This is a genomic window from Candidatus Spyradosoma sp. SGI.093, from assembly GCF_050314555.1.
Taxonomy (GTDB): domain Bacteria; phylum Verrucomicrobiota; class Verrucomicrobiia; order Opitutales; family UBA953; genus Spyradosoma.
Genome location: NZ_JBNPNH010000004.1, coordinates 115,343 through 173,013, shown reverse-complemented (window position 1 = coordinate 173,013; position 57,671 = coordinate 115,343). Strand labels below are relative to the sequence as shown.

Here is a 57,671-nt window from a genome sequence, read left to right as displayed (position 1 = left end):
TCTGGCTCTCGCTTCTCCGCGACGTCTTCGGCGTTGCCGAACCCGAAAAATTCATCTCCTTCGAAAACCGCATCCAGCTCGCGAACACGAGCTTCATCGACGCCGCCATTCCCGCGACCAAAGTCCTCATCGAGCAGAAAGGCGCCGACAAGGATCTCCGCAAGGCGGCGCGCCAGTCCGACGGCTCGCTGTTGACGCCTTTTCAGCAGGCGAAGCGTTACGCCGCCGAGCTGCCTTACTCCGCGCGCCCGCGATGGATCGTCGTCTGCAACTTCGCCGAATTCCACGTCCACGACCTCGAGCGTCCCCACGCCGAGCCCGAAATCGTCCGCCTCGAAAATCTCGAGAAAGAATACTACCGCCTCAACTTCCTCGTGGACGAAGGCGACGAAAACACCCGCCGCGAGTTCGAAATCTCCATCAAGGCGGGAGAGCTCGTCGGACTCCTCTACGACGAATTTCTCGCCCAATACCGCGACCCCTCCGATCCGCGCGCGCTCCGCAGCCTCAACGTTCTCTGCGTCCGCCTCGTCTTCTGCCTCTACGCCGAAGACGCCGGCATCTTCGGCAGGCACGCCGCCTTCCACGACTACCTCCGCGCCTACGACGCCCCGCACGCGCGCCGCGCCCTCATCGAGCTCTTCCGCGTTCTCGACACGCGTCCCGAAGACCGCGATCCCTACCTCGCCCCCGAGCTCGCCGCCTTCCCCTACGTCAACGGCGGGCTCTTCGCCGACGAAAACGTCGAAATCCCCAACTTCACCGACCGCATCCGCTCGCTCCTCCTCCGCGAAGCCAGCGAAAATTTCGACTGGTCCGAAATCTCTCCCACCATCTTCGGCGCCGTCTTCGAATCCACGCTCAACCCCGAAACCCGCCGCTCCGGCGGCATGCACTACACCTCGCTCGAAAACATCCACAAAGTCATCGACCCGCTTTTCCTCGACGAGCTCCGCGCCGAGTTCGAAGCCGCGCGCGCCGAGCCCGTCGAGCGTTCCCGCGAACGCCGCTTCGAAGCCCTCCGCGCGCGCCTCGCCTCCCTCACTTTCCTCGATCCCGCGTGCGGCTCCGGCAACTTCCTCACCGAAACCTACCTCTCCCTCCGCCGCCTCGAAAACGACGTCCTCCGCGAGCGTTCCCGCCAGATCGAATTCGACCTCACCGGCGACCTCATCCGCGTCTCCATCGGACAGTTCTACGGGATCGAAATCAACGACTTCGCCGTCACCGTCGCCAAGACCGCCCTCTGGATCGCCGAGTCCCAGATGCTCAAGGAAACCGAAGACATCGTCCGCCGTCCGCTCGACTTCCTCCCGCTCAAATCCTACGCCAACATCGTCGAAGGCAACGCCCTCCGCATCGACTGGGCGAGCGTCGTCCCCCGCGAAAAACTCTCCTTCATCATGGGAAATCCGCCCTTCGTGGGCGCGTCCATGATGAGCAAGGAACAAAAAGACGAGGCGGTCAAAATTTTTGGAAAAGGGAAATTGGTGAACAGCATCGATTACGTCGGCGCGTGGTATCGCAAAACCGCCGAACTCATCGCGGGAACGCCGATTCGCGCCGCGCTCGTCTCCACCAATTCCGTCACGCAGGGCGAACAGGTCGCCGCGCTCTGGAAACCGCTCTTCGAACGCTTCGGCGTCCGCTTCGACTTCGCCTACCGCACTTTCCGCTGGGACAGCGAAGCCTCCGTCAAGGCGCACGTCCACTGCGTCATCATCGGCTTCTCCTTCCGGGGAAGCGACATTCCTGTCGCTTCGGCGAAAGCCCCTTCTGCGCAAACTATCCCGCGCATCTTCCTCGAGACCGGAAACGCCGTTCCCGCGAAAAACATCAACGCCTACCTTTTCGACGGTCCCGACGTCTTCGTCGAGTCGCGTAGCAAACCGATTGTAAGCGTTCCTGTAATGACCAACGGCAACAAACCGAGCGACGGCGGAAATTTCATTTTCACGGAAAGCGAGCGTAGAGAATTCGTCGAAAAATATCCGATGCTTACGGATTTGTTGCGACGCTACATCGGTGCACGAGATTTCATAAACTCGGATGAAACGCGCTATTGTCTTTGGTTGAAAAACGTTTCGCCCGCACGCTATCGCGACAATCCGGAAATTCGTTGTCGCCTTCAAGCCGTGCGCGAATTTCGTTTAGGAAGTTCTGCCGCACCCACACGCGCGTTTGCGGAAACTCCATATCTTTTTTTCTTCGCTCCACACAAAGAAAAATCTTACCTACTCGTTCCTCGGCATTCGTCTGAGAATCGCAAATACGTGCCGATGGGATTTTTGGACGCGGGAACGATTTCTTCAGATGCAAACCTCATCGTTCCCGAGGCGACGCTCTACCACTTCGGCGTGCTGACGTCGAACGTGCACATGGCGTGGATGCGCGCGGTCTGCGGGCGGCTGAAAAGCGATTACCGCTACTCGGCGAGCGTCGTGTACAACAATTTCCCGTGGCCCGTTCCCGCGCCCGAGCTCCGCGCGAAAATCGAGGCAACCGCGCGCGCGATTCTGGACGCGCGGGAACGCTTCCCGGAATGTTCGCTCGCCGATCTTTACGACGAAACGACGATGCCCGCCGAGCTCCGCCGCGCGCACCGCGACAACGACCGCGCCGTCATGGAGGCCTACGGCTTCGACTGGCGCGCGATGACGGAATCCGCCTGCGTCGCCGTCCTCATGTCCCTCCACCGCGCCCAAGCGGGAACGCAGGGGAAATAAAGGGGAAGTTTGTGCGGGCGGATTCCGAGGAAGCGACAAGAATGTCGCTTCCCCCCTAAAAACTTCCTTTGACTTTGCGGTCTTCCCGAACGCGTTCCCGCATGAAATGCGGAACAAAAATAACCCCATGCGGCTCCGCCGCTTGGGGCGGCGTCCGCAAAAGAACACGCGCTTGAAAAGCGCAACTGCCCCGCGGGAACGGCGCGCCGCGAAAACGTCGGACGCTTCGGGCGGTTGCGCCTTTCAGGCGCGGCGCAGGTGCGGAGCTTTCCCCAAGCGCGCGCTTCGCCGCGCGCATGGGGTTACGCTTGTTCCGCCCCGCCGGGGCGGGTTTGAAATTTCCGTCCGCGGATTCCGAGGGCAAGCGGGGACGCTTGCCCTCCTTTGCGTTCCCGCGGGCCTCCGTTCCTCTGTTTCTTCGTTCCTCTGTGTCAAAAGAAGAGCTTAAAGGGGAAGTTTGTGCGGGCGGATTTCGAGGAAGCGACAGTAATGTCGCTTCTCCCCTGAAAACTTCCTTTAACTTCCTTTGACTTTGCGGTTTTTCTTCGCGGTCAGACGCCCTGTTTGTCGTAGAGCTCGCGGTAGAGCGGGCAGGAGGCGTAGAGCGCGCCGTGCGCGCCGTCGCCGACGACGCGCCCGCCCGAAAAGACGAGGATGCGTTCCGCGATGCGGATCGACGAAAAACGGTGCGCGACGATGAAGGTCGTGCGCCCGCGCGCGAGCTTTTCGAGATTGTCCTGGATCTTCTTTTCGCTCTCGGAGTCGAGCGCGGAAGTCGCCTCGTCGAGAATCAGGATCGGGGCGTCCTTGAGGAAGGCGCGCGCGACGGCGATGCGCTGGCGCTGGCCGCCGGAGACACCGTCGCCGAAATCGCCGAGCTTCGCGTCGAGCCCGCCGGCGACGCCGAGCGTTCCCGCATCGGCGGCGGCTTCGCGCGCGGCGCGCTCGACCTCGGCGTCCGTCGCGCCGGGGCGTCCGATGCGGACGTTTTCGCGGATCGTCCCTCGGAAGAGCACGGCGTGCTGGGGCACGAGCGCGATGTTGCGGCGGAGGTCCTTTTTGCGCAGTTCGCGGACATCGGTTCCGCCGACGAGCACGGCGCCGCGCGTCGCGTCGTAGAAGCGCGCGACGAGGCTCGCGAACGTCGTCTTGCCCGCGCCGGAGGGCCCGACGAGGGCGACCGTCTGCCCGGCGGGAACGCGCACGCTCACGTGCGAGAGCGCCTCGCGGCCGTTCCCGTAGTCGAACGAGACGTCGCGGAATTCGACCGTTCCCGCGTCGGGTGGGAGCGGTTTCGGGTTTTCGGGGTCGGGCATCGTGTCGGGCTCGGTCAGAATCGCTTCGAGGCGTTCGAGCGAAGCCTGCGCCTGGTTGAGGCGGTTCCACGCGAGCCCGGTGCGCCGGATCGAATCGAAGGCGAAGAAGAGCGCGCCCGCGACCGCCATGAAGTCCGTCAGCGCCATGCCGGCCGAGCGTCCGCGCACGAGCACGAACGCGAGCGCGAGCGCGGTGATGACTTCGAGGGCGGGCGACGTCGCCTGCTGGTATTTCACGACCTTGAGCTGTTCGCGGCGGAAGCGCTCGGACACGCCGCGCAGGCGCTCGACCTGTTCGCGCTCCATGCCGTAGGAGCGGATCTCGCGCTGCGAATTGAGGCTTTCTTGGACGACGGCGCTCATTTTGCCGACGTTCTTCTGCGCGGCGCGCGACTTCGCGGCGATGCGCCTGCCGCAGAGCCAGATCGGCGCGACGGCGACGCCCGCGCAGAGCACGCTGACGACGAACATCGTCGCCTCCGCGCGGTCCCAGAGCACGAACACGAGGGCGGAGATCGACGTCGCCGCCGTGAGCGGCTGCTTGATGATGTCGCTCGAAATCTTCGTGATCATCTCCTGCACGTTCTGCGCGTCGGAGACGATGCGGCTGAGGAGGTCGCCGCGCATCTGCCGTTCGAGAAACGCGAAGGGGAGCGTCTGCAGGCGCGCGAACACGTCGATGCGGATCGATTCGAGCAGGCGCAGGCCGAAATAGTTGACCGCCATCGCGTTGACCCACATCGCGACGCCGCGCACGACGAACACGAGCGGCATCGCCGCGCACGCGACGAGGAGGACGACCATGTTCAGCGAGTCCGCGGGAACGCGCGCCGCGAGAAAATCCAGAATCGGCTTCGGCATCGTCGTCGGGTCGAACACCGCCGGGAACACCTTGTAGATCATCACGGGAATGCCGAGCCCGCTCGCCGACGCCGCGACGAGCCCCGTCGCGAACGCGAGCAGAAAGTACCATTTCAGCGGCCAGACGTAGCCCGCGTAGTGGCGCACGCGCGAGAAGAAGCGCGCGGCGCGCGCCGGGAACGCGTCGCGCAGTTCGGCGCGGGAACGCGGATTCTTTTCGGGAACGGTTTTTTCGCGGCGGCTCATTTTTCGCCTTTCCCCGCGCGCGCGGCTTCGGCGACCTGGCGGTCGTAGAGCTCGCGGTAGAGCGCGGATTTTTCGTAAAGTTCGGCGTGCGGGCCGTCCGCGACGACGCGGCCGCTCTCGAAGACGAGAATGCGCTGCGCGCGGCGGATCGTCGAGAAGCGGTGCGCGATGATGAACGTCGTGTGCCCCTTCATCAGCTCGTCGAGCGAGCGCTGGATCTTTTCCTCGCTGAGCATGTCGAGCGAAGCCGTCGCCTCGTCGAGCACGAGAATCGGGGCGTTCTTGAGAAACGCGCGCGCGACGGAGACGCGCTGGCGCTGGCCTCCGGAAAGCCCTTCGCCGCCTTCGCCGACGGCGCGGTCGTAGCCTTCGGGGCGCTCGCGGACGAAGTCTTCGACGGCGGCGAGCGCGCCCGCGCGTTCGACGGCGGCGTCGTCCGCGTCGGGCCTGCCGATGCGGATGTTGTCGCGGACGCTCCCGCGGAAGAGCACGGGCGACTGCGAGACGAGGCCGATCGCGGCGGTGCGGTCGGCGCGGGAGATCCCGCGCACGTCGCGGCCGTCGATCTTCACCGCGCCCGCGGAGACGTCGTAAAAGCGGCAGAGCAGGTTGATGAACGTCGTCTTGCCCGAGCCGGAAGGGCCGACGAGGGCGACGATCTGCCCGGCGGGAACGCGCACGTTCACGTCGCGCAGCACGGGCACGCCCGGCTTGTAGGCGAAGGAGACGCCGGCGAACTCGACGTTCCCGCGCACGTCGCGCAGCGGCTCGGGCTCGGCGGGCTCGGGCATCTCGTCCTTGGCGTGAATCACGGCGTCCACGCCGCCGAGGGCGACGTTCGCGAGCTGGAGCGAGTTGTAGACTTCGCCGAGGCGCTTGATCGGGTCGTAGCAATAGTAGAGCGCGAGCGCGATCGCCGTGAACTGCGTGAGCGAGATCCCGCCGCGCACGCCCATGAAGAGCGAGAACGCGAGCGCGAGCACGCTGAGGATCTCGATGACGGGCGTGAGCGCCTGCTTCCACGCGGAAAGCTTGAACAGGGCGGAGACGAGCGCGCGGATCTGCCCGCGCAGCTGCTCGGTCTGCTGTTCCTCCAGCCCGAACGCGCGCACCTCGCGCTGGGCGGCGAGGTTCTGCGAGACGGTCGTCGCGATGTCGTTCAGGCCGCACAGCATCATCCGCATGCGCTCGATGATTTTTTTGCCGACCTGCTTCGTCGCCGGAATCGCGGCGGCGGCGACGAGCAGATTGAGCAGCAGCAGGCCGACTTCGTCGTTCGTCAGCGCCTGGTAGGCGAGAAAGCCGAGGGCGGCGAGCAGCGTGAGCGGCTGGATGACGAGGTCGTTCGTCACCGAAAGCGCGTTCTGCTGCAGGTTCTGCGTGTAGAAGATCGTCGTCGCCAGCAGGTCGCCGCGCGAGACGCGGTCGTGATAGGCGAGCGGCAGTTCCTGGATGCGCGCGAAAATCTTGAGGCGCAGGTCCTCGAGCACGCGCATGCCGATCTTGCTGATGAGGTAGGTGTTCGCGAACGCGAACGCGCCGCGGAAGAGCATCAGCAGCGGCATCGCGGCGGCGGCGGTCCACATCGTCAGCGCGGGAACGTCCTCGGCGGGAACGTGAGATTCCACGAAGGCGCGGAGAAATTCCGGGAGCGGCTTTTCGCCGAAGACGATCGGGAAGACCTTGTCCATCATCATCGGCAGGCCGAAGCCCGCCGTCGCCGCCGCGAAGCCGCCGCAGATCACAGCGACGAGCAGCGTGCCGCGGTACGGCGAGAGGAAGCGCCGCCACAGCGCGCGGTACGTGCGGAACGCCGACGCCGCGTCCTTTCTACTCTTCGCTTTTTTGCCGGAAGCCATCGCGGGAACGCTCAGCGTTTTTGCCTTTCCGCGCAGAAGCGTTCCACGCATTCGACGAGCGCCTCCTCGCGCGTCAGCCGCTGCAGCGCGGGCGGCGGGAAGCGGCGCGCCTCGCCCGCGGCGGCGAATTCGGCGACCGCGCGCTCGAGCGCGAAATTCAGCTCCGTCTGCCGGAACGGCGAGGGCAGCACCGTGCCGCCCGCCCATTGCGCGATCTTCGGCGCGAAGCCGCACACGTCCGTGCACACCACGGGCAGGCCCGAGACGGCGGCTTCGAGCAGGACGCTCCCGCCCGCCTCTTCGAGCGCGGGGTGGACGAGCAAATCCGCGGCGCACATCAGCTCGGGAACGTCGTCGCGTTCGCCCAGCACGCGCACGGCGTCGCGCGCGCCCAGCTCCGCCGCGAACGCGTTGAACTTCTCCGCGTCCGAGGCGCCGACGAGAAAAAGCTTCGTCCGCGCATAAAGCGTTTCCGGCAGCGCCGCGACCGCCGCGATCGCGCGCGCCGCGCCCTTGCGCTTGAAGTCCGAGCCGACGAGCGCGACCGCGAAATCGCCCGGCGCGAGCCCGAGCTCCCGCCGCTTGCGTTCCCGCGCCGCCGCCGGATTCCTGACGTTGCCGCAGCGCGCGTCCATGCCGAAGGGCACGGAGACGAAGCGTTCCCGCGGCGTGCCCCAGCAGCGCTCGTAGCTCTGCCGCTGGCGGTCGGCGATCGTGAAGATCTTCGTCGCCGAGCCCGGCGAGAACACCGCGCGCTCGAGCGAAAGGAACGTCGCGTAGCGCGGGAGCAGCCGCAGCAGGGAGCCGCAGCGGCGCGCGCGCGTGCGCTCGGCGAGACAGGTGTCGCCCGCGAAGTAAAAATCCAGCCCCGCCATCTTGTTGAAGCCCACGACGCAGTCGAAGCGTTCCCGCCGGCAGGCGGCGGCGAAGCGGCTTTCGAACGCCCTGGCGCGCGCGTGATTCGTCAACCCCGGCGTCGCGAGGCGCGTCCAGCGGATGCCGCGCGCGTCGGCGGGAATGTCCTCGGAGCCGTTCCCGCAGTAGGCGAAGACGACGTGCCCGCGCTCGGCGAGCAGCTCCGCCATGCGCAGGAAGTCCTTCTGCAGGCCGCCGTACGGGAACCAGCGGAAAATGCCCATCGCGATCTTCATTGCGGGGATCCTTTCTTTCCGCCTTCCGCCGGCAGCAGCAGTTCGGCGTTGATTTCCGCGCGGCCGCGCAGGCGTCGGAAGAAGTTGCGCAGACGCACGCGCAGCTCGAAGACGCGCGCGCCGAGGTCGCGCACCGGATTTTCCACGCCGAACGTGCGGCGCAGGCGGATGCGGTCTTCCGCGCGCGTGTAGCGCGTCGCGCGCTTGCCGGAAAGATCGATGCCGACGACTCTGCCGGCGTAGGGCGTTCCCGCCGCGCCGAGCACGAAATTGCGCTCGTGCACGTCGCCGTGCACCAGCCCCGCCGCGTGCAGGCGGGCGAGCAGCGCCGCGACCTCCGCGCCGTATTTTTCGCGGTAGCCGGGAACGCGTCCGAGCGTCTCGCCCTCGACGAATTCCGCGAGCAGGTAGGATTCGACGACCGAGCCGAAGCGGTAGCGGTCCGCGGCGAGAAAGACTTCCGCCGCCGGGAAATTCCGAGCGCCCGCGCGGTCCAGCGCCCGGATCAGCCGGCGCGTGTTCGAGCCGAAGAAGAACGACTGCCAGCGGTGGTCCGCCGAATGGTGTTCCCGCCGCTCGTGCTTGAAGACGAACGTTCCCGCCGCCGTGCGGATCTTGAAGACGCGCCCCGTCGTCGAGGCGAATTCGAGGCGCTCGACGCCCGTCCAGTCGTCGGCGACCAGCCGCTCGAAAAGGCGCAGGAGCGCTTCCGCGCGCTCCGCTTCGCAGAGCACGCGCCACTCGCCGACGCGGGCGGACTTCAGCACGACGCCTCCTTTCCGGGACGCGGGCGCGCGCGGACGCCGCCGCGGAAGATTTCGCGGCGAAACTCCGCGCGGGAACGCGCGATCGCGCTGCTTGCGTGAAGACTCATCTGACGGAATAAGCTCTCTCGGTTTGTAATGGCGGCGATTTTACAGTCTTTCTCCTCCGCGGACAAGCCGTAAGAGTCGCGGCGCGCGCCCGCCGTTCACGCTTCCGGAGACGCGGCGGCGCGGCGGGCGAGGTCGTTCTCGATCCACTCGTCGAGCGAGAGCGGCGTGTAGTCCGAGTATTTGCAGAAGCAGTTGATCATGTTGCACGGGATCGGCACCGGTTCCTCGTGCCCGTAGATCTCGCGCTTCGTCGCGCGCGTGATCGCCTGAAATTTCTCCAGCAGCCGCTGGTCGAACGAATCGTGCACGTGCCCGTAGAGCATGTAGGCGCGCGGCTTGCCCGAGGCGGAAATCCGGTACTGCCCGTTGTAGCACATGATCGGGTAGTGCGAGAGGACGACCTTGCGGCCGTTGTCGTGGAGCTCCTTGTACGGGAGCACCCAGACGAAGCGCGGGTTCTTCGCGGACGGCGCGTCGTGATTGCCTTCGACGAGGTAGAGCCGCCCTTTGAGCCGCTTCAGCACGGCGTCGGTCTCTTCGGCGGTGCCGTAGGAAAAATCGCCGAGCACGACGACCTCGTCGTTCGGGCGCACTTTGGCGTTCCATTTCGCGATCATGTATTCGTTCATCGCCTCGGCGCTCTCGAAGCCGCGGCAGTCCATGCGGTCGTTGAGCGAGCGGTGAAAAAAATGGCAGTCTGCGATGTAGTATCTCAAGGCGTTCTTTCGGTCGGCGGTTAAAATTGCTGCGGCGATAATAAGCGCGCCGCCGCCGCGTTTTCAAGCGCGGGAACGCGAAAACGAACAGGGATTTCGGGGATTTCAAGGGATTGATTCAGCCCCGAGAAGAAAGCTTAAAGCTTAAGGGTTAAAGTTTAAAGGGAAGTTTGCGCAGGCGGATTTCGAGGAAACGTCAGGCAAGCGAAGCGTGGAGCCATGCCGCCCCCTTTAAAACTTTCTTTAACTTTCTTTGACTTTGCGGTTCCGAAAAATCCGCGGAAATCCGTGGAATCCGCGGGAAAGTTCGCGTCCGCGGGAACGCGCGTTCGCGCTTGCGGAGGCGGCGGGAACGCAATAGCTTTTCCCGTTAAATTTTTTATGAGCGAAACTTCCGGAAAAAAGGCGCCCGACGCCATCAACATCGACCGTTCGGCGGGAGATTTTTCCGTCGCGCAGGATTACGCGCTGGACGCCGGGCTGGGCCTGAGCGAGCGCGTCATCGACTACATTTCCGACGCCAAGGGCGAGCCCGACTGGATCCGCGCCTTCCGCAAAAAAGCGCTCGGGATCTTCCGCGAAAAACCGATGCCGACGCACTGGGCGCCGAAGGAGATCGCGGGCGTGGATTTCGACAAGATCCGCTATTACCTCGCCAAGAGCAAGGCGGGCGCGAGCTCGTGGGACGACGTTCCCGACGACGTGAAGAGCACGTTCGAGCGCCTCGGCGTGCCCGAGCAGGAGCGCAAGTTTCTCGCGGGCGTGGACGCGCAGTTCGACTCCGAATCCGCGTATTCGCGGCTCAAGAGCGACCTCGAAAAGCAGGGCGTCGTCTTCGTCGGGCCGCTCGAAGGGCTGACGAAATACGCGGACATTTTCCGCCCGTGGTTCGGCAAGGTGATCCCGACGGCGGACAGCAAGTTTTCCGCGCTCAACGGCGCGTGCTTTTCCGGCGGCTCGTTCGTTTACGTGCCCAAGGGCGTGAAGGTCGCGCAGCCGCTGCAGGCGTATTTCCGCATCAACGCGGAGAATTTCGGGCAGTTCGAGCGCACGCTGATCATCGCCGACGAGGGCGCGGAGCTCGTTTACATGGAAGGCTGCACGGCGCCGCGCTTCGACACGGCGACGCTGCACTCGGGCGTCGTCGAGCTCGTCGCGCTCAAGGGCGCGAAGATCCAGTACGTCACCGTGCAGAACTGGGCGTCGAACATCTACAACCTCGTCACGCAGCGCGGTCTGGCGATGGAGGACGCGGAAATCCGCTGGGTGGACTGCAACATCGGCTCGCGCCTCACGATGAAGTACCCGGGCGTGATTCTCAAGGGCGCGCGCGCGCGCGGCGAAGTGCTCTCCATCGCGCTCGCGCACACGGGCCAGGTGCAGGACACGGGCGCGAAGATGATTCACCTCGCGGACGGCACGACGTCGAACATCATCTCCAAATCCGTCTCCACGGGCGAGGGCCGCGCGAACTACCGCGGGCTCGTCTCGATCCCGAAGCATCTCAAGGGCTGCAAAAACAACAGCGAGTGCCACACGCTGCTCATCAACGAAAATTCCGCCACGGGAACGTATCCGGCGATCACGGTGCGCGGGAACGCCTCGCAGACGCAGCACGAGGCGAGCGTCTCCAAAATCTCCGCCGAGCAGATCTTCTACATGCGCCAGCGCGGGCTGACGGAGGCGGAGGCGATGAGCCTCGCCGTCAACGGCTTCGTGAACGACCTCGTCAAGGAATTCCCGATGGAATACTCCGTCGAGCTCAAGCGCCTCATCGAAATGGAAATGGAAGGCTCCGTCGCGTGAACACCATGAATATCTCAAACAGCATTTCGGACGAAAACACGTTCCGCGCGGCGCTCGCCGAGCGCGGGAAAAGCGACGTCTTCGCGGGCGCGCGCGAGTGCTCGTGGGCGGATTTCAGCGCGCTTCCCATGCCGAACCGCACGATGGAGGAATGGCGTTTCGCGAGGCTTTCCGACGTGTCGTTCGACGGGTTTTCGCTCCCCGGCGACGTCTCCGCCGAGGCCGCCGCCGCGCTCGTCGCGCGCTCGGACAAGATCGCCGAGACCGCGGGAACGCTCGTCTTCGCGGACGACCGGCTCGTCGCGTGCTCGCTGTCCGACGAGGCCGCGCGCGCGGGCGTGACGTTCGCGCCGTTTTCGCGGCTCGCGCCGGAGGCGATCGAGGAAGTCCGGGACTGCGTCTTCGCTTCCGGCGGCGGCGTGTGCTCGGAAAAATTCGCCGCGCTGCACCGCGCCTACGCGTTCGGCGGCGCGTATCTGCTGCGCGTTCCTGCGGGCGCGAAGATCGAAAAGCCGTTCGCGGTCTACAACTGGTCGGTCGCGAAACGCGGCGCGACGTTCCCGTACGCGCTCGTCGTCGCGGAGGAAAACGTGTCGGCGCGCGTCGCGGATTTTTATCTGTCGGCGGACGCGGACGTCGGCGGGCTCGTCGTCTCGCGCACGGAAATCTTCGCGAAGGCGGGCGCGGACGTCGCGCGCAGGAGCGTCCAGGTGCTCGACGCCGCCGCGCGCTTCCACCACATGGAATGGACGCACGCGCGCGAGAACGCGAACGTCCGCGGCGTCGCGATCAATCTCGGCGCGGCGCACGCGCGCGCGACGACGGAGCTCCGGCTCGAAGGGCGCGGCGCGAACGCGGAGAGTTTCTCGCTCGCGGTCGCGAGCGCCGATCAGGAAATCGACCAGCGCACGATTCAGCGGCACCTCGCGCCGGGCGCGACCTCGCGTCTGCTCTTCAAGAACGCGCTGCTCGACCGCGCGCGCACGATTTTCGGCGGGAACATCGTCGTCGACAAAATCGCGCAGGGCACGGACGCCGTGCAGTCCTGCCGCAATCTGATTCTTTCCGAAGACGCGGAGGCGCATTCGCTGCCGGGGCTCGAAATCGACGCGAACGACGTCCGCTGCTCTCACGGCGCGACGACGGGCACGATCGATCCCGAGCAGCTGTTTTATCTGCTCCAGCGCGGCCTGCCGCCGGAGGAGGCGCGCACGCTGCTCGTCCACGGCTTCATGGAGGAGATCGTCGAGCGTCTCGAAGACGCTTCGCTCGCCGACGTCGTGCGCGGGCTGATCCGCGCCAAGCTCGTCGCGTGAGCGCGTCTCCGCGCGCTCAGTCCGCGCGCGTCCGCAGGGAGATTTCCCGCACGAAGGCGGTTTCGCCCCAGCATTCGCGCACGACGCGCGCGGCGGCGGGAACGTCCGTCGCGTCGGAGATTTCCGCGAAGCACGCGCTGCCGCTGCCGCTCATGTGCGCTTCGAGTCCGCAGCGTTCCCGCAGAATCTCGAAGAGGGCGGGCAGGGCGAGATGCTTGCGGAAGACGGCGCGCTCCATGTTGTTGAAGAGCGGGAGCGGCGCGCTTTCCGGCGCGTCGGTCCAGGCGCGCAGGCGCGCTTCCGCCTCCGCCTCGGAGACGTAGTCGCGCGGCGCGTTCCGCTTCATCGCGCCGTAGGCTTCTGCCGTCGAGACGCCGAACGCGGGCTTGAAGAGCAGAAAGCGGCGCCCGCGCAGATTCGCGGCGGCGGCGGGCGGGAGCGCCTCGACGCGTTCGCCGCGCCCGCGCATGACGACGGGAACGCCGCTCAGGAAAAGCGGGACGTCCGAGCCGAGCCGAGCGGCGAGCTCGCGCAGTTCCGCCTCCGCGAGCGCGTTCCCGCAGCGCGCGTTCAGCAGGCGCAGCGCCGCCGCCGCGTCGGAGCTCCCGCCGCCGAGCCCCGCGCCGTGCGGCACGCGTTTTTCGAGCCGCCACGCGACGGGCGCGCACGCGGGAACGCGCGTACGGAAGAGCTCGGTCGCGCGCAGGACGAGGTTGCTCGAGTCCGTCGGCACGCCGGGCGCGTCGCACGCGAGCGAATCCGCCGCCGCGTCCGCCGCTTCGAGCGAGTCGCCGAGCGAAATCGGCGCGACGAGCGAGACGAGCGCGTGAAAGCCGTCCGGGCGCGTTCCCGTGACGGCGAGCATGAGATTGATTTTCGCGGGCGCGAAAAGGGAGATGGGCGAAGGCGTTTCCACGGTCCGCCCATTAAGCGCGTTCCCGCCGCCCGCCCGCAAGCCGAAAAAAGACTGTTGACAGTTTCGCCGAATAAAGGTTTTTTTGCCTTTCAACAATTTTCCAGACAAATCATGAAAGTTTCATCTTCGCTTAAAAATCTGAAGCTGCGCCATCCGAACTGCCAGGTCGTTCGACGCAAGGGCCGCATTTACGTCATCAACAAGACCCACCCGCGCTACAAGGCGCGCCAGGGCTGATTCGTCGCGTTTCGTCAAACCGTTTCATTCAGGAAAATCTTACCGTGAAAAAAGACATCCATCCCACAGTCAACAACGTCTGCTTCCGCGACGTTTCTTCCGGACGCCAGTTTCTGACGAAGTCCACGCTCTCCTCCAAGGAAAAGATCACGGTGGACGGCGAAGAATACTTCGTGATCCCGCGCGACGTCACGGCCGACTCGCACCCCGCCTACACGGGCGAAAAGCGCTTCGTCGACACGGCGGGCCGCGTCGAAAAGTTCCAGAACAAGTTCGCGCGCCGTCGCGCCCGCTGAGGCTTTTCCGCTTCTTTTTCCCGAAAGCGCATTTCCTGCCCGGAAGTGCGCTTTCGGGTTTTTCGGATTCGGGCTCCGCGCGCGTTTGCGCGTTTGTCTTTTCCCGCGGCTTCGCGTAAAGTCCGAAGCTCCTGATTTTTTATGAAAGCGTATCCGGAAATCGTGCGCAGGCGACGCGCGCGCGCGGCGATGTGGTTCAACGCGGCGGCGTTCGTCTGCGCGGTTGCGTGCGCCGCGGACGTGATCTTCGTCGCGGGCTGGCAGTCGGACGCGACGCGGCTCGCGCTCACGGGGCTCGCCGTCGCCGCCGCCGCGCTCGCCTTCTTCGTTTCGGAAGTCTGGCGGGTCTTCCTGCTGGAGGAATCCGTCTCCGAATACGTCCGCCGCTGCGTTCCCGAGACGCTGCTGACGCTGGCGATCCCCTGCGCGGGCGCGGCGTTTCTTTTTTTTGCTCCGGGCTGGCCCTGGAACTGGTCGGCGGGAACCTGGGCGTTTTTTCACTGCGCGACGGCGCTCCCGCCGGCGCTGACGGCGTGCATCCGCGCGCTGCGTTTCCGCAGAAATTTCGTGCCGACTCAGAACCTGACGCCGGGGCGCGTCTTCATGCTCAGCTTCGCCGCGCTGATCGCCGCGGGAACGCTGCTGCTGATGACGCCGCGCGCGACGGTTTCGGGCATCGCCTTCACCGACGCGCTTTTCTTCGCGACGAGCGCGGTCTGCGTCACGGGGCTCGTTCCCGTGGCGAGCCTGCCGGAAACGCTGACGGGCTTCGGGCAGTGCATCATTCTCGCGCTCGCGCAGCTGGGCGGCCTGGGCGTGATGGCGATTACGTATTTCTTCGCCTACTTCTTCGCGGGCGGGCTTTCCATCCGCAACCGCTTCGCGTTTCAGGACCTTTTCAGCGAAGAGAACATGACGCAGATCGGGCTGGTGCTCGGCGTGCTCGTCGGCTTCACGCTGTCCGTCGAGGCCGTCGGCGCGGCGTGGATCTACTTTTCGTTCGCGCAGGGGGCGGTCGCGGATCCGATCTTCTTTTCGGTGTTCCACTCGGTCATGGCGTTCTGCAACGCGGGTTTTTCGACGCTGCCGAACGGGCTGGCGACGCCCGGCGTGCCCGACTGCACGGTCTTTTTGGGCGGCATCATCTCGCTTTCGGTGATCGGCGGCATCGGCTTCCCCGTCTGGAAAAACTTCTTCCTGGTCGCCTGCGATTCGCTGCGGCGCCGCTTTTCCCGCAAGCTGAACGCCGAGCCGCCCGTCAGGCTTTCGACGCACACGAAGATCGTGATCTGCACGAGCGCCGCGCTGCTGGCGGCGGGCGTCGTCCTGCTGCTGCTGACGGCGCACCGCGCGGGCGGCGGCATCGGCTTCATGCGCGCCTTCTTCCTGTCCGCGACGACGCGCACGGCGGGATTCGACATCGGCGATCCCGCGCTGCTCCCGACGGGAACGCTGCTCGTCATGATGGTGCTGATGTTCATCGGCGGCGCGCCTTTCTCCACCGCCGGCGGGATCAAGGTGACGACGTTCGCCGTCGCCGTGCTCGCGCTGCGCCAGTTCCTTTCCGGCAACCGCGACCTGGAGATCTTCCGCCGCCGGCTCGACAGCGACGTCGCCAATCAGGCGCTCGTCGTCGTGCTCCTCTCCGGACTGCTTTTCGCCGCGGTCGCCATCGCGCTCTGCATGCTCCATCCGGAGCTCGACGCCGAATTCCTGATCTTCGAGGCGGTTTCCGCGGTCGCGACCGTCGGGCTTTCCTGCGACGTGACGCCGAAGCTGTGCACGGAAGCGAAGCTGCTGCTGACGTTCGCGATGTTCGTCGGGCGAATCGGCGTGCTCGTCTTCCTCGCGTCGTTCTGGCGCCGCCGCCGCCCGACGGGCGCGCGCTTCCCCGAAGACACCATCGTCCTCACGTGAAAAACGCCCGGACGCCGCGGGAACGCGCGCGGCGGAAATGCGTCCGCGGGAAATCGGACGCCTCGGGAACGAAAGCAGGAATGCCTTCGCCCCCAAAGCCCCATCGGGGCGAAACAAAGGTAACCCCATGCGCGCCGCGAAGCGCGCGCTTGGGGGAAGGCTCCGCATATGCCCCGCGCCTGAAAGGCGCAACTGCCCGACGCGTTCGTCGTCTTACGGCACGGCGTTCCCGCGGGGCAGTTGCGCTTTTCAAGCGCATGTTCTTTTGCGGACGCTGCCCCAAGCGGCGGAGCCGCATGGGGTTATTTTTGTTCCGCATTTCATGCGGACTCGCTCGCGGGAACGCTTGGGGGCGAAGACGTCCGCGTCTTCGTCGCGGGGCGCGGGAACGGTTTTTTAACCGCGAAGTTAAAGGAAGTTAAGGAAAGTCCTGGAAATCCGCGAAAGCGATTTTGACCACGGATAGACACGGACGCGCACGGATTTTTTCCGGAACGCGCGTTCCCGCCGCATGGACGAAGCGGGAAAAGTTTTCTCCCCAAAGAAAATTCACATCTCGATGTTTGACATACGGGGGGGGGGGCATTACTGTTTTTCCCACTTATGAAAAACATCATCGCAATTACCTCTCTCTTCGCCGCGGGAACGCTCTGCGCGAGCGCGGCCGGAACTCTCGTTTATTACGGAGATACGGGTGCCGGGAGCGATATCTTTAGTGCCAGCCAATGGGGCTACTCGACGCTCTTTTACGATTATACGGAGAATGCGACCCGCGACGACGGCAAGACTCTTACTACGAGCACTTGGGCTGATGCGAATTCCTCCGTCGACAGTTATAAGACTGCGATGCAAACGGTCGGAAATACGGATTTTTCTCTCCGTTTTGATCCGACCATCGCTATGTCCGCTGCGACTTCGGTAGCTTTTGGAATCAGTTCTGCAATCTACTTGGATTCTTTTGATGTCGGAAGTGCAGCCCCAACATCGTTTACATTGGACTTCGGAACATCCGGTTCGATTACGGCAAAAAGTAAATTGAATTTTGGGGCTTCGGTGAAAGACGTTGACGGGAGTATCAACATCGTGGCTTCCGGAATTACCGCCGGAGCAGAACGCCTTCTGCTTTCAACAGAAAATCAATATGGAATTTGGAATTTGAGCGATGCCACGAGCGTTACTCTGACCGTTGACGGATATGACACGTCGTTGGGGCTGGTCGAAAGCGGGACGGTGCTTTCTGAAGGACAGGCTGCGTTGGTTTACAAAAATAAGGCGCTTTATCTCGTCTCAGGGATTCCCGAGCCGTCGGCGTTCGGGTTGCTGGCGGGCTTGGGCGCGCTCGCGCTGGCGGGAACGCGTCGCCGCCGGAGAAAATAAAGTTCAGGAGGTTAAAAGTAATTACTCCTCGACCTTTTAAACCTTTTTCGACTCCTCGACTTTTTTCATAGTGTGTGTTGGCGTTCCCGCGCGGTGAGGCGCGGGGACGCTTTTTTTGTCGCGGGAACGCGCGTTCACTCGTCGTCGGCGGGGGCGTCTTTCGCGGAGCGTTTCGGCGCGCGGGAACGCGAGTTTTTGCCCGCAGGCTTTTCGCCGGTGACTTCCGCGCGCAGGTTTCGCACGTCGGAGATTTCGCCGTCGGAAAGCGTCACGCATTCCATGAGAAAGCGCTGCGGATCCGCGCCGATGGAAAAGAGGTAAATGCGCGGCGTGCCGCGGCGGCGCTTCAGCGTCGCGTGCCAGCGGCTCTCCCAGCGCAGGTCGCGCGCCTTGCGGGCGTCGGTCTTCGTCGGGCGATAGGCGGAGTCCGCGAAGAACGTCTTGCCGTGCTCGTCGTATTGGCGCAGCCCGTCGAAGAAATCCGAAAAGACGGCGAGCGCGTCGTATTTTTCTTCGAGCATCACGTCGAGCCACGCGCCGAGCGAGCCCTGTTCGAAACCTTCCGCATGTTTTTTGTGGATACGTTTGCCGTCGTTCGAAAGCTTCGTCTTGTCCGTGCCGTCGAGCCGTATGCCGACGCGCGGTTTCGGGCTTTTGCCTTTGCCGTTGCGCCCGCCGACGATCTCGCCGTCGACGACGAGCGTTCCCGCGCCGTCGAACTCGAAGATGTCCGCGTCGGGATAATTTTCGTAAATCTCCCTGCGCACGCGCGGCAGGAACGGGAGCATGCTTCCGGAGCAGTCGAGATAGACGGCGACCTTTTCCGCGCGCATCGTCGCGCCCAGCACTTTTTTCGGCGCGAACTTCGCGACGAAGTTCTTCCCGGCGCCGAGGCCGAGTCCCGTTCCCGCGCCGACGCCTCCGCCGGAACCGCCGCCGAATCCTCCCGCGCCGCCGTCGCCGAGCCCGGACGAAAAATCGCCGCCGAAGCGCGACGCGGAAAGCTCCGGCAGCTTCATCTCGATCGGCGGGAGCGCGATCGCGGCGTGCGCGGATTTCGACGCGATGCGCGGGGGCTTCACCGCGAGCTTCGGCTTCTTCAGAATGCGGCCCGCCGTGTTCCGCGGGTCGCCGGCGTTCCCGCCTCCCGCGCCGGTGACGAAGGCGGCCGGCGTCTCTTCGGGAACGTCGCGTATCCGTTTCGTGATTACGAAAATCGAAAGCAGGATCAGCGCGACGTGCAGCGCGGCGGAGACGACGAAGCCGACGCCGAACGCGCGGGAACGCGCGCGCGGGCGCCCTTCGGAGGCGTTCCCGTCGGGCTTTTCGCCGAGTCGGCGCGCGGGGCGGCGGACGAGCCTTCCCAGGATGAAATGCGCGTCGCGGGTCGCGGTCGCGTCGGCGACGGCGGGCGGCGGAAGCACGGGCTGTTCCTCGGGGTTCACGGAAGGCATGGGCGAAAGGCGGGGACGGCGGGAGATTTTTCCACAATGAAACAGGGCGCGCGGGAACGCTTCAACGATTTTCTTGCGCGCGCGCGCCTTTCGGCGTTTCATTTTCCGCTCCATGGACGATGGCGAAAATCGGTCGGGCGGCTCCGCCCCCGCCGCCTCGAAGAAATCGGGCGGCGCGTTTTACAAGGACTGGTTTCTTTACGGCATGATCGGCTGCGTCGGGCTCGCGACGTTGTTCCCGGAAGTCGGAAGAACCGGCGGAACGCTGCGCGCCGACGAGCTCGCGAACTGGGGCGTCGCGCTCGTGTTCTTCTTTCACGGGCTCGGGCTTTCGTGGGCGAATCTGCGCAACGGCCTGCTGGCGTGGAAGGTGCACACCGCGGTGCAGGCGATGACGTTCGGCGTGTTCCCGCTGCTCACGTTCCTTTTCTGCCTCGTCTTCGAAGACGCGCTCGGCTGGCTGCCGGCGCAGCTCGCGCTCGGGTTCTATTTTCTCGGCGCGCTGCCTTCGACGATCTCCTCTTCCGTGGCGATGACGGCGATCGCGCGCGGGAACGTTCCCGCGGCGATCTTCAACGCGTCCGTCTCGAGTCTGCTCGGCATCGTGCTGACGCCGCTGCTGATCGGCGTCTTCGCGACGACGAGCGGCGATTCGCTCCCGCTGGGCAAGACGATTCTGGACCTGTTCGTGCTGCTCTTTCTGCCGTTTCTGCTCGGGCAGGCGCTGCGCCCGCTGCTGCGCGCGCCCGCCGAACGCTTCAAAAAACACATCAACGTCTTCGACAAGCTCGTCATCCTGCTCATCGTGTTCTCGTCGTTCGCGGATTCGGTCGCGCGCGGGCTTTGGAACAACTACGGCGTGTCGATACTCGCGCAGACTTTCGCGGGAACGCTGCTGATTCTGCTCGTCGCGCTGTGCGTCTCGTTCGGCATGTCGAAGCTCTGCCGCTTCGACAAGGAGTCGGAGATCACGACGGTCTTCTGCGGTTCGAAGAAGACGCTCGCGTCCGGCGTGCCGATGGCGAAGGTCATCTTCGGCGCGGCGGCGCTTTCGGGCGATCTGGACATCGGGCTGATCGTGCTGCCGATCATGTTCTACCACCAGCTCCAACTGCTCGTCTGCACGATTCTCGCGAACCGCTACGCGAAGCGCCTTTGAAAAAAGGCGACGAGGTCGTGAAGCCCGTCGCCCCCTTTAACCTTTAACCCTTAACCTTTAAGCGTTATCTTCCCCTCCATGAGTCTGGAAAATCCGCAAAGCAGCGTCGTCCTCCTTTCGGGCGGGCTGGATTCCGCGACGCTCCTCGCGAAGCTCGTCGCCGAAAAGCGCCGCGTGCTCGCGCTCGGCGTGAACTACGGGCAGCGCCATTCCCGCGAAATCGACGCGGCGCGCGCGCTCGCCGCGCATTACGGCGTCGAATATCGGCTGGCGGACCTGCGCGCCGTTTCCGCGTTTTTCGGGAAAAACAGCCTGACGGACGCGAGCGTTCCCGTCTACGAAGGCGCCTACGACGAAGCGGGCATGAAGACGACCGTCGTTCCCGCGCGCAACCTGCTGCTGATTTCGCTCGCGACCTCGTGGGCGATCGCGGAAAAGTGCGACACCGTCGCCTACGCCGCGCACGGCGGCGACCACGCGATTTATCCCGACTGCCGCGAGGAGTTCGCGGAAAAGCTCGACGCCGTCGTCCGCGTCTCCGACTGGCATCCCGTGCGGCTGGAACGTCCCTTCGTCGGCATGAACAAGGCGGAGATCGTCGCGCTCGGTGCGCGGCTCGGCGTGCCGTTCGCGCTGACGTGGTCGTGCTACAACGGCGGCGAAAGGCACTGCGGCAGATGCTCTACCTGCGTCGAGCGCGCCGCCGCGTTCCGCGAAGCCGGCGTTCCCGACCCGACGGTCTACGCCGCGTGAGGGCGCGACGCGTTCCGGGTTGCGGGAACGCGGGAAAACGCCGAAAATCCGCGCATGCGTAAAACGGAAGCGATTCGTCTGCGCGGCGTGCGGCAGAACAACCTCAAGGGATTCGATCTGGAGATTCCGATCGGGAAGCTCGTCGTCGTCACGGGGCTTTCCGGCGCGGGCAAATCCTCGCTCGTCTTCGAGACGCTCCACGCCGAAGGGCAGCGGCGCTACGTCGAGACGTTCTCGCCCTACACGCGCCAGTTTCTCGAGCTCATGCCCGAGGCGGACGTGGACGCCGTGGAGAACGTCCGCCCGTCCGTCGCGGTGAAGCAGGGCAACACCGTGAAGACGTCGCGCTCGACCGTAGGCACGATGACGGAGCTCTGCGACCGCATGAAGGTCTGGTTCGCGCACGCGGCGGAGCTTTTCGATCCCGCGACGGGAGCGCCGTTGCGCGCGCATTCGCCGTCGAGCGTCTGGAAGCGCGTCCGCGAGGCGCTCCCGGGCGAGGCGGTCTGCGTCGCCTTCGCGGCGGCGCTTCCCGAAAAGGTCTCGCGGGAACGCGCGCTCTCCGTTTACGTCCGCGAGGGCTTCACGAAGGCGATCGCCGACGGCGCGCTCGTCGAGCTCGACGCGTTCGCGGCGGACTCCGCCGTTCCCGCACCGGAAAAATTTTACGTCGTGGCGGACCGCATGCGCGTCGAGGACGCCGGACGCGCGCGCTTCATCGAGGCGGCGGCGACGGCGTTCCGCTTCGGCGGCGGCGTGCTCGCGGTCTTCCGCGCCGTTCCCGCGGGCGGGGCGGAGCTCTTCGACGTTTTTTCCGAAAAGCTCGTCTCACCCGTGACGCGCCGGCAGTTCCGCGCCGCGACGCCCGCGCTCTTTTCGTTCAACTCGCCTCTCGGCGCCTGCCCGCGCTGCCGCGGTTTCGGGCGCGTCATCACGCTCGACTGGAAGAAGGTCGTTCCCGACGAGAACCGCACGCTCGCCGAAGGCGTGTTCGCGCCGTTCTCCGGCGAAATCTACGGCGAATCGCAGCGCGATCTGATGCGCGCCGCCAAACGGCGGAAGATCCCGACGGACGTGCCGTGGAAGGATCTTTCGCCGTCGCAGAAAAATTACGTTCTCGACGGCGACGCGGACTGGGACGAGAGCGACTGGACGCGCGGCTGGTACGGCGTGAAGCGCTTTTTCGACTGGCTCGAAAGCACGTCCTACAAAATGCACGTGCGCGTCTTCCTCTCGCGTTTCCGCGCCTACGTGAAATGCCCGGACTGCGGCGGCACGCGCTTCCGCGAGGAATCGCTCGCGTGGCGCTGGCGCGGGAACACGCTGCCGGAGCTCTTCGCGAAGACCGCGGACGAGCTGTTCGCGCTGCTGCCCGAGCCGAGCGGGAAGACCGCGCCGGACTTCGCGCTCGCGGAGACGCGCGCGCGGCTGTCCTATCTGCGCGAGGTCGGGCTCGGCTTCCTCACGCTCGACCGCCAGTCGCGCACGCTTTCCGGCGGCGAAGTGCAGCGCGTGAATCTCACGGCGTGCCTCGGCGCGTCGCTTTCCAACACGCTCTTCATTCTGGACGAGCCGAGCGTCGGGCTGCACCCGCGCGATCTTTCGCGCATGGTCGGCATTCTCAAAAAACTCGTCGCCGGCGGGAACACGGTCGTCGTCGTCGAGCACGACGAATCCGTGATGCGCGCCGCGGACTGGCTGGTGGAAATCGGCCCGCGTCCCGGCGCGGAAGGCGGACGCCTCGTTTACGCGGGCTCGCCCGCGGGCATTCTCGACTGCGCGGAATCCGTCACGGGCGCGTGGCTTTCCGGGCGGCGGGAACGCGTGTTCGCGGACGTGCTCCGCGGCGGCGCGGACGCCTCCGTCGGGCGCGGGCCGGCGCTGCGCCTCGCGCACGTGACGGCGCACAATCTGCGCGATTTCGCCTGCGCGGTGCCGCTGCGGCGCCTCGTCGGGCTCTGCGGCGTTTCCGGCTCGGGCAAATCGACGCTGGTCAACAACGTGCTCGCGCAGTTCGCCGCGGACCGTTCCGGCGTTCCCGAAGAGGACGACTTCGAGCTGCCGCCGTGCACGTTCGAAAGCGACGTGCCGCTGCGAGAGATCGTGCTCGTCGATCAGGCGCCGCTCTCGAAGACGCCGCGCTCCAATCCCGCGCTTTACTGCGGCGCGTGGGCGGAAATCCGCAAGCTTCTCGCGGGAACGGACGAGGCGCGCGCGGCGGGGCTCACCGCGGCGAGCTTTTCGTTCAATTCCGGCGACGGCCGCTGCACGCACTGCAACGGCTCCGGCTGGGAGACCGTGGAGATGCAGTTCCTGTCCGACGTCTTCGTGCCGTGCCCCGTCTGCGAAGGACGGCGCTTCCGCGACGAGATCCTGCGCTTCCGCTGGAACGGAAAAAACGTGACGGAGATTCTCTCGCTGACGATCCGCGAGGCGCTGGAATTTTTCGCGGGAACGAAAAAGATCGCCGACGCGTTCGCGCTGCTCGACGAAATCGGGCTCGGCTACCTTACGCTCGGGCAGCCGCTGAACACGCTTTCCGGCGGCGAGGCGCAGCGGCTGAAGCTGTCGCGTTTTCTCGCGGAACTCGAAAATCCGACCGACGCGGAAAGGGCGGCGGGAACGTCGCTGCTGCTGCTCGACGAACCGACGACGGGGCTGCACCGCGAGGACGTCGTCCAGCTCGTCCGCATGCTGAAGCGTCTCGTCGCGGGCGGCAATTCCGTGCTCGTGGTCGAGCATCACGCCGACGTGCTCGGCGCGTGCGACTGGCTGCTCGAGCTCGGACCCGAGGGCGGCGACGCCGGTGGCCGCCTTGTCTTCGCGGGCACGCCCGCCGACTACGCGAAACGCCGGAAGTGACCGCCGCCGCCGCGGGCGTTCCCGCGTCAAGATTTCCGCGCCTTTTTCCGCTTGCTCGGAGACGGGAACGGGAATAGCGTTGCGGGACGTTTTCAGTGAGGGGTGCCGCGCGGGAACGTCCGTCGGCTGAGATCATACCCGCGAACCTGATCCGGGCAATGCCGGCGTAGGGAAAGCTGAGTTCCGACCGCGCCGCGGGAACGCGTTCCCGCGCGGGCGCTCTTTCCGAAAACGAAAAATTCTATACAGAAAGAGCAAAAATCATGGTCATGGAAGAACAGATTTCGGGCGCGATCGTGCGCTCGTTTTTCAAGAAACTCGAGAGCCATCTCGCGGTGGACGTCGCCGTCGTCGGCGCGGGCCCGAGCGGGCTCGTCGCCGCGCGCGACCTCGCCAAGGCGGGCTTCAAAGTCGCCGTCTTCGAGAGCAAGCTCGCGCCGGGCGGAGGCACCTGGGGCGGCGGCATGCTGATGAACGAAGTCGTCGTGCAGGACGACGCGGCGGAGATTCTGAACGATTTCGGCGTCACGACCGTGCCGCTCGGCAACGGCTACCGCACGCTCGATTCCGTCGAGATGGCGTCGGGGCTGATCTTCGGCGCGCGCAAGGCGGGAGCGGTGATCTTCAATACGGTCTGCGTGGAGGACATCGTCGTGCACGACGGCGTGATTTCGGGCGTCGTCATCAACTGGAATCCGGTGCGGCGGCTGGAAATGCACGTCGATCCGATCGTCGTCACCGCGCGCGCGGTCGTGGACGGCACGGGGCACCCGAGCGAGATCGTGCAGAAGGCCGTCAACAAGGCGGGCGTGAAGATCGATTCGCCCACGGGCGGCATTCTCGGCGAAAAGCCGATGTGGATGGAGGACGGCGAGCGTACGACCGTCGAGAACACGAAGCGGCTTTTCCCGGGGCTCTACGCGTCGGGTATGGCGGCGAACAACGTGCAGGGCGGCTTCCGCATGGGACCGATCTTCGGCGGCATGCTCAAGAGCGGACGCAAGCTCGCGAAGCTCATCGCGGAAGACCTAAAGTAAAGTAACGAGTGGCAGGTGACAAGCGGCAAGAGCAGTGAACAGCGAACAATGAATAATGAATAACGCCTTGCGTTCGGCTGCGCCGAAAAGATTTCAAGACAGCCCTCATCACTGCGTTATTCATTATCCATTATTCACTATTCATTATCCATTATCCAATGCTCCTGTCACTTGTCACCGACAACCTGTCGCTTCCTTTCCTTTTCCATGGACAATTTCGGTCTTTACCTCGTCGTCACCAATCCCGCGACGAGCTATGAACGATGCGCGGAAGCCGCCGTGCGCGCCGGGCTGCGCTTCGTGCAGCTGCGCATGAAGCACGCGCCGCGGGAACGCGTCGTCGCGACCGCGAAGAACCTGCGCGCGATCAGCGCGGGAACGCCCACGAACTTCATCGTGAACGACGATCCCGAAATCGCCGTCGAGGTCGGCGCCGACGGCGTCCACCTCGGTCAGGACGACATGCCGCTGCCCGTCGCGCGGGAACGCTTTCCCGAGCTGAAGATCTTCGGGCTCTCGACGCATTCGCCCGCGCAGGTCGCCGCCGCGCGCGCCGTCGCGCCCGACTACATCGGCGTCGGCCCCGTTTACGCCACGCCGACGAAGGACATTCCCGACGCGACGCTCGGACTCGCGACGATGCGGGAAATGATCGCCGCCGCCCCCTGTCCGGCGGTCGCGATCGGCGGCATCGACGCCGCTCGCCTGCCCGACGTGCTCCGCGCGGGCGCGCGCAACTTCTCGGTTGTCCGCGCCGTCTGCTCGTCTCCCGATCCCTACGCCGCGATCTGCGCCCTGCAGGAAATTTGGCGCCGCGAAACGGCGTGACGCGCGCGCGGCGGTCACTTCATCTTCGAAAAAAAAGGACGCGACTCGGAAGCCGCGTCCTGAAAGGAATCGCTTTCCGCGGGCGCTCAGCGCTTCTTCGCGGAAGGCTTTTTCGCCGGGGATTTGGCGGGCTTGGCGGGAACGCGCTTCTTCGGCGCGGGTTTCGCGGGAGCGGCAGCCTTCTTCGCGGGCTTTTTCACGACGGCTTTTTTCGCGGGGAGCTTCTTTGCCGCCTTTTTCGCCGGAGCCTTCGCGGGCTTGGCGGCGGGAACGGTCTTTTTGCGCGAGGCCGTCGCCGCGGCTTCGAGCTTCTTCGCGGGAAGCGCGCCGACGTTGCCGATCAGGCGCCGGACGATTTCGGCGAGGCTCGCGCCGTTCTTTCTGGCGAGGGCCTTCAGCCCGTCGACGACTTCGACGTCGGCGCGGAACGAAATCTGGCGGCTCTTTTCGCGGCGGAATTTGAGCGCGTCCGCGCTTTTCTCCGCGAGCGCGGTCCGCAGCAGCGAGCTGAGCGTGCGGATGCCGTACTGCCTGCGGACGGATTCCGCTTCGGAAATCAGAGCTTCGGGAAGGACGACGGTGACGAGTTTTTTGCGCGAGTTCATGATCGTAATTGTTTTCTGCTTACGCATTAAAGACGGCGGCCGCGTAGTTTTCAACCGAAAACGGCTGCAGATCCTCGGGCTTTTCGCCGAGGCCGACGAAGTAGATCGGAATGCGCAGTTCGCGCCAGATGCCCACGAGCGCGCCGCCGCGCGAGGTGCCGTCGAGCTTCGTGACGACGAGCCCCGTCAGGTTGAACGCTTCGTGAAAGATGCGCGCCTGTTCGATGGAGTTGGAGCCGAGCGTGCCGTCCACGACGAGCCAGCGGTGATGCGGCGCCTCCGGGTCGAGCTTGCCGACGACGCGCGCGATTTTCTTCAGCTCCTCGATGAGATGGCTTTTCGTGTGGAGGCGTCCCGCCGTGTCGAGAATCGCGACGTCGCGTTCCCGCGCCTGCGCGGCGCGCACGGTGTCGAAGGCGACCGCCGCGGCGTCCGCGCCGTGTCTGCCGGGAACGAGATCGATCGCGAGCTTTTCCGCCCACGCGGAAATCTGTTCGTTCGCGGCGGCGCGGAACGTGTCGCACGCGCCGAGAATGACGCTTTTGCCGTCTTCGGCGAAGCGGTGCGCGAGCTTCGCCGCCGTCGTGGTCTTGCCCGCGCCGTTCACGCCGACGAGCGCGATGACTTCGGGCCGGTGCGCGGGAACGTCGGGCAGGGCGCCGGCCGCGCCGTCGAGGATGCGCGTCAGCACGCGGCGTCCGATTTCCGCGGCGTCCTTGCCGTGGAGTTCCTTGTCGGCGGAATAGGCCTTCTTGATTTCGGCGATGATTTCGTCGGCGGTCTGCACGCCGAAATCCGCGCCGTAGAGGGCTTCTTCGAGTTCGTCGATGGAGGCGGCGTCGAGCTTTTTCGAAAAGATTCCGCCGACGGCGCCGAAGAGCCTGGCGGTCTTTCTGAAGCCGTCCTTGAATTTCTGAAGAATGGAACCGAACATGGCGGGAACGCGCGCGGCGGCTCAAAGCGCCGTGCGCAGCGGGCGGGAGAGGTTTTTCTTCACGCGGTCGAGCACGCCGTTCACGAAGCGGTGCGAATCCGCGGAGGAGAACGTCTTCGCGAGGTCGATCGCTTCGTTGATGGAGACGACGGGCGGAATGTCCGTGCGGTAGAGCAGCTCGTACACGGCGAGGCGGAGAATCGCCAGGTCGCAGCGCGCGATGCGGGAAAGCTCCCAGTTCTGCGCGGCGTCGGAGATGACGCCGTCGACGCGGGAAAGATTCTTGAGCGTTCCCGTGACGAGCTCTTCGGCGAAGGCGTAGAATTCGCGCGGGTTGCCGCGGTTTTCGGTGTCCGCGAACGCCGCGTCCGCGGGAGCGTCCTTTTCGGGGGACTGCTGCGGGACGGAGAAGAACGCGTAGAGCTCGTCGGCGAGGTCGCCGTGCGTCGCCGAGGCGTTCCACGCGTAGAGGAACTGCATGGCGGCGATGCGGTTCTGGCGGCGTTTCGCGGGAACGGCGCGGTCGCGGTTCGGCTCGGAAGTCTTTTTGTCGTCGGGCATGGCTGGCTCAGTTCTTGTGATAAGGATTGTCGGAGGAGCCGAAAAAGTCGTCGCCCTCGTCGTCATCGTCGTCGTCGAGCGAGAAATTGCCGAAGATCTCCTCGTTGCGTTCCCGCTCCATGTCGTTGCGGTCGAGCTGTTCGAGGTAGTCGGCGAGGCGGTTGCCGAGCATCGCCATTTCGACGGCGGACTCGGCGAATTCCGAGCCGCGGTCCTGTTCGCCGAAGACGCGTTCGTCCGCCTGGGCCTCGTTCAGCGTGACGACGATGCCGTTGATGACGGGGACCTGCGTGTCCACGGCGATGTGCTGAAGCTCGTTCGCGGTCGCGTGCGCGATGATTTCGTGGTGCGGCGTGTCGCCGGCGATCACGACGCCGAGCGCGATGACGCAGTCGCAGTCGCCCGTGAGCGCGAGCATCGACGCGACGTAGGGAATTTCATTGGCGCCGGGAACGCGCGTGAGCGTGACGGCGGAGGCCGGAATCTTCTTTTCGCGGAGGCGCGCGCGGACGCGTTCGATCAGGCGGTCGACGTATTTCTCGTTGTAGCGCGACGCGACGATGGCGAAGCGCAGGTCGGAGCGGGCTTCCGTTTTGTGAGTCGGTTTGTTTTTGCTCATAAAAAATCGGCGGAATTATCTGAAAGAACGAACCTCGAAAAAAACGCCGAGGTTCAGGCGGACGCGGGCGCGGCGGAATTGCGTTTCCGCCACGCGAGGCGCCACGCCGCGCGGTGGTTCACGATCCAGTCGTAGGCGGCGGCGCTGAATCCGACGTCGCGGCCGGCGCGTTCGGAAAGCAGCCATTTGTGGCGCATGATCTCGTCGCGCTCGGCGACGGTCTCACGAAAAAGGCTCGATTGCTGCGCAATCAGGTCGGCAACCGACCGCGGCAACCCGGAGGAGGTCGCGACGGGCAAAGTTCTTCTTCTGGCGCGAAGCGTGTTCATGATTCTTATAAGGTGAACGCTTCAGCATAGCCGAGCACGCCCGCTTTACAACATAAAAGCGCGGCGCGTTTCCACGGCGAAAAGGCGTTCCCGCGCATTTTTTGTTTGCGTGAGACGGGGGCGCGGAGGAAAATCAGATTTTCCCAAGCACCTTTCAACCGAAAAACAAGAAAAAGCTATGTCATACAAAGGTTATCTCGAAACGGCGAAGGCCCGTCTCGCGGAAATCCGCGAAGCCGGTCTTTACAAGGAAGAACGCGTGATCGCCAGCCCGCAGGCGGCGCACATCCGTCTTGAGGACGGGCGCGAAGTCATCAACATGTGCGCGAACAACTATCTCGGCCTCGCGGACAATCCCGAAGTCATCAAGGCGGCGCACGAGGCGCTCGACAAATACGGCTTCGGCTGCGCGTCCGTCCGCTTCATCTGCGGCACGCAGACGATCCACAAGCAGCTCGAGGCCGCGATCTCCAAGTTCCTCAAGACCGAGGATACGATCCTCTACGGCGCGTGCTTCGACGCGAACGGCGGGCTCTTCGAATGCCTGCTCAAGGAAGGCGACGCGATCATTTCCGACGAGCTCAACCACGCCTCGATCATCGACGGCGTCCGCCTCTGCAAGGCGACGCGCTACCGCTACAAGAACAACGACATGGCGGACCTCGAGGCCAAGCTGAAGGAAGCGCGCGCGGCGGGAGCGAAGAACGTCATGATCTTCACGGACGGCTCGTTCTCGATGGACGGCGTGATCGCGAACCTCAAGGGCATCTGCGACCTCGCGGACAAGTACGACGCGCTCGTCGGCTTCGACGAATGCCACTCGACGGGCTGTCTCGGCGCGACCGGCCGCGGCACGCACGAATACTGCGGCGTGATGGACCGCGTGGACGTCATCACGGGAACGCTCGGCAAGGGCATTTCCGGCGGCTCCGGCGGCTTCACCTCGGGCAAGAAGGAGATCATCGACCTGCTGCGCCAGCAGTCGCGCCCGTACCTGTTCTCGAACTCGATCGCTCCCGCGGTCGTCGGCGGCGCGCTCAAGGCGCTCGAACTGCTCGAAAACGATCCCTCGTTCGTGCAGCGCATCCAGGAGAACACGAAGTTCTGGCGCGAAGGGCTCACGAAGGCGGGCTTCAACGTCGTTCCCGGTACGCACCCGGTGACGCCGGTCATGCTCGGCGACGCGCGTCTGGCGCAGGAATATTCCCGCCGTCTGCTCGAAAAGGGCATTTACGCGATCGGCTTCTTCTACCCGGTCGTGCCGAAGGGCAAAGCGCGCATCCGCACGCAGATCACCGCCGGCCACACGCGCGCCGACCTCGAAAAGGCGCTCGCGGCGTTCATCGAAGTGAAGAACGAGCTCGAAAAAGAGCAGAACGCTTAAGGCTCAAGGCTTAAAGAAAAAGTCCGGGAACCGGCGACGGCTCCCGGACTTTTTTCAGACAAAACGCGGAGGCGAATCCGCTTCTTTCTGAACGAACCAAACGACAATGTCCGAGAAACCTATCGCTCAAGAAGATTGGCAGACGTGGCTTCGCGCCAACGGCCGCCGGCTTCTCCTGTGCGCACAGCAATGGACGAATTCTCTCGCGGACGCGGAAGACGTGCTGCAGGAGGCGTTCGTCCGCTACTGGAAGCATCAGCGGCATTTGGGCGGCAGTCCGGAAGCTCTCATCATCACTTCGATCCGTCGGGCCGCGATCGACCACGGGCGTTCCCGCAGTCGTCGGGTGCAGCGCGAGACGCAGGCCTACGAATTGGGGGACCGCTCGACGATGTTCGAGTTCGGCAAGGACGACGAGGCGAAGGTGCTGGAGGCGGCGCTGCAGAAACTGCCTCCCGAACAGCGCGAAGTCGTCGTGATGAAGATCTGGGGCGAGCTGACTTTCGACGAGATTGCCAAGGAACTGAAAATATCGCAAAACACTGCGGCGTCCCGCTATCGCTACGCGTTGGAGGCGCTGCGCAAGACAATCAAAAAAGAATCATGACCGAAGCGGAAATCAGAAAATTTGAAGAGGAACTGAAATCGGCGCCCCTGACGCCCCTTTCGGGAAGATTTTTTGAAGCCGTGCGCGCGCGCATGGCGGAGGAGGACGTCGCGCTTTCCGCGGACGACGCGGAGATCGAGGCGGCGTTGCGCGCGCTTACGCCGCGGGCGCCGAGCGAAGCGTTCTTCCGGCGCACGGCGGAAGCGCTGGGCGAAAGCGGGAACGGCGGCAACACGCTGGATTTCCCGAAGCGTTCCCGCGCGTTCCCGCGCTGGCTCTCCGCCGCCGCCGCCGCGGGCATCGCCGCCGCGGGCGTCGCGTTCTGGCAGCTTTCCGAAACGGAGGCGCCCAACTACGAGCTGGTGAGCACGGAAAACGTGCTGCGCGACATCGAGGAGCTGCCCGTCGAGCTGAACGCCGACGGCGAGCTCGTGCGCCCGATCCGCTACATTTACACGAACGCGCAGCGTTGGCGCGATCCGAAGACGCAGAAGACCTACGTGGAATACCGCCCCTTCGAAAACACCGTTCCGACGCTCGTCGCCGTTTATTGAACCCCAAGGAGAAAGGTTTCGTCATGCGCATCTCCAAGAAAATCAAGGCCGTCGCGCCGCTCGTTCTCGCCGCGGGTCTCATGGCTCCCGCGCTCGCGCAGGAGGCGAAGGACGTTCCCGCCGCGAAGGTGAATCCCGCTTCGGTGAACATCGTGAGGAGCTCCGTGCCGCTCTTCGGCGCGGCGTTCGGCATCAACACCTTTTACGCGCGCGGCGAGCGCAAGTTCGGCCTCCCCGTCATCTACGTCAAGGAAGGCTCGCCCGCGGAAAAGGCGGGGCTCGGCGCCGGCGACATTCTGCTCTCGTTCGACGGGCAGAAGCTGTTTTTCCCGAATCAGTTCGCGGCGCTGCTGCGCACCTACGATTCCGACGCCGTCGTCGAAATCGACTTCGTGCACAACGGCGAGCTCAAACGCGCCCGCGTCCAGCTCTGCGCGCGGACGGGCTCGGCGGTCGCCGTCCGCGGGAACGAACGCGATGTCGTTCCCGCGCCGAACGACAAGGACGACGTGCGCCTGCTCGTCAACGGCCGCGAAATTCCGCTCTCCAAAAACATGGAATGGAGCAACCGCGTCGCCGTGACGCCCGACGCCGTCATCATCCGCACGAACGTCGAAGACGTTCCCGCCGACATCATGCGCGTGCTGCAGATCTTCCGCAAACGCATGCCCGACCCGGAAGAAAGCCTGCGACGGATCGAGCGCACCGGGCGCGGCACGCTCATCGGCGGCATGTCCGCCGCCTCGCAGGTCTATTTCGCGGACGGAAACACCGTGGTGCTGACGCGCGAAAACGACAGGCGCGAAGTCACCGTGCGCACCGCCGACGGCTGCGAAATCTTCCGAGGACCCTGCTCGACGCAGGACGAAATCGACAGGATTCCGCCGCGCGCGCTCGAAATCATTTCCGACTTCACGACGCTGACGCCGATCGCGCCCGACGAAGAAGCGGAAAAAAGCGTTTTCGTGAATCTGAAAAACAAAAAATGATCCGCGCGACGCTTTTAAGATGTTTTTGGGTTAGATAGAGAAGTTAGAGTTAGTAGAGATAGAAGCTGAACGGGCGATTCCGAGAGGAGCCGCCCGTTCTTTTTTTGGGGAAAATTCCGCCGCGCTCGGCGGCGCGTTCTCAGTATTCCACGACTTCGCCGTCGGCGGTCGTCAGCGTGATGTGGTTCGCGCCGTCGGGTTTCTTCGACGCTTCCGTTCTGCCGATGACGCGCGATTCGATGCGGAGCGAATCCGCGATCTGGCGCACGGCGGGAACGTCGCTTTCCTCGACGTAGATTTCGAGGCGCTGGCCCATGTTGTACACGCGGTGCATTTCCGCCGCGTCGGTGCCGCTGGCCTCGCGGATCGCCTTGAAGATCGGCGGCACGGGAAGCAGGGCGTCCTTCACGAAATGCACGTTTCTGCCGAAGCGGACGCATTTCGTCATCGCGCCGCCGGAGCAGTGGATCAGCCCGAAGACGCGTTCGACCGGAAGTTCCTTCAGCAGGCGCAGCACGAACGGCGCGTAGGTGCGCGTCGGCGAGAGCAGCGCCTTGCCGACCGTCAGCGTCGAGCCCGGGAGCGCGTCGCCCATGCGGTACGGGCCGCAGTAGACGTAGCGCGGATCGATGCGCGCGTCGAAGGTTTCCGGATACGTTTCCGCGTAGTGGCGGCAGAGCATTTCGTGGCGCGCGGACGTGAGCCCGTTCGAGGCGATGCCGGAATTTTCGACGGGCTCGTAGGCGCACGTTCCCGCGGACGAGAGCGCGACGATCGCGAGACCCGGGCGGATGCGCGACGCGTCCACGACGCGGGAACGCGGCAGCACCGCCGTCGCGCACGAATCCACCGTGCAGGTCGGCGTCAGGTCGCCGACATCCGCCGTTTCGCCGCCGCCGGAGCGGATGTCCACGCCGTAGTCGCGCAGCATCTGCAGAAATTCCTCCGTCCCGCCGATGAGGTGCGCGAGCACTTCGCCGGGAATGCTTTTCGCGTTGCGGTTGATGGTCGAGGAGATGATCGCGTTGCCCGTCACGCCGATGCAGAGCAGGTCGTCGATGTTCATCACGATGCTGTCCTGCGCGATTCCGCGATAGACGGACGCGTCGCCCGTCTCCTTCCAATACATGTAGGCGAGCAGCGACTTCGTGCCCGAGCCGTCGGAGTGCGTGCAGTCGCACAGTTCGGGATTCCCCGTGAGAAAATCCTCCGTGATCTTGCAGAACGCGCCGGGGAAAAGCCCCTTGTCGATCTTGTCGACGACGGCGTGGACTTCGTCTTTGGAGGAGGAGACGCCGCGCGCCGCGTAGCGTCCCTGAGAACCGGAAATGTTGTTGCTTGCCATGGTGAAGCACTTTAAGCCCTGAGGCCCGCCGCTTAAAGCTTAAAAGCAGAAGCGCGCGAGGGCCGGGAAAAGGTTCTTTCGAATTTTCGTCTTCGCGGGCGCAGGAACGGGGTTTCCTCTTGACTGGCGCGGAGGCGCGGCGCATGATTTCAGCTCTATGGCAAACATCGAAGACAAAAACGCGGGATGCGTTCCCGGAAAATTCTATGTGGACAACCAGTGCATCGATTGCGACGTCTGCCGCGAGACCGCGCCCGAATTCTTCGCGCGCGACGACGACAACGGCGTGACGATCGTCATCAAGCAGCCGTCCACGGACGAAGAAATCGCCCTCTGCGAAGAAGCCAAGGGCTCCTGCCCGGTGGACGCGATCGGCGACGACGGCGAGTGAGTTTTTTCGCTCTCCTTTTCAAAGACCGAAGGGCTCGCGCCTTTCGGTTTTTTTTTGCGTTCCCGCGCCGGAGGGTCTAAGCTCCGCGCTCATCGACAACCCCCTTCGCAACGGCAATGAAAAAATCTTTCGCCATCCTTCTGTTCCCGCTCGCGGCGCTCGCCGCGTCCGCCGAAATCGATCCCGTCACGCTCCGCGAGGAAACCGCGCCCAACCGCGCCGCGCTCGCGCCCGAACCCGCCCGCCCCGCGGACGAGACCGCCCGCGAAAAGCTCGCCGCCTACGCCGCGCGCGACGAGGCGCCTTACGCCGCCGTCCGCGCCGTCGCCGTGTTCCCGCGCCGCAAGGACTGGGAGTTCACCGGCGGTGCCGAGCTCGCCTTCGGCCGCGAATTCGGCGCGAACCGCGTCGAGCTCTCCGTCGCCGCGTTCCAGTCGCACAGCGACGACTACGGCGCCTATCAGACCGCGATTCCGCTGCTGGCGACCTACGCGCGCGAATTCGCGGTCGAGCTTTGGGGAGACGTCTTCGCGCCCTACGTCGCCGTTTCCGCCGGCGTCTGCTGCGACGATTACCTCGTCGGCGGCTCGCACGTGACGAAGTGGGACGCCGTCGGCGCCGTCGGCTGCGGAGCCCGCTGGAAAATCACCCGAGGCTGGACGGCGGAGGCCGGCTACCGCTTCGTCTGGGTCGCGAACGACGAAGCCGAGCAAATGACGGGCATGGGAGGCGGTCATTCCCTGAATCTGGGGCTTGACTTTCGCTTCTGAAACCTGTGTTATGACACGAAACCAACCCCTCAATTTTCCCCTTTAAATGTCGACTTCAACCCGGACAAGAAAGACTTCTGCGGTCGCGTGGCTGCTTTTCGCTTTTTCCCTGATCGCGTTCGGGGGCGTCGCGTCTCCGAGCTTCGCCGCGGACGAGCCCGTCGCACCGCAGGCCGCTCCCGTGCTCGTCGTCCGCGCCGAAGCCGGCACGCGCGTCACGCGCGTCGAAGGCGAAAAGCGAATCGAGCTCGGCGTCGTCGGTGAAGACGGCCTTCTCGTCGCCGATCGGGGCGTTCCCGCGGGAACGCAGACCTTCGTCTTCGAGCATCCGGACGCGCTCGAGCCTTTCGTCGCGGAGCTGAATCTCGCTCCCGGAGCCGTCGCGAAAGTCGTTCCCGCGCTGAAGATGCGCACCGGAGAGCTCTCCGTCTCCTGTCTGCCGACGGACGTCGCCATCTTCGTGGACGGCGATTTCAAGGGGCGCGGCGTGCTCGTGCTCGGCTCGCTCGAGCCCGGCAGGGAAGTCACCGTCGAGGCGCGTTCGCCCGTTTACGGCGTCAGCTCCAAGCGCGTGAAGATCCGCGCCGGCGAGACCGCGAAAATCGCTTTCGATCTGCGCGGCAACATTCCCGCGCAGAAGCCCGACGGCAAGATCGTGCTGCCGGAAGTCCAGCTCGCGCTCGCGAGCCAGCCCGGCTCCGTCGTCAAGGTGGACGGCATTCCCGCGACGCTCTCGGACGGCGCGCTGACGGATCTGCCCGTCGGCCTGCGCAACGTCGAAATCTTCCTGCCGCTCGCGGGCAGGGAAGTCTCCGTCTGGCGCGGCGCCTTCGCCGCGCGTTCCGCCGTCATGCCCGGCGCGGATCTTCCCGCGGAACCGCTCCCGCCCGGAGTCTCCGAAGCGCCGGCGCCCGCTCCCGTCGCGGAAAAGCCCGACGAGCAGCCCGCCGAAACCGCCGCCGCTCCCGCCGCGCCCGAGAAAATCGTCGGCAAGGTGGTGATGCGCCTCACGGACACGCGCTATCAGATTTCGGTCAACGCCGCCTCCGCGCTGAAAGACGGCTCGCGCTGCCGCCTCGTCGTCTCGCTCGACGAGCCGCCGCTGACCGCGAAAATCGTCTCCGCCACGGCGGGAGGCGTCCTCGTCAATTTGGAAAACAACCCGTTGGGCGCGGCTCTCAAGGAGGGCGCGACCTTCGTTCTCGAACCCGTCGAATAAACTTAAATTTGCATCCTATGCGTTCCCCGATTCTCACCAAAACCGCTTTGCTCGCCGCCGGCCTTTTTTCCGCCGCGGCGCTTTCCTCCTTCGCGGAAACCTACACCTCCGGAAAGGGGCTCATCTTCGACAATTACGCGGGCGGCGTGATTGAAGTGAACACGAGCTCCGGTCAGTTCCCGCTTCCCGGCAAAGGACCGGAGGGGACGGGAACGCTCGTCAAGACGGGCGCCAACACGCTTTCGCTGGAGATGGACGTTATTTTTTACAGCCTTCCCCGATACACGGCGGGCCCCTATTCGTATCAACACGCTCCCAACGTGAAAGTGCACAGAGAGGACGGGACTTCTTACAGCGAGGAAGACGCTCCGACGTCGGGAAGTTGGCTTGACGGTCTGTCTTGGGAGGGCGGCGAGCTCCGCATCGAAGAAGGAACGCTTCAGATGCGCGGCGCCGTCAATCTTTGGGCGGATTACGGCAGCCGGGTCAACGCGGGCCTGGGGATGCCGACGGAAGGCGAAATGCGCGGCGTGGGCACCATCACGCTCATGGGCACCGCGACGCTCGACATCGGCCGCAGCGTCTTGGATCCGGTTTACAGCGTCAATCGGATGTTCTCCGGATCGGACAATCATTTCGTGTTCCTGAACAATTTGCGCGCGGGAACGGACAACTCCCAAGCCGGAACGATTTTGGACGTCGGCTTCAATAACTTTGAGTCCGGGAGCGCGATTTCCGACCGCTATCACGTGGATCTCCACGTGGACGGAAACACGCTCGCGGACGGCGGCTCGATCGGCGTCATCGTCGGCGACGCGAACGTTTACAAGACCGGCTCGGGCAAGTTCACGCTGCTCGGAGAAAGCATCGAATATTCCGGCAATTTCTACGCGGCGGGCGGCGTTCTCGTGCTCGGCGCCGAGGCGAATTCCAATTATTCCGTCGATTCCGCGTCGAACGCGCTCAAGAAATACTACGGCGCGGACGGCGTGCCCGAGTTCGGGCGCACGCTGTGGGCGGCGAAATCGCTGACGCTCGCCGGAACGGTCGATTCTCAGAACGAGTCCAAGACGTCCTCGCTTTCCGAGGCTTCCCGCAACGGCGCTCTGGTCCGCTCCTATTATCTGAATTCTTCGCGGGAGATGTCCGGCGACACGCAGACGTCGCAGACGGATTATTACAAGGAAGCCTATTTCGTCGAGCCCTCCGCGGGAACGCTCGTCGTGAACAACAATCAGGTTGTACGCAATTTCCAGGCGATGTTCGCCAACGGCGCCTCGGCGACGGATTCCAACAGGTCCGCCGCGAGCGCGGTGCAGAACGCCGCGGACAGCGTGGACACGGACGCGCCGGTCATCGCGGGAACGGGCGCGGGCTCCTATCTCGCCGTCGCCGAAGGCGCGACGCTCGCCGTTTATCAGGAGGCGGGCAAAGGCGGCATCTACAAAGGCACGATCTGCGGCGTGAACGAGACGGGCGACGCCGCGGGCGTCGATTCCCGAACGGGCGCGCTGACCAAGGGCGGCACCATCGTCAAGTACGGCGAGGGCGACATCGCGCTCGTTCTCGAAGGCGCGAATTACGAAAAGCTCGCCATTCTCGAGGCGAAAAACGCCTTCGTGAACATCAACGCCATCAATCTCGATCCGGGCTCCTACGATTGGACGGCGGGGGAATGGGTCCGCGATCCTTCCCTCTACGTCGCCGAGGGCGTGAAGTTCACCATCGTCGAAAACGAGGCGGCGACGCTGAAGATGCGCCTCGACGCGACGGATCTCACTTTCAGCTCCTACGCCTACATCGACACGGTGGGCGGTCAGGTGGACGTCAGCAACGACCGGACTCCGGGCTATGTGGAAGTCGCTTCGGAACAGCGTTTCGTGGACGGAATCGTCTCCGTCGAAAACGGCATGACGCTCATTCTCACCGCGACGGATTTCGCGGGCGAAGTTTCCGGAGACGTCTATAAGTATTACGACCGGAACGGCTCGGGCACCTTTACCGACGCCGACGGAGACGTGTACGCGATCACCCGCGTCGAGAAGAATCTCGAGACCGGAAAACGCGTCTATTATTACACGGACGCGGACGACAACGAGCAGAGCGTCGAAGAAGGCGCCGAAGGGCTCGCCTACGCGGATTCGATCGTGTTTTCCGGCGGCTCTTTCGGGAACGCGGCGGCGATCGTGCTTTCCGGCAAGCTCGACGACGCGGCGGCGGGCAAGTCCGTCTATTCGACGCTCGCCTTCAACGGAACGGACCAGAAGATCCGCAATCTCACCGGCGACGGATATTCCAAGGTGGAGCTCGGAACGTCCACGCTGACGGTCGACGTCGACGCGACTGAACTCGTCCGCGGCGAAGGCGAAACCGTGACCAAAACCGCCGTGAGCACTTTCGACGGCGCGATTTCCGGCGTCGGCAATCTCGTCAAGACGGGCGCGGAGACGCTGACGCTCGGCGGCGGCGCCTCGCTTTCGTACATGGGCGCGACGGTGATTTCGGACGGCTCGATCAAGGCGACGAAGGCGCGCTCGCTTTGGGATTCCTCGGCGCTCGTCCTCAACGGCGCGACGCGCGTCGTCGAGACAGAAGGCGCCGACGGGAACACGGTCGTCTCGACGGAAGACGTCGTCAGGACGACGGCGGTCTTCACGGGCGCGCAGAATCTGGTCGCGCTCATCGGCGCCTCCAATTCCGAAGTGACGCTTTCCGGCGGCGAGCTGCGTCTCGGCGCGGACGCGTCCCGCCAGGACAAGATCGACGCGGCGCTCGCGGTGAACGGCTCCGCGCTCGGCGTGATCGTCACCGACGACCTCGGCAACAGCGACGAAGACGAGCCGACTTTCCCCGCGGGCGCGGGAGCGGCGAGCACGGACGCGCTCGTCGCCGCTTATCTGAAGCCGCTCACGAATCTCGCCGACGCCGAACAGGCGGAAGCGCTGAAGACGTATTTCTCCGGCGCGCGGAACAACGCCGCCGAAGTCCGCGGGTTTTTCGGGCTCGGCGATTCCGCGGAAAAGCTCTCCAAGGCGGACGTCACCCGCATTTATCTTAAGCTGCTGCGGGCGAACGGGCTGCTCGCGGACAACGCCGCGACGGAAGCGATGATCGAGCGCCTCGCGTTCGACGGCGCGGTGACGGCGAAATCGATTTCCAAGGTCGGCGGCGACCGCGCGACGCTTTCGGGCACGGTCGAGGCGGAATCGCTCGCGATTTACGCCGGCGCGGTCGAGATCGACGCGGACGCGCTCGCCTCCGACGACACCTTCTCCAAGGGCGTCACGATCGCCGCGGGCGCGACTTTCGCGATCAACACGACGGGCGTCGAGGCCGGCGTCTTCGACAAGGTCGTTTCCGGCGACGGCAATTTCGAAAAACTCGGCGACGGCGCGCTGACGCTCGGCGAAGACGTCGTCTATTACGGCACGACGACCGTCAAGGGCGGCGATCTGACGATGACGCTGCGCTCGACCGCCGGCGGCACGTATTCGCAGGGCGACGTCTTCGTCGAAAGCGCGGACTCGACGCTCACGTTCTTCCAGGAGACGGACACGCTCTGGACCGGCATGCTCGGGAACAAGGGCGACCTCGTCAAGACGGGCGCGGGAACGCTCGAGCTGCGCGGCGCGGGAAGCTGGATCGACGGCGGCGTCGCCGTGAAGGAAGGCGCGCTGCTGCTCGCGGACTTCACTTTCGCCGACGGCGCTCCCGAGGGCGCGCTCGTCTCCGTCGAGGCGGGCACGACGCTCACTTTCGAACAGACGGCGGACTCGGCGATCGACCGCGCCTTCTCCGGCGCGGGAACGCTCGCCAAGGCGGGCACGGGAACGCTGACGCTGCGGAATTCGAGCTCGACCGGCGAAGGCTTCGGCGCGTTCGCGGGCGATTTCCGCGTTCAGGCGGGCACGCTCGTTCTCGCCTCCGGAAACATTTTCTCCGACGCGGTTTCCGTCGACGTGGCGGAAGGCGCGACGCTTTCCGTGAACGCGGATCAGACCTTCAAGGCGCTGTCCGGCACGGGCGACCTCTTCCTCGAGGCCTCGACGCTGACGCTCACGCTCGCGAACGGCGACGCTCTCGGCTACGACAAGAGCGCCGGCGCCTACCGCGCGACGGTGAACGGCGTCCGCGGCACGGATTATTCCTCGTTCACGGCTTATTCCGGACGGGTCGGCACGCTCTCCTCGGGCGCTTCCGAGTTCCTCGTCGGCGGTGAGGGCTCGCTCGTGTTCTCGGGCGAAGTGCTCGCCGAAAACATCGGGCTTTCCGTCAAGGAAGGCGCGGCGCTGATCACTTCCGTGCTCACGCAGAAAATCCGCGACGTCAGCGAGTCCGGCAGCGTCGTGCTCGCCTATTCCGGCGCCGACGACGCCTTCTTCACGGGCGAAATCTTCGGCGCCGTCGGGCGCACGGTCGGCAAAATCGGCACGGGAACGATCATCATGAACGACGCCGTCGCCTCCTCCTGGCAGGATGCCAAGCTGCGCGTTTACGAGGGCACGCTCGCGCTCCGGGGCGCTTCCGCGTTCGGCTTCGCCTCGGCGGTCGTCGTCGAAGGCGCGACGCTCTCGCTCGAATACACGCGTGATTCCGCGATCAACCTCAGCTCCGTCGAGGGCTCCGGCACGATTCGCCTCGTTCCTTCCGAAAGCATGGCGTCGGCGGGCGAGCTGACCATCACGAACTCGTCCATGCTCAGCCCGGACTCCGGCGCGGACAGGTATTTCAACGGCGTGCTCGACGCGGGAACGCTCAAGATCGTCGTGAACGGTGCGGGCGTTTCGCTCTGCTCCGTGCAGACGACGGGCGGCTTCTTCTCGGAAGACAAGGTGACGCTGAATCAGGCGCACGACACGACGATCGGCGGAGACTTCTCCGGCAACGTCGAAGTCACCGGCGCCGGCGTGCTGACGATCGAGGACGTCGACGCCACGGGAACGATTCTCGTGAACGACGGCGGCGTCCGCATCGACGCCTCCGCCGAAAGACTGAACAACGACCTCGCGGGCGGGCTGCGCGTGAAGAACGACGCGAAGATCTATTTCGCGAACACGAATTCGCAGGACGTCACCGGCCGCCTCAGCGGCGTGCAGCTGCGCGGCGCGGTGAAGGCGGACGGCTCGTTCGAGAACATCGGAACCGTCGAGCTCATCAAGACGGGCGCGGCGGACAAGACGCTCGACTTCCTCAGCGTCGAGGACGGCGGGCGCTACATGCTCTCCGTCGAACAGGAACTTTGGAACGCGCTGACGGGCGACGACCGCGGGAACGCGAAGCTCTCCGTCGGCGTGAGCGAGGGCACGCTGGCGGTGTCCGGGCTGGACGATCTGAACGGCGCGGTCGGCCTTGTCTCCTACGGCGCGGGAACGCTTGAAATCCGCGCGGTCAACGCCCACCAGACGCTGGACCGCTCGATTTCCGGCGACGGAAACGTCGCGTTCGGCGGCGGGAAGACGACGACGGTCTCCGTCGATCAGTCCTACACGGGCGAGACGACGATTTCGTCCGGTGCCTCCGTCAAGTTCGACAACGTCGCGCTCGCGACCTCGAAGCTGACGGTCAACGGCACGATGACGGGCGGCGTCCGCCTCGTCGGCACGCCGGTCGTCTCCGTGGAAACGCGCGCCGTTTCGGCGAACGCCGCGGCGACGGTCTCCGGCGGCGATTTCGTGAACAACGGCACGGTGACGCTGGACGTCTCCGCCGGCGACCGCATCGAATACGCGGGAACGTTCGACAACCGGGCGGGAACAATCCGCCTCACGGGCGCGGCGGCGACGAAGCGCGGGAACGAAATCGTGCTCTTCAAGTCGCTTTCGGGAACGAAGATGAGCTCTCAGGAGCTGACCGCCAATTTCGCCGACGGCAGACTGACCAACGGCTCCTCGGCGCTCATGCTCGCGCAGACTTCGGACGGCGTGCTCTCCGCCTTCTCGCTCGGCGAATCCTTCGGGCTCACGGACGGCCTGCACGACGGGCTCTCCGGCAGCTTCACCGCCGTGCTCGACAGGCTCGGCGGGCTGGACGACGCCGGCGAACACGGCATCGTGATCGAGGACGACCTGCTGAGAAACGCCGACGGCTCCGTCAACATCGGCGGCGTCATCGGCTCGGCGCTGAACCGCGATTCCGCCGCCCGCCTCGCGGACGACGTCGCGAATCTCTCGCCGATCGGCTTCGCCTCGATGATCGCCCTGCCGCGCAGTTCCTTCGCGAACGACGTCCGCGCGATTTCCGAGCGCGCGTCGCACCGCCGCTTCGACTCCACCAACGAAATTTACGACAACGGCGCGGAATTCTTCGCCCGCGCGCAGTCCACGCTGCGCGACGGCTCGAAGGAGGCCGACGGCGCGAACTTCGACTTCAATACCTACGGCGTGCTCGTCGGCGCGGACGTGAAGCCGGACGATTATTCGCTCTACGGCGTCGCGGTCGGCTACGACTACGGCAGCGCCACGCTCCACGGCGGAGGCGGCAAAATCCGCTCCGACGGGCTGCGCGCGACCGCGTTCTTCAGCTCGCTGCTCGGCGACGGCACCTTCTTCGCCGACGCGGGCGCTCAGGTCGGCGTGAACCGCTTCGAGACCGACCGCAGCACGCTCGTCGGCAAGGCGGACGGCGACGCGGACGGCTGGAACGTCGGCGCGTTCGCGAACTTCGGCAAGGGCATCGAGCTCTCCAAGGGCAAGCGGTCCCGCCTGCTCGCCACGCCTTACGTCGGCTTGGAATACCTCTATTCCCGCGTCGGATCGTTCGACGAGAACGGCGTCGCCGGGCTCGACGTCGATTCCTTCGACGCGAACAGCCTCGTCGGGCGCCTCGGCGTCGTCTTCGACTGGCAGTTCCAGCTCGGCGACTGGGAGGCGCGCCTTTCTCTCGGCGCCGCCTACGCGCACGAATTCCTCGACGACGAGGCGGACGTGGACGCGTCCTTCCGCCGGGTCGCGGACTCGAAGTTCCGCGCCACGGGAACGATCGGCGCCGCGGACACCTTCTCCCTCGCGCCGTCGCTGACGATCGATTTGTCGGAGCGCAATTCGCTCCAATTCGGCTACGTGCTCGAATACGGCACGGACGAACAGCTGAGCCACAACTTCAACGCGGGCTTCCGCCACACGTTCTAATTTTTCCCGGAAAGACTGAAATCCCATGAAAATTTCCAAGACCATTCTTTTTTCCGCCGCCGCGCTGCTGAGCGGCTTCTGCGCCGTTCCCGCCGGGGCGGTCGTCAACGTGACCGGCTCGACGGCGATCGACGTGACGTCTTCGCTGACGGAAGACTACTACGTCTCGTCGGACGGCGTGCTGAAGCTGAATCTCTCGGACACGCGGACGTTTTACGGGCGCTTCCTCGGCTCGAGCTCGAAGACGAGCGAAGGCGACGAAGCGACCTCGCTCGGCGACGATTATAATTACGGTTCCGGCTATTACGACATCCGCGAGTCCGGCGGCGAAATCGAGATTGCGGGAAGCGGAACGCTCGAGTACAAAGGGTTTTCCGACATCTCCTATTATTCCGCGTCTTTCCAGACGACGCACGGGCAGGTTCACGGGGAGTACGAGCAGGGCTTCACCTCCTCTCTGGTGGGCATCACGACGGACGGGAACGTGGACACGAACAAAACCGCGTTTTCCGGCACGCTGACGATCTCAGAAAACGCGAAGCTCGTCGTCGCAGGATACCTTTCGCAATACGTTGCCTATAAACAGCCGCAGCCGGAGCTTTCGGCCTCGGCGAACGTGCAGCCGTTTGCTCTCGAGGTCGGCTACGTGGGCGTTTCCAATCTCAACCTGAAGGACACCGCGACGCTGAGCTTCGCGTCCGCGCCGAAAAACCTGCTTTCGGAAGCGTTCGAACTCGGAGACGAGGACACCGGTCCCGCCTCGGGCGCGGAAGGAATCCGTCGCCTGAACTTCCTGAACAACGTCAAGGCGGACGTCAACACGACGATCGAGCTCGGAACCGACGCCGCCTCGACTTCGCGCATCGTCATCAGCACGGATCGCGCGGCTAATGATTACGGCTGGGACGGAAAGGCGACCATCGGCAAGCTCTCCGGCACGGGACGCGTTTATTTCATCTCGTCGAACGGGAGGGGAGGAGACGTCTCCATCACCAATCGCGCCGAATTCTTCACGAACAGAATCGACGCCGAGGACGCCGCGTCCGCGACGGCGTCGCTGACGCTGAACGTGAGCAGCAGGACTTCCGTCCTGAATTACGTGCACACGCTCGACGCGGCTTACGGGCTCGCCGGTCATCGGCGGACGGAGGCGGGGGAAGGCGAGGAGGACTCTCTGAGCGCCACGCCCATCGCCGACGTCTTCCTGCTCTGCAACACCACTTTGGGAACAGACTCGACGGGGCAGTTCGTCGTGGACAACGTTCTGGAGACCGCCACTGCCGTGCAGCTTTCCGCCGCTCTTTCCAGCGGCGGCGGACACGGGCAGATCGACGCGTCGCTTTGGGAAAACATCGGATACTACATCGGGACCTCTTGGACGTCCAGAGCGGGGCGCGTGACTGTTCAGGGCACGCAGATTCTCAACAACCTTCAGTCGCTTTTCATCGAGCGGCAGACGATCGAGGACGAAGCCGCGAACCGCGGTTATTACGAGATTTCGCGAGGTGAGCTTACGACGGGCAATTACCGCATCGTTTCGAACGCGGAGGGGTCGTCCGTCGTCGTCAGAACGAACGGAGCGCTGATCGTCAATCAGTCCGAAAACCGCGACGGCTATTTCGCCGGACGTTTCTACACCACGGACGAGACGACGATTTTGGACAATTCCGCCGCCAATGACGGCTACGTCATCAAGACCGGCAAGGGAACTTTTGCGAATCTCTGCAGCGCCGACCAGCCGAAGGCGTCCATCAATCGTCTCTTCATCTACGAAGGCACGTGGATGTCGGACCCGGAATCGCTCGGCTCCGGCCGCGTGTACGTCGGCTCGGGCGGCAAGCTCGTCGTCATCGCGAACGACGTCGTGACGATGAGCGCCCGCCTCGAAGGCGTTTCGGACATCGTCTTCGCGCGCAATTCCATTTATACGGACGAGGACGGGACGCTGCACGGCGGGCTTCTCAACGACGACCGTGAGTTCGTCGTGGATGCTCAGCCGCTCAACAGCGGGCGTTTTGCTTTCGGAGAAGGCTCCAGCGAACAGGATTACAAATCCGCCGCCGGCGACGTGCAGATCCTGCAGGCGCAGGACGACTTCACCGGCACCGTCACCGTGAACAAGGGCATGACGCTTACGCTCGGCAACTTCGGGAACGACGAGCTGGACGCCTCTTTCGCCAACGCGTCGAAGATCACGCTTGAAGAAGGCTCGGACAAGATCGTGGCGGGACGCCTTCACGTCATCTCCTACCAGATTCTGCCTTCGCTGACGGCGACCGACGAAAATTCTCAGCTCATTTTCGACGGCAAGAACTACGATTCCGTGGCGGTGCTGGCGGGACAGGTCAATTTTAACGGCGTGATTGACGGCGCCGGTTCGCTCGTCAAGGCGGGAACGACCGGGCTCAGCATCTCGACGTCCTCGCACACGCTCGCGACGGTGGGGATGACCGGGACGCTCGCGCTCGGAGACGAGGGCGCGATTCGCGCGTCTTCGGGCGTCGTGGTGCTGAACGGCGCGGTCGTCCGCTCCGACAAGAATCAGACCTTCTCGTCCCTCGTCGGCGGAGAGAGTTCCGTGGTCAAAATCGAAAACAACAGCACGCTGACCGTCGGCATGACCCAGGACGATTTGGGCAAGCTGACGGCGGCAATCAATCGCTACTACGACGGCGGCGGTTCCCGCATTCTTTACGACGCGTATTATTTCGCGACGGCGGACAGGAGCGCCTACGTGAATTCTCCCGACGGGCTGGAGCTGGACGGCATCGTCGGCTTCTCAAGTTCCCGAAGCGCGTCCGTCGTCAATGCGCTCGGTTCCGTGCGTCCCGCGCACATGAACGAAGAGGGAACGACGGAGCCGTTCACCGTGGAGCACACGCTCGCCTACTTGAAGGATCCGGCGAAATTCGCCAACGTCTTCGCGCACATTTACGCGACGATCGACGCGGAGACCTTCTCCGAAATCTCGACGTCCGACGCCTGGATCGCGCAGCTGGAGAACGCGCGCTGGGTCAGCGCCGGCATCACCGCGGGCGATTCGATGAAAGGCGTGTTCGACAAGCTGCTGAATCTCGCCGACGTCCGAGCGTTCGTGGCGGCCGCTCCCGCGGGCTGGACTTCCCGCGAGCTCGAAGACCTGCTCTCCTTCGCGGAAACGTATAATTCCGACAAAGGAAAGTCTCTCTTCGTTTCCGACGCCTCCACCGGGCAGCTCACGCTCACGCGCGCGGGCTATCGCCAGTTGCTCGACGCCAACGTCGTCAAATACATGGATCTGGCGGGCGGCGTTCCCGAGACCTTCTACGACTTCATTTCGCTGTTCACGGACGACTACAAGTTCCGCCTCACGGACGCCAACCTCCAGATTCTTTCGGAAATTTACGGGCTGCCGACCGAGGCGATCCGCGCCGCGGCGACGTCCGCCGAAAAATACGCGGAATTCGAAAAAGTCATCGGTCTTTCCTATGAAGAGGGCGAGCTGCCCGGCTTCGCGGGAACGCTGACCGGCGCGGTTTCGCTGAAGAAGATCGGCACGGAGACGTTGCGCCTCACCGGCGTGAACACGTACACGGGCGCGACGATCGTCGAGGGCGGCGAGCTGCGCGTCGATTGGGACGCGGTGCCGAACACGAGCGCGATCCAGGTCGGTTCCGACGGCCTGCTGACCGTCGTCTCCGCCGGCGAATACGCGGACGATCCGACTAGGACCGAGGAAGAAAACGCCGCCGCGCGCGAAGCGCACAACGTCTTCAAGATCGCGGAAGGCGGCGTGATTTACGGCTCGGGAACGATTCTGAAGGACGGCGAGGGAACGCTCGTCGTCGATTCCGCGCTCGGCAAAAAAGTTGAAGCCGAGCTCGACTTCACGGGCGAAATCGTCGTCGGCAAGGGTGCGCTCGTCGTGAACGTCTCCGACCGCGAAAGCTTCGCCGAAAGCGTGACCGTCTGGCTGAACAAAGGCACGGAATTCGCGCTGAACGTCGCGGACGCGGAACACACGCTTTCCTTTGACGGAAACATTCGAGGCGGTGCCTCCGACGGCGACGCGAAGTCGTATTTCACGAAAAACGGCGCGGGAACGCTCGTCGTCACGAACGGCGACGCGCTCGGCGACGTCGCGAATTCCTTCGACCTCAAGGTCGCCGCGGGAACGATGCGCCTGAACTTCAAGGAAAACGGCGTTTTCCGCGGAACGCAGGGCGAGTTCTTCACGGCGGTGCTCGGCAAGGACGCGACGCTCGTCTTCGACGTCGCCGCGGACCGCGAATACACGTTCAACGGGCTCGTCGCCGGCGAGACGGGAACGACTTTCGAAAAGACGGGCGCGGGAATGCTCGTGCTCGACCGCAATTCCTCGGCGTCCGGTTCCTGGACCGTGGAGGAACTGAAGCTCTCCGCCGGCGCGCTCAAGCTCGGCGACAATTCGGCCTACGCCTTCAACAAGATCACGACCGCCGCGGGCACGGACTTCGTGGTGGACGGCACGCTCTTGCTCGACATCGACGCGGGCGAGACGGAAAACAACGTCTTCAACGGAACACTTTCCGGAACGGGAACAATCGAGAAGACGGGCACGGGAACGCTGACGCTCAAGGACATGGCGTTCTCGGGCGCGATCAAACTTGCCGAAGGCTCGCTCGTGATCGACGTCGCGGAAGGCGAAAAGAATCTCGGCTTCAGTCTTGAAGTCGAGGCGGATCCCGACCTCACGACCCCGACGCTCGAAAAGACGGGCGCGGGAACGGCGAATTTCACCGTCGCGAATCCGGACGACATCAATCTGGCGGACGTCGACCTCAAGGTCGCCGCGGGAACGCTGAAGTTCAACGGCGCCGCGGTTTCCGCTTACGCTCCGAATTCGATTCACATCGCTTCGGGCGCGACGCTTGAAATCACCCCCGCGACGGCAACGGATCTCGGCGCCGTCGAAGATGGACTTTCCGGAGAAGGAACCTTTGTCTTCGGTTCGGCTTTGGCTCCGACGCGCGTCACGGCGGACGCGGCCTCGATCGCCGCGTTCACGGGAACGTTCCGCCTCGGCGCGGACGTGACGCTTGAGCTCGCGGGCGACGTCACCTCCATCGGGGGAATTGAGAGCGGGAATCCGGAAGCGCGCACGGGAACGGTGAAGTTCACGACGAACGAGACCGAGATTTCGGTCAATCCGAACCGCGCCGTCGCCTTCACGGGAACGCTCGAAGCCGGCGCGGCGGGAACGACGTTGAACGTCGGCGGCATGGGTCTGCTCGACGTTTCGGGCGCGACGCTGACGAACATCGGCTCGATTGCGGTCGGCTCCGGCGCGAACGTCGGCGTGGCGTTGGGCAACGTCCTCGGCGTGACGCTCGCGAACGGCGCGACGCTCTCGCTCGTCGGCGAAGTCGGCGTCGGCGACAGCTACACGGGCGAGGTCAAGGTCTCCGGAGAAAATTCCAAAGTCGGAATCTCTTTCTCGGGTGCGCGCGCTTACACGGCGGGCACGGGAACGGCGTTCTCCGCGCTCGACGGGCTCGTCGAAAACGTCACTTATCAGGACGGCGCGTCGGCGGAAAACGTGAGCCTCGTGATTTCCAATCTCGCCGGCAAGGATCTGACGCTCGCGCTTGAGCCGGAAACGGCGTCGCTGCGCTCGATTCTCGCGGCGGCGGAAACGGAATCCGCTCCCGTCGATTTCACGCGCGAAAACGTGGAGCTCGCGACGAACGCCGGCGGCACGCTGACGCTCGACACGGGCGCGGTCGCCGAAAGCGGCGCGATCTACCGCAAGACGATTTCTGGAACCGGAAACTTTGAAAAGACGGGCGCGGGAACGCTGACGCTTTCCGCCGCCGAGCAGACCTACACGGGCGCGACGACCGTTTCCGCGGGAACGCTCGCGTTCGGCGCGGGAACGACTTTGGCGACGTCCCGCATCACGGTGAATTCCGGCGCGACGTTGCAGGGCGGCGCGACGCTGACCGCCGAGTCGGCGAGCGTCACGTTCGCTTCCGGTTCGAAATACAAGCTGAACATTTCCGCGGGCGAGGCGTTGCGCTACACGGGCGCGGTGGACATCACCGGCACGCTCGATCTCGAAATCGCGCAGGACCAGACGCTTCGCGGCGAAGCGCTTTCGATCTTCGAATACGTCGGCACGGGAACGGCGAGCGAAATCCGCCGCAATCAGTTCCGCCTCGGCGAGGGCAACGACGTGCTTTACGTCGACAAGGGCGAGCTCGCGAACGGCAATCTGAAGGTTTACGTCGCGCAGAGGGATTTCCGCGACGTTCCCGCGGATTACCACGACGGGCTCGACTCGCTGCTCGACATCCTCAGCGTCTGGGCGCGCCCGGAAGGCGGCTATCTTTCCGACGCGCTTTCCGCCGAGGAATACGCGATCGCGGACGCGCTGAACAGGACTTCGCTCGGCGCCCTCGGCGACGAGATCACGAAGCTTTCGCCGCTCGGTTTCGCGTCGATGGTGACGATGCCGCACGCGGGCTTCTCCGCGGACGCGAGCTCGCTTTCCGGCCGCCTCGAACAGCGCCTCTACGACGCGTCGAGCGCGATCTGGGTTTACGCGCAGGACGTCGAGTTCTTCGCGCAGGCGCAGGGCTCGACCGTGGACAACGGCAGCGGCTCCGATGCGGCGACGTTCGACTACAATACCTACGGCGCGCTCGTCGGCGCGGACGTCAAGTTCAACAAGGACGTGACGGCGGGCGTCGCGCTCGCTTACGACCGCGGCAAGGCGAAGCTGCACGACGGCGGCGGCAAAATCGATTCCGACAACGTCCGCGCGACCGCGTTCGCGGGCTTCCTGCTCAACGACTATCTCGCGCTGAACGTCGGCGCGCAGGTCGGCTACGCGAAGTTCGACACGAAGCGCAACACGCTCGTCGGCACGAACAAGGGCGACACGGACGCCTGGCACGGCGGCATGTTCGCGGATCTCGTCGGTGCCTACGCGCTGGCGGCGTGGGGCGAGACTTCGCGCCTCGACCTGCTCCCGCACGCGGGAATCGCGTTCTCGTACTACCGCACGGACAAGTTCGAGGAAAAGGGCTCGGGCTCCGCGCTCGCGACGGATTCGTTCAACGCGTTCAGCCTGGAGGCGAGCGTCGGCGCGAAGCTGAATTACGCCTTCGAGATCGACGGGCACGGAGCCCGCGTCGGGCTGGACTTCTCGCTGATTCACGAGTTCCTCGACGACGAAGTCGAAATCGATTCGTGGATTTCGGACAGCAAGTTCTCGACGGACGCGCGCGCGCTTTCGGAGACGACGTTCTCGCTCGCGCCGAGCGTTTCGTTCGACCTCACGGACAAGGCGAGCGTCTTCCTGAACTACGAGCTGCGTCTCGGCACGGAATCGGAAGTCGCGCACCGCGCGAACCTCGGTTTCCGCTACCGCTACTGAGCGGGAGAAAACCACAGATAAACACGGACGGACACGGATGCCGGAATTTTCCCGGTCGTGTCCGTCCGTTTTTTTGTTCGGATTGACCACGGAAAGGCGCGGAAATCTTCACGGAACCTCGCCGAAACGGGGGAAGAAAGCTTAAGGATTAAAGCTTAAAGGGAAGTTTTTGTGGGCGGATTCCGAAAAGCGACAAGAATGTCTTCGCCCCCAAACGTGCGTTCCCGCATGAAATGCGGAACAAAAATAACCCCATGCGGCGACGCCGCTTGGGGCAGCGTCCGCAAAAAGAACATGCGCTTGAAAAGCGCAACTGCCCGCGGGAACGCCGAACGCTTCGGACAGTTGCGCCTTTCAGGCGCGGCGCATGTGCAGAATTTGCCCCAAGCGCACGCTCCGCCGCGCGCATGGGGTTACGATTGTTTCGCCCCGTCGGGGCGCGGAAAAAGCTTAAAGGGAAGTTTTTGCGGGCGGATTCCGAAAAGCGACAAGTAAGCGAAGCGTGGAGCCATGTCGCTTCCCCTCTAAAAAAACTTTCTTTGACTTCGCGGTTTTTCTTCGCGCCTCGGCGTCTTGGCGGGGAGATTTCCGCGGGCGGCTCAGGAGGCGAGGAGCTGGGCGAGGAAGATCGTCGCGATGCCGGCGGGAGCGACGAAGCGGAGCAGGAAAATATACGTGCGGAAGAAGCGGATCACGAACGCGTCGTTGTTGCTGAGCTGGGCGTGGACGAGCTTGCGGTCGAGATGCCAGCCGACGAACCACGAGACGAAAAGCCCGCCCAGCGGCATCATCCATTTCGCGGTCAGCGTGTCGAGCCAGTCGAAAAACGTTTTGCCGCCGAGCGTGAGCGTTCCCGCGAGCGAGCCCGCGCTTTCGCCGTCGGCGGGAACGCTCCCGAGCGAGGCGGCGGAAAAGAAGCCGAAGACGAGCGTCAGCGCCGAAAGCGCGACGACCGCCGCGACGCGGGAAAGCCGGAATTCCTCGTGCAGGAACGCCGTCGCGATTTCGTAAATGGAAATCGCCGAGGTGACCGTGGCGAGAATCAGCAGCAGGAAGAACGCCGTCGCCCAGAGCTGCCCGAGCGGGAGCGTCTGGAAAAGCTGCGGCAGCGTGACGAAGATCAGTCCCGGCCCGCCGTGGGCGAGCGCGTCGGCGACGTCGCCCGCGTTCCCGCCGACGGAAAACGCCGTGCCGAAAATCGTGATTCCGGCGAGCACGGCGACGAGCGTGTCCGTGACGGCGAGCTGCCCGGCGGTCTTGCCGAGCCGCACGTCCGGGCCGAAATACGACGCGTAGGTGATCAGGCAGCCCATGCCGAGCGAGAGCGAGAAGAACGACTGCCCGAGCGCGGAAATGAACACGGAGGAGGAAAGCTTCGAAAAGTCCGGACTGAAGAGATAGGCGATTCCCGCGCCCGAGCCCGGCAGCGTGACGGCGCGCGCGCACATCACGAGCAGCAGCAGAAAGAGCAGGGGCATCATCAGCTTGCTCGCGAATTCGATGCCTTTCTTGACGCCGCAGCCGACGATGGACGCCGTCGCCGCGACCGCGACCGCGAGCCAGAGGAACTGCCGCCAGACGTCGTCGCTGAGGCTCTTGAAGACGCCGGCGAAATCCGTCGTCTCCGCGAGCGTTCCCGCGGCGGCGAGCCGGAAGTATTCGAACGTCCAGCCCGCGACGACCATGTAGAAGCCGAGGATGAGCACTGCCGCCGCCACCGCGAAGACGCCGAAATAGTGGAACGGTTTGCCGGGCGCGAGATTGCGGTAGGCGCCCGCCGGGTTCGCCTTGCCCGCGCGGCCGAGAATGAATTCCGCGAGCACGACGGGAAGCCCGAAGAAGCACACGCACGCGAGGTAAATCAGCACGAAGACCGCGCCGCCGCCGTTCGCCGTTTCGCTCGGGAAACGCCAGACGTTGCCCAGCCCGACGGCGGAGCCCGCCGTGGCGGCGAGAATGCCGAGCTTGCTGCCGAAGGTCGCGCGCGTTCCCGCGGCGGGAGCGGTTTCGTCTGCGTGGCTTTCCGTCGTCATCCGGGCGGTCTCCGTGCGTCGTTCCGCTTAAAATTCCTGCGGAAATTTTTCCTTGAGGGCGTCGAGGCAGCGCGCGGAGACTTTGCCGAACGCGCCCGCGTCCGCGAGCTCCGGAACCCAGCGCCACGAGCGCGGGCAGCGCACGTAGCCGAGCGTTTCCGCCTTGACCGCCTCGACCGAGAGCGGCGCGCCCGCGGAAGCCGCGACGAGGCGGACTTCCGAGACGATGAACGTCTCCGCGAGCGCGGATTCATGCTTCTTCAGAAGCGCCCAGAGCGGCGATTCCGCGTCGCAGGAAAGCGTGACGACCGCCTCGAGCGACTGCCCGATCACCTTCGCGGAGCGGAGCGCGTCGAGCTTCAGGTTGACGTCGTCGAGCACCTTGAGCAGCGCGTCGAACTCCGCGGCTTCCTCGACGAAGACGCAGTCCGGGCGGTATTCCGGCCAGTCCTGCAGCAGAATCGATTCGCGCGCGTATTCGTTCTTCTCGGTGAAGAAGCCCCACGCCTCGTCCGTCGTGAACGGGAGCATCGGCGCGAGCATTTTCAGATACGTCGTGAAGATCGTGTGGATCGCGGTCTGCGACGAGCGGCGCTCGCGCGAGTTCGCGGCGTAGGTGTAAAGGCGGTCCTTGAGAATGTTGTGATAGGTCGCCGAAAGCGTCTCGACGGTGAACGCGTCGATCGCGGCGTAGGCCTTGTGGAACTCGCAGTTTTCGAAGCAGGTCGTGACGGTCGCGTGGAGCTGGAAGAGCTTCGTGAGCGCCCATTTGTCGATCAGCGTCAGCTCGGCGAAGGGCACGGCGTCCTTCGCGGGATCGAAGTCGTAGAGGTTCGAAAGCTGGTAGCGGATCGTGTTGCGGATGTTGCGGTACTGCGTCGCCGTGGCGTCGAGAATCTTGTCCGAGAGCGGAATGTCGTTCTGGTAGTTCTCCGACGCGATCCAGAGGCGCACGATGTCCGCGCCGTATTTGGAGACGTAGCCGTCGGCGGTCTGCGGCTTGCCGTCGGACTTGGAGATTTTCTGGCGCGTGCCTTCGTTCACCACGAAGCCGTGCGTGATGACTTTCTTGTAGGGCGCGCTGCCGAAATTGATGACGCTCGTCCACAGCGACGACTGGAACCAGCCGCGGTGCTGGTCGGAGCCTTCGAGGTAGAGGTCCGCCGGGAACGCGAGTTCGGGATTGCGCTTCAGGACGGCGGCGTTGGACGAGCCGGAGTCGATCCACACGTCGAGCGTGTCCGTGCCCTTGACGAGCTTTTCCGGCGCGGGCCAGGACGCGGGAACGTCCACGCCCGCGAGCAGTTCCGCCGGCGTCTTTTCGAACCAGATGTCCGTTCCCGCGACGGCGATCTTGTCCGCGAGCGCGCGGATGACGCCCGCGTCGAGGAACGCCTCGCGCGTGTCCGCGTCGTAGAACACGGGAATCGGCACGCCCCACGAGCGCTGGCGCGAAATGCACCAGTCCGGGCGGCCTTCGACGGCGGCGCGGATGCGGTTTTCGCCGCTCGCGGGCACCCACGCGACGCCGCCGATCTGCTCGAGCGCCTTCGCGCGCATGCCGTTCTTGTCGAGCGCGACGAACCACTGGTCCATCGCGCGGAAGATGACGGGCGTCTTCGAGCGCCAGCAGTGCGGATACTGGTGCTCGATTCTGGAAGTCTTCAGCAGCTTGCCGGACGCTTCGAGGAGCTTGAGCACCTCGACGTTCGCCGGGCATTTGCCGTTCACGTCGAGCACGGAGACGCCGACGAGCGGCGCGGGAACGCGGCCGTCGTTCACGTAAACGCCGTCGTCGTTCACGGGGCAGTAGATTTCGATGCCGTAGCGGAGGCAGGTCTGATAGTCCTCGAGCCCGTGGCCGCCGGCGGTGTGGACGCAGCCCGTTCCCGCGTCCGTCGTGATGTAGTCGGCGCAGACGACGGGCGAAACGCGGTTGCAGATCGGGTGTTTCGTCCTGACGCCTTCGAGCGTCTTTCCGAGGAATTTCGCGCCGAACGTCGCGCCTTCGAGACCGCAGTCGGCGACGAATTTTTCCGCGAGCGCGGCGGCGACGACGTAGAGCTTCCCGCCGTGAGAGACTTCGACGTATTCAAATTCCGGATGCACGGCGACCGCCATGTTCGCGGGAATGGTCCACGGCGTCGTCGTCCAGATCACGAAGTTGCGCGCGGGCGCGTCGATCTGCTCGAACGCGACCCAGATGGACGTGGACGTGTGGTTCTTGTATTCGATTTCGGCCTCGGCGAGCGCCGTCTTGCACGGGATCGACCAATAGACGGGCTTCTTGCTGCGGTAAACGAGCCCGTGCGCGACCATGTTCGCGAAGGTGCGCACGATGTCGGCCTCGTAGGCGGGATTCTTCGTCTTGTATTCCGCAGCCCAGTCGGCGAGGATGCCGAGGCGGCGGAACTGCCGGCGCTGCTTTTCGATGAAGCTCTCGGAGAACTCCGCGCACGCCCTGCGGATTTCGAGCGGCGTGAGCGTCTTTTCCTTGGCGTGGAGCTCCTTCATCACCTTGTGCTCGATGGGCAGCCCGTGGCAGTCCCAGCCGGGAACGTAGGGCACGCGGTAGCCGCGCATCGTCTTGTAGCGCATGATGATGTCCTTGAGGAGCTTGTTGAGCGCGGTGCCGATGTGGACGTCGCCGTTGGTGAAGGGCGGGCCGTCGTGGAGCACGAAGGTTTTTCCCGTTCCCGCGTTCTTGCTCTGCAGGCGCGCGTAGAGTCCGGTTTCTTCCCAAAACGCGATGCGTTTGGGTTCGCGCGCGGTGAGGTTCGCCCGCATGGGGAAATCCGTCACGGGGAGATTGAGCGTATCTTTGAGTTCCACTGCCATGATCGTTGAAAATGTATTTCGCGCAAGTCTGCCTTTTTTGCGTTCCCGCGTCAATGCGCGCTTCGCGCGCGGCGCGGCGCGAAGCGCGCGAGGTTATGAGGTTATGAAGTTGATTGCGTTTCGCTCCGCGAAGAGCTTTTTCGAAAATCCTTTCGGCGGAAGCCGAACGCAAGGCGTCATCCATTATCCATTATCCATTATTCACTATCCATTATTCACTGCTCTCGTCACCTTTCCTTTCCTCCCTTTTTCCTTTAACCCCCGCGCCCGAATCTCTAAGCTTCGCCGCATGCTCGCTGTTTCCCGCATTTTTCTCGCGCTGTGCGCGGTCGCGCTCGCGGCGTCCGCGTTCCCGACGGAGGCGTTCGCGCAGGCGCGCGCCTCGAGGGCCGTTCCCGCGAAAGGCACCGCCGCGAAGTCTTCCGCGAAGAAGCCCGCTCCCGCGGCGGCGGACGCGGAAGTCTCCGACCTCGGCGAGGCCGAGCCCGAAAACCTGCCCGGCGAAAATTTTTCCGCGGCGTGGCCGTCCGTTTCGCGCATCGCCGACATGCTGCCCGCGCGCGTCGTCCGCAACGGCCCGGACGCGTGGGTTTACGAGACGCAGCACTTCCGCTTCACGGCGAACGCGCCCGTCGCGCTTTCGGCGATCCGCGAGATCGCGCGCATCTTCGAAGGCACCTACGCGGCGAATCTCGCGCTGCCGATCAATTCTCCCTGCAATCACCACCAGGTCTGCGAAAAAGGCAAATTCAACGCGTACCTGTTCGAGACTTACGACCAGTATCTCGCCGCCGGCGGCATGAAAGGCTCGGCGGGCGTCTTCATCGGCTACGGCAGCGGGCTGGACCGCGGCAAGGTGCTCGTGCCGTTCCCGTCGCTCGGCCTCGAAAAGCGCGGCAACCGCTATTTCAAAGGCGGCAGACGCGTGGACGCGAAGACGCTTTCCCACGAGATCACGCACCACATGACGATCGGCGGGAACGCCTACCCGACCTGGTTCTGCGAAGGACTCGCCGAATACGTCGGGCTTTCCTACGACGGCAACGGGCAGGTGCGCTTCGGCGGGAACAAGAACGTCATCGGCAAATTCGTCGCCGGCTACGGGGAAAAAGGCGACGGCGGCCGCGGCATCGGCGGGCGCCCGGAAGTCGGCATGTCGCTCGAAAACTTCATGAACCACCGCGGCTCCTTCATCGGCGACGGCTTCGGCGGCGCGGGAACGGGCGCGGACGCGACGCAGATCGGCTACGGCGTCTCCGCGCTGCTCGTGTATTATTTCTTCCACCTCGACGGGAAGCGCGACGCCGCCCGCGTCAAGAAGTTCATCGCCGAAATTCAGAGCGGCGGGAACGCCGAAAGCGCGACGGCGGCGCTCCTCGACGGCCGCAGCTGGGAGCAGCTCGAAAAGGAAATCCGCCGCAAGCTCAAGGTCGCCTTCAAGGTCGAACCCCGCTTCGCCGACTGAACCGCGAAGGCGAATTTTCAAACACAAAGAACGCGAAGAAAGACCGCAAAGTCAAAGGAAGTTAAAGAAAGCTTTAAAGGGGGGGAAGCGGCATTCCTGCCGCTTTTCGGAATCCGCCCGCAGAAATTTCCCGCCAAGACGCCAAGGCGCAAAGAAAGACCGCAAAGTCAAAGGAAGTTAAAGAAAGCTTTAAAGGGGAGAAGCGACATTCCTGCCGCTTTTCGGAAACCGCCCGCGCAAACTTTCCTTTTAAGCTTTAACCTTTAACCTTTAACCTTTTCTTAACCTTTTCCTTGGTGATTCGCGGGAACGCGACGGCGGACGCGCGCCCTTTCTCCTGAACAGAATTTTGTTGCGGCGGGAACGCCGAGCGCTCATGCTTTCGGGAAACTGCCCGGACTGTCCGCGCAGCACTCCTTGCAATTACAATCCACCCATAAGCCCATTTCCTTTTATGAAGACTTCCAAGTTTTTCTTAACGACGCTTTTTGCCGCCGCCGCCATGACCGCATCCGCTTTCGCGGCAGATTACACCGTCGCGAACGGCGCGATTAAAGAAACCGGCGGCAACAAGGTCGCTTCCGACGGGGCTTCCGGCGCGATGATCAACGGCGAAGTCAACACGGCGGGCGTCGTCGCCGCCGCGGGCGACAATTTCACTTTCGACAACGTCACCGGCTACCTGCCGGGCTGGAACAACGGCGGCACCTTCGCCGGCAACGTCGTTCTGACCGGCGGCGGTCTGAACATCAACAACGGCGCCGGGGTGTCGTACACGTTCTTCAGCGGCTCCG

Annotated in this window: 38 protein-coding genes (2 of these 38 running past the window's edge); 23 read left to right on the top strand and 15 right to left on the bottom strand. The window is 64.5% G+C overall.

What is annotated here, in order from left to right; all coding sequences use genetic code 11:
- Positions 1–2,726, top strand: the 3' portion of a protein-coding gene (locus ACQREB_RS05865) for a DNA methyltransferase (RefSeq protein WP_427766521.1). The gene continues 88 nt to the left of window position 1, outside the view; only the last 2,726 of its 2,814 coding nucleotides appear in the window; its start codon lies beyond the left edge, outside the window; the stop codon is at positions 2,724–2,726.
- A gap of 551 nt (positions 2,727–3,277) precedes the next feature.
- Here the strand turns inward: ACQREB_RS05865 and ACQREB_RS05860 are convergent.
- The 5 genes from ACQREB_RS05860 to ACQREB_RS05840 form a co-directional block, all read right to left on the bottom strand.
- Positions 3,278–5,149 (bottom strand): ABC transporter ATP-binding protein, encoded by a 1,872-nt coding sequence (locus ACQREB_RS05860; RefSeq protein WP_427766446.1) that lies wholly within the window; start codon positions 5,147–5,149, stop codon positions 3,278–3,280.
- Entirely contained in the window at positions 5,146–7,008 is a 1,863-nt protein-coding gene (locus ACQREB_RS05855; protein WP_427766444.1) for an ABC transporter ATP-binding protein, read from the bottom strand. Before ACQREB_RS05855 ends, ACQREB_RS05860 begins: the two co-directional genes overlap by 4 nt.
- Positions 7,009–7,019: 11 nt before the next feature.
- The gene (locus tag ACQREB_RS05850; protein WP_427766442.1) at positions 7,020–8,159 is read right to left on the bottom strand and encodes a glycosyltransferase family 4 protein; all 1,140 of its coding nucleotides are present in this window, start codon (positions 8,157–8,159) and stop codon (positions 7,020–7,022) included.
- Positions 8,156–8,926: a lipopolysaccharide core heptose(II) kinase RfaY gene (locus ACQREB_RS05845; protein WP_427766440.1), complete on the bottom strand. Its 771-nt coding sequence runs from the start codon at positions 8,924–8,926 to the stop codon at positions 8,156–8,158. Before ACQREB_RS05845 ends, ACQREB_RS05850 begins: the two co-directional genes overlap by 4 nt.
- A 203-nt stretch (positions 8,927–9,129) precedes the next feature.
- Positions 9,130–9,750 (bottom strand): metallophosphoesterase family protein, encoded by a 621-nt coding sequence (locus ACQREB_RS05840; protein ID WP_427766437.1) that lies wholly within the window; start codon positions 9,748–9,750, stop codon positions 9,130–9,132.
- Positions 9,751–10,131: 381 nt separating this feature from the next.
- On the opposite strand from ACQREB_RS05840, the gene sufB reads away from it, so the two are divergent.
- Both sufB and ACQREB_RS05830 read left to right on the top strand, forming a co-directional pair.
- Complete coding sequence (gene sufB, locus ACQREB_RS05835; RefSeq protein WP_427766434.1) at positions 10,132–11,556, top strand: Fe-S cluster assembly protein SufB; 1,425 nt, start codon at positions 10,132–10,134, stop codon at positions 11,554–11,556.
- Between the two features lie 5 nt (positions 11,557–11,561).
- Entirely contained in the window at positions 11,562–12,872 is a 1,311-nt protein-coding gene (locus ACQREB_RS05830; RefSeq protein ID WP_427766432.1) for a SufB/SufD family protein, read from the top strand.
- Between the two features lie 16 nt (positions 12,873–12,888).
- On the opposite strand, the gene ispE is transcribed toward ACQREB_RS05830, so the two are convergent.
- Positions 12,889–13,788 (bottom strand): 4-(cytidine 5'-diphospho)-2-C-methyl-D-erythritol kinase, encoded by a 900-nt coding sequence (ispE, locus tag ACQREB_RS05825; RefSeq protein WP_427766429.1) that lies wholly within the window; start codon positions 13,786–13,788, stop codon positions 12,889–12,891.
- Positions 13,789–13,899: 111 nt separating this feature from the next.
- On the opposite strand from ispE, the gene ykgO reads away from it, so the two are divergent.
- The 4 genes from ykgO (at position 13,900) to ACQREB_RS05805 (ending at position 17,615) form a co-directional block, all read left to right on the top strand.
- Complete coding sequence (gene ykgO / locus ACQREB_RS05820) at positions 13,900–14,025, top strand: type B 50S ribosomal protein L36 (RefSeq protein ID WP_427766427.1); 126 nt, start codon at positions 13,900–13,902, stop codon at positions 14,023–14,025.
- A gap of 44 nt (positions 14,026–14,069) precedes the next feature.
- On the top strand, positions 14,070–14,321 hold the full coding sequence (locus tag ACQREB_RS05815) for a type B 50S ribosomal protein L31 (RefSeq protein ID WP_427766425.1): 252 nt from the start codon (positions 14,070–14,072) through the stop codon (positions 14,319–14,321).
- 141 nt (positions 14,322–14,462) lie between these two features.
- Entirely contained in the window at positions 14,463–16,238 is a 1,776-nt protein-coding gene (locus ACQREB_RS05810; protein WP_427766422.1) for a TrkH family potassium uptake protein, read from the top strand.
- Positions 16,239–16,841: 603 nt separating this feature from the next.
- Complete coding sequence (locus tag ACQREB_RS05805) at positions 16,842–17,615, top strand: PEP-CTERM sorting domain-containing protein (RefSeq protein WP_427766421.1); 774 nt, start codon at positions 16,842–16,844, stop codon at positions 17,613–17,615.
- Positions 17,616–17,749: 134 nt separating this feature from the next.
- Here ACQREB_RS05805 and ACQREB_RS05800 read toward each other — a convergent pair whose 3' ends face one another.
- The gene (locus ACQREB_RS05800) at positions 17,750–19,069 is read right to left on the bottom strand and encodes a hypothetical protein (RefSeq protein ID WP_427766418.1); all 1,320 of its coding nucleotides are present in this window, start codon (positions 19,067–19,069) and stop codon (positions 17,750–17,752) included.
- 112 nt (positions 19,070–19,181) lie between these two features.
- Between ACQREB_RS05800 and ACQREB_RS05795 the strand changes: the two genes are divergently transcribed.
- From ACQREB_RS05795 to thiE, 5 genes are all read left to right on the top strand, one after another.
- Positions 19,182–20,228: a bile acid:sodium symporter family protein gene (locus ACQREB_RS05795; RefSeq protein WP_427766417.1), complete on the top strand. Its 1,047-nt coding sequence runs from the start codon at positions 19,182–19,184 to the stop codon at positions 20,226–20,228.
- Between the two features lie 78 nt (positions 20,229–20,306).
- The gene (queC, locus tag ACQREB_RS05790; protein WP_427766416.1) at positions 20,307–20,981 is read left to right on the top strand and encodes a 7-cyano-7-deazaguanine synthase QueC; all 675 of its coding nucleotides are present in this window, start codon (positions 20,307–20,309) and stop codon (positions 20,979–20,981) included.
- A gap of 54 nt (positions 20,982–21,035) precedes the next feature.
- Positions 21,036–23,843 (top strand): excinuclease ABC subunit UvrA, encoded by a 2,808-nt coding sequence (gene uvrA / locus ACQREB_RS05785; RefSeq protein ID WP_427766414.1) that lies wholly within the window; start codon positions 21,036–21,038, stop codon positions 23,841–23,843.
- Between the two features lie 269 nt (positions 23,844–24,112).
- Complete coding sequence (locus tag ACQREB_RS05780; RefSeq protein ID WP_427766518.1) at positions 24,113–24,880, top strand: sulfide-dependent adenosine diphosphate thiazole synthase; 768 nt, start codon at positions 24,113–24,115, stop codon at positions 24,878–24,880.
- 207 nt (positions 24,881–25,087) lie between these two features.
- Positions 25,088–25,708 carry a thiamine phosphate synthase gene (gene thiE / locus ACQREB_RS05775; RefSeq protein ID WP_427766412.1) on the top strand — a complete coding sequence of 207 codons (621 nt, stop codon included), beginning with the start codon at positions 25,088–25,090 and terminating at the stop codon, positions 25,706–25,708.
- An 86-nt stretch (positions 25,709–25,794) separates the two neighbouring features.
- On the opposite strand, the gene ACQREB_RS05770 is transcribed toward thiE, so the two are convergent.
- From ACQREB_RS05770 to ACQREB_RS05750, 5 genes are read right to left on the bottom strand one after another with little or no spacing between them, the layout of a single operon-like run.
- Positions 25,795–26,313 carry a ribbon-helix-helix protein, CopG family gene (locus ACQREB_RS05770; protein ID WP_427766409.1) on the bottom strand — a complete coding sequence of 173 codons (519 nt, stop codon included), beginning with the start codon at positions 26,311–26,313 and terminating at the stop codon, positions 25,795–25,797.
- A gap of 19 nt (positions 26,314–26,332) precedes the next feature.
- On the bottom strand, positions 26,333–27,247 hold the full coding sequence (gene ftsY, locus ACQREB_RS05765) for a signal recognition particle-docking protein FtsY (protein ID WP_427766407.1): 915 nt from the start codon (positions 27,245–27,247) through the stop codon (positions 26,333–26,335).
- A 21-nt stretch (positions 27,248–27,268) separates the two neighbouring features.
- A complete protein-coding gene (nusB, locus tag ACQREB_RS05760) occupies positions 27,269–27,808 on the bottom strand; it encodes a transcription antitermination factor NusB (protein ID WP_427766405.1) in 540 nt (179 codons plus the stop codon).
- A 7-nt stretch (positions 27,809–27,815) separates the two neighbouring features.
- Positions 27,816–28,427 carry a 6,7-dimethyl-8-ribityllumazine synthase gene (gene ribH / locus ACQREB_RS05755; protein WP_427766402.1) on the bottom strand — a complete coding sequence of 204 codons (612 nt, stop codon included), beginning with the start codon at positions 28,425–28,427 and terminating at the stop codon, positions 27,816–27,818.
- Between the two features lie 53 nt (positions 28,428–28,480).
- Positions 28,481–28,756, bottom strand: a complete 276-nt coding sequence (locus tag ACQREB_RS05750) for a DUF4032 domain-containing protein (RefSeq protein WP_427766399.1) — start codon at positions 28,754–28,756, stop codon at positions 28,481–28,483.
- Positions 28,757–28,934: 178 nt separating this feature from the next.
- Between ACQREB_RS05750 and kbl the strand changes: the two genes are divergently transcribed.
- From kbl to ACQREB_RS05730, 4 genes are all read left to right on the top strand, one after another.
- Positions 28,935–30,140, top strand: a complete 1,206-nt coding sequence (gene kbl, locus ACQREB_RS05745; RefSeq protein WP_427766398.1) for a glycine C-acetyltransferase — start codon at positions 28,935–28,937, stop codon at positions 30,138–30,140.
- A gap of 106 nt (positions 30,141–30,246) precedes the next feature.
- The gene (locus ACQREB_RS05740; protein WP_427766395.1) at positions 30,247–30,747 is read left to right on the top strand and encodes an RNA polymerase sigma factor; all 501 of its coding nucleotides are present in this window, start codon (positions 30,247–30,249) and stop codon (positions 30,745–30,747) included.
- Positions 30,744–31,301, top strand: a complete 558-nt coding sequence (locus tag ACQREB_RS05735; RefSeq protein ID WP_427766394.1) for a hypothetical protein — start codon at positions 30,744–30,746, stop codon at positions 31,299–31,301. Before ACQREB_RS05740 ends, ACQREB_RS05735 begins: the two co-directional genes overlap by 4 nt.
- Positions 31,302–31,324: 23 nt before the next feature.
- Entirely contained in the window at positions 31,325–32,290 is a 966-nt protein-coding gene (locus ACQREB_RS05730; RefSeq protein WP_427766391.1) for a PDZ domain-containing protein, read from the top strand.
- A gap of 139 nt (positions 32,291–32,429) precedes the next feature.
- On the opposite strand, the gene ACQREB_RS05725 is transcribed toward ACQREB_RS05730, so the two are convergent.
- Positions 32,430–33,635, bottom strand: coding sequence for an AIR synthase related protein (locus ACQREB_RS05725; protein ID WP_427766388.1), 1,206 nt, complete (start codon positions 33,633–33,635; stop codon positions 32,430–32,432).
- A 157-nt stretch (positions 33,636–33,792) separates the two neighbouring features.
- On the opposite strand from ACQREB_RS05725, the gene ACQREB_RS05720 reads away from it, so the two are divergent.
- The 5 genes from ACQREB_RS05720 (at position 33,793) to ACQREB_RS05700 (ending at position 50,541) form a co-directional block, all read left to right on the top strand.
- On the top strand, positions 33,793–34,026 hold the full coding sequence (locus ACQREB_RS05720) for a ferredoxin (RefSeq protein WP_427766385.1): 234 nt from the start codon (positions 33,793–33,795) through the stop codon (positions 34,024–34,026).
- A gap of 116 nt (positions 34,027–34,142) precedes the next feature.
- Positions 34,143–34,796 (top strand): outer membrane beta-barrel protein, encoded by a 654-nt coding sequence (locus ACQREB_RS05715; protein ID WP_427766384.1) that lies wholly within the window; start codon positions 34,143–34,145, stop codon positions 34,794–34,796.
- 46 nt (positions 34,797–34,842) lie between these two features.
- On the top strand, positions 34,843–36,015 hold the full coding sequence (locus ACQREB_RS05710; RefSeq protein ID WP_427766381.1) for a hypothetical protein: 1,173 nt from the start codon (positions 34,843–34,845) through the stop codon (positions 36,013–36,015).
- Between the two features lie 17 nt (positions 36,016–36,032).
- Entirely contained in the window at positions 36,033–43,142 is a 7,110-nt protein-coding gene (locus ACQREB_RS05705; protein WP_427766379.1) for an autotransporter domain-containing protein, read from the top strand.
- Between the two features lie 25 nt (positions 43,143–43,167).
- The gene (locus tag ACQREB_RS05700; protein WP_427766377.1) at positions 43,168–50,541 is read left to right on the top strand and encodes an autotransporter domain-containing protein; all 7,374 of its coding nucleotides are present in this window, start codon (positions 43,168–43,170) and stop codon (positions 50,539–50,541) included.
- Positions 50,542–51,140: 599 nt separating this feature from the next.
- Here the strand turns inward: ACQREB_RS05700 and ACQREB_RS05695 are convergent.
- Positions 51,141–52,574: a sodium-dependent transporter gene (locus tag ACQREB_RS05695; RefSeq protein ID WP_427766374.1), complete on the bottom strand. Its 1,434-nt coding sequence runs from the start codon at positions 52,572–52,574 to the stop codon at positions 51,141–51,143.
- Positions 52,575–52,601: 27 nt separating this feature from the next.
- Entirely contained in the window at positions 52,602–55,412 is a 2,811-nt protein-coding gene (gene ileS / locus ACQREB_RS05690) for an isoleucine--tRNA ligase (RefSeq protein WP_427766373.1), read from the bottom strand.
- A gap of 289 nt (positions 55,413–55,701) precedes the next feature.
- Between ileS and ACQREB_RS05685 the strand changes: the two genes are divergently transcribed.
- Both ACQREB_RS05685 and ACQREB_RS05680 read left to right on the top strand, forming a co-directional pair.
- Positions 55,702–56,877 carry a hypothetical protein gene (locus ACQREB_RS05685; RefSeq protein WP_427766371.1) on the top strand — a complete coding sequence of 392 codons (1,176 nt, stop codon included), beginning with the start codon at positions 55,702–55,704 and terminating at the stop codon, positions 56,875–56,877.
- A 502-nt stretch (positions 56,878–57,379) separates the two neighbouring features.
- Positions 57,380–57,671, top strand: the start of a protein-coding gene (locus tag ACQREB_RS05680) for an autotransporter-associated beta strand repeat-containing protein (protein ID WP_427766368.1). Its footprint extends 12,512 nt past the window's final position; only the first 292 of its 12,804 coding nucleotides appear in the window; it begins with the start codon at positions 57,380–57,382; its stop codon lies beyond the right edge, outside the window.

What these genes read in the sequence shown, in the direction of transcription:
- ribH (WP_427766402.1), bottom strand. Translation starts at nt 28,427, where the DNA reads ATGAGCAAAAACAAACCGACTCACAAAACGGAAGCCCGCTCCGACCTG.
- ACQREB_RS05735 (WP_427766394.1), top strand. Translation starts at nt 30,744, where the DNA reads ATGACCGAAGCGGAAATCAGAAAATTTGAAGAGGAACTGAAATCGGCG.
- queC (WP_427766416.1), top strand. Translation starts at nt 20,307, where the DNA reads ATGAGTCTGGAAAATCCGCAAAGCAGCGTCGTCCTCCTTTCGGGCGGG.
- kbl (WP_427766398.1), top strand. Translation starts at nt 28,935, where the DNA reads ATGTCATACAAAGGTTATCTCGAAACGGCGAAGGCCCGTCTCGCGGAA.
- ACQREB_RS05685 (WP_427766371.1), top strand. Translation starts at nt 55,702, where the DNA reads ATGCTCGCTGTTTCCCGCATTTTTCTCGCGCTGTGCGCGGTCGCGCTC.
- ACQREB_RS05780 (WP_427766518.1), top strand. Translation starts at nt 24,113, where the DNA reads ATGGAAGAACAGATTTCGGGCGCGATCGTGCGCTCGTTTTTCAAGAAA.
- ACQREB_RS05750 (WP_427766399.1), bottom strand. Translation starts at nt 28,756, where the DNA reads ATGAACACGCTTCGCGCCAGAAGAAGAACTTTGCCCGTCGCGACCTCC.
- ACQREB_RS05795 (WP_427766417.1), top strand. Translation starts at nt 19,182, where the DNA reads ATGGACGATGGCGAAAATCGGTCGGGCGGCTCCGCCCCCGCCGCCTCG.
- ACQREB_RS05725 (WP_427766388.1), bottom strand. Translation starts at nt 33,635, where the DNA reads ATGGCAAGCAACAACATTTCCGGTTCTCAGGGACGCTACGCGGCGCGC.
- sufB (WP_427766434.1), top strand. Translation starts at nt 10,132, where the DNA reads ATGAGCGAAACTTCCGGAAAAAAGGCGCCCGACGCCATCAACATCGAC.
- ACQREB_RS05740 (WP_427766395.1), top strand. Translation starts at nt 30,247, where the DNA reads ATGTCCGAGAAACCTATCGCTCAAGAAGATTGGCAGACGTGGCTTCGC.
- ACQREB_RS05810 (WP_427766422.1), top strand. Translation starts at nt 14,463, where the DNA reads ATGAAAGCGTATCCGGAAATCGTGCGCAGGCGACGCGCGCGCGCGGCG.
- ykgO (WP_427766427.1), top strand. Translation starts at nt 13,900, where the DNA reads ATGAAAGTTTCATCTTCGCTTAAAAATCTGAAGCTGCGCCATCCGAAC.
- ACQREB_RS05695 (WP_427766374.1), bottom strand. Translation starts at nt 52,574, where the DNA reads ATGACGACGGAAAGCCACGCAGACGAAACCGCTCCCGCCGCGGGAACG.
- ftsY (WP_427766407.1), bottom strand. Translation starts at nt 27,247, where the DNA reads ATGTTCGGTTCCATTCTTCAGAAATTCAAGGACGGCTTCAGAAAGACC.
- thiE (WP_427766412.1), top strand. Translation starts at nt 25,088, where the DNA reads ATGGACAATTTCGGTCTTTACCTCGTCGTCACCAATCCCGCGACGAGC.
- ACQREB_RS05860 (WP_427766446.1), bottom strand. Translation starts at nt 5,149, where the DNA reads ATGAGCCGCCGCGAAAAAACCGTTCCCGAAAAGAATCCGCGTTCCCGC.
- ACQREB_RS05805 (WP_427766421.1), top strand. Translation starts at nt 16,842, where the DNA reads ATGAAAAACATCATCGCAATTACCTCTCTCTTCGCCGCGGGAACGCTC.
- ACQREB_RS05705 (WP_427766379.1), top strand. Translation starts at nt 36,033, where the DNA reads ATGCGTTCCCCGATTCTCACCAAAACCGCTTTGCTCGCCGCCGGCCTT.
- ACQREB_RS05700 (WP_427766377.1), top strand. Translation starts at nt 43,168, where the DNA reads ATGAAAATTTCCAAGACCATTCTTTTTTCCGCCGCCGCGCTGCTGAGC.
- ACQREB_RS05800 (WP_427766418.1), bottom strand. Translation starts at nt 19,069, where the DNA reads ATGCCTTCCGTGAACCCCGAGGAACAGCCCGTGCTTCCGCCGCCCGCC.
- ACQREB_RS05830 (WP_427766432.1), top strand. Translation starts at nt 11,562, where the DNA reads ATGAATATCTCAAACAGCATTTCGGACGAAAACACGTTCCGCGCGGCG.
- ACQREB_RS05710 (WP_427766381.1), top strand. Translation starts at nt 34,843, where the DNA reads ATGTCGACTTCAACCCGGACAAGAAAGACTTCTGCGGTCGCGTGGCTG.
- nusB (WP_427766405.1), bottom strand. Translation starts at nt 27,808, where the DNA reads ATGCCCGACGACAAAAAGACTTCCGAGCCGAACCGCGACCGCGCCGTT.
- uvrA (WP_427766414.1), top strand. Translation starts at nt 21,036, where the DNA reads ATGCGTAAAACGGAAGCGATTCGTCTGCGCGGCGTGCGGCAGAACAAC.
- ileS (WP_427766373.1), bottom strand. Translation starts at nt 55,412, where the DNA reads ATGGCAGTGGAACTCAAAGATACGCTCAATCTCCCCGTGACGGATTTC.
- ACQREB_RS05850 (WP_427766442.1), bottom strand. Translation starts at nt 8,159, where the DNA reads ATGAAGATCGCGATGGGCATTTTCCGCTGGTTCCCGTACGGCGGCCTG.
- ACQREB_RS05730 (WP_427766391.1), top strand. Translation starts at nt 31,325, where the DNA reads ATGCGCATCTCCAAGAAAATCAAGGCCGTCGCGCCGCTCGTTCTCGCC.
- ACQREB_RS05770 (WP_427766409.1), bottom strand. Translation starts at nt 26,313, where the DNA reads ATGAACTCGCGCAAAAAACTCGTCACCGTCGTCCTTCCCGAAGCTCTG.
- ACQREB_RS05720 (WP_427766385.1), top strand. Translation starts at nt 33,793, where the DNA reads ATGGCAAACATCGAAGACAAAAACGCGGGATGCGTTCCCGGAAAATTC.
- ACQREB_RS05855 (WP_427766444.1), bottom strand. Translation starts at nt 7,008, where the DNA reads ATGGCTTCCGGCAAAAAAGCGAAGAGTAGAAAGGACGCGGCGTCGGCG.
- ACQREB_RS05715 (WP_427766384.1), top strand. Translation starts at nt 34,143, where the DNA reads ATGAAAAAATCTTTCGCCATCCTTCTGTTCCCGCTCGCGGCGCTCGCC.